This window comes from Streptomyces sp. NPDC012769 (genome assembly GCF_042901205.1).
Taxonomy (GTDB): domain Bacteria; phylum Actinomycetota; class Actinomycetes; order Streptomycetales; family Streptomycetaceae; genus Streptomyces.
Window position 1 is genome coordinate 57,672 of sequence record NZ_JBIBCP010000001.1, and the last position, 56,060, is coordinate 113,731.

The window sequence follows — 56,060 nt, forward strand, 5'->3', positions numbered from 1 at the left end:
GTCACCGCGGACTTCCAGTCGACGCCTGACCAATTCACGTAGGGACGTGTAGGACTGGCGGACTGCATCACTCACGGTGTCCGTGACCCCGGCCGCCGCACCTGCGGCCAACGCGGCCACGATCACTTCAACTCCGGTCACTGCTACTCCTGTTACCACTCGACAAGGATGATGTATCCGAGCGAATGCGCGCGGCATATGCGCGCGCGAACCTTGCGCTCGTCCCCGTGGCCGGTCCGTTAAGGGTCGTCACGACGTGATTACCATTAGCGGGGTGCCATGCCGTCAGTGCAAGTCGTTCCAGCCGGTGGGCAGGGTCAATTCACCTATGACGCAAGAGAGTTCGAAGCATGGGTCAGGTGGCGCGCACTCGATGCGAAGCCGCGAATTGAGGAGGAGACTCTCGCCATGGATGGCGCAAGGACGGCCTCTGGCACCCGCCGGCAACGCCAGCGTGAACAGCTCCTGCTCGACACGCGTCGAGCAGCGCGAGAGATCGCGGCCGCGGAGGGCATCGACGGGCTGACGCTGGCAGCGGTGGCGCGTGCGGTTGGCGTGAGTCCCCCCGCGCTCTACCGATACTTCGACGGGCGCGACGGACTGGTCCGGGCCCTCTACAGCGATCTCACCGCCGAGCTGATCTCCACCGTGTCGGTGGCCGTGGACCGACAGGACGCAGACGACCTCAGCGCTCAGTTGCACGCAGCGAGCCTGGCCGTCTTCGACTGGTCGGTCGCCAATCGCGCCGCATTCGACCTGCTGATGGGCTCGGCCTATCCGAAAGCGTCCAGGGCCGGAGGTGATGTCCCCCAGGCCATCGCCCGTGAACTGGGCGGCGTGTTCGCCGTTCCGTTCGAGGAGTTGTGGCGGCACGGTGGACTGGCCTTCCCTGCGGACGACGACATCGCCGCCGCTCTGCGCAGCCAGTTGGAGGCGTACCGCGCCCAGGTATGCCCGCACCTGCCCCCGGGTGTGGCGTATCTGATGTTCACCTGCTGGCGCCAGATCTACGGGCTCACGTGCATGGCGGTCTACGGGCACCTAGACTACGCCTTCACCGACTACCGCGCGCTTTTCGATGACATGATCGTCGGCCTCCTGGAGCGGCTCGGCCTACCCGTCAGTCCCGGTCTGCGTCCCTAAGGGAGTGGGGAGACACCGCCATGGCGTGGGAATCGCTCCTGCACCAACTCGACCGCACTCTCCATGCTGTCACGCGACCTGCCCGTCACCACCGCCTGTCTCACCCGTATCGAACACGCATCAGACGGCTGGACGCTGCGCTGGAGCACCGCCGGCAGCCTTCCCCCACTCCTGATTACCCTCGACGGTAACGCGTAACCCCTGCAAGCCGAGCCCGGCCTTGCCGCTCGCGGTGAACACCGACGAGCACTGTTCCGGGCGGGTGAACCTTGCACTTGCAGCTGTACCTTGCATGCGAGGTTGCGCAGTGCAGTTGGTCTTGCATACGGCTACGGCTTCACGAGGTGAACTGTCGGACGACATTAGAACGTCAGTGGGGGACTCCACGCTACGAGGGGGCAGCGGTCAGACGTGCGTGCGCCGCCGAGAGCTGGCCGGCTTCGCGCAGCTGTGTCAGCCTGGCCACTGCGGCCGCGCGCTGCGACTCGCCCTTCCGTCCCGTGATCGGCAGCGTCCTGAAACCCTCCCCGGACACCCACCCCGTTCACCTGAACGAGTGAACGCGGGGAGATCGACGGGCAGGCTCCCCCGTCACATCCACGCTGATGATGGTGACCGTCAAGAACAGAAAGGGAGGCAGCGCGTGGGTAGCGAAGAGTTGAGGTACCTGCTGGGCGGTCCTCATGAGGCGGGTGAAGAGGTGGTGTACCTCCTGCGCGCCCATGACGTCGATGAATTCAGGACGCCAGGCCGAGGCCGCAGCAAGTGCAAGATCGGCACGACGAGCGATCTGGGCACCCGCCTGCCGAAGGTCTACAACGGGTCCTCCGACCCGCTGGAGTTGATGGCGACCTACCCGGGAGGTACGGACCTGGAGCGGGCGCTGCACGCCTGGTTCGACTCCTTGCGGAAGCACCTGGAGTGGTTCTACTTCTTCGACGTGGAGCCGAAGCCGTTGGTCGACCGCGCGGTGGAAGTGATCCGCAAGCAGCGGCTGGAATGGAAGAGCAACGAGCAGCGGAAGAAGGAGATCGCTCAGGCTGCCCGGAGCACGAGGAAGGCTGAGCAGCACCTGAGGCTCCTCGGCTCGGAAATCCGGCGTATCCAGGATCTCGGGCAACGAGTCCACGCTGAGGCCGTGCGCGTACTCGCGTGGGATTTCACCCCGCGCACGGAAGAGGACGGGGCATTGGCCGACCGCGTGAGCCTGGAGCACGTCTACCTCCTCGACCTTCTGCCTGACCACCTGGGGCGGCTTCTGGACGACATGAAGCGTTCCATCACCTCCGCTGTTCGGGCCGGGGTCCTGTCGACGGCCGACGCCAGGACCTCGTCCGGACTGGATGACAGGACAGTGGAGCAGATCATGCACAAGCCGCAGGCGCCGAGCACCGGCCCGTGGGAGCTGATTGCGCGGTGGCGGGCGCCGCTTAACAGCACTGACCCTCTGGGAGCTTGAGCTCATCGTCTCCTCGCAGGACCTCGCCGAACGCGGCCACCGCCTGAAGATCCTCGGTGGCCCCCTGTCCGGCATCTACGACCCGCAGGGCGCCGGCAAGGTCCTCTTCGTGGTGGTCGCCGCGATGGCGGAGGTCAAGCCGGAGTTCATCCACGAGCGGACCCTGATCGGCCTGGACACCGCCGCGTCCAACGGCAACCACGGCGGCCGGCCCCCCGGTCGTCGACGCCATCCGTCGACCACGGCCTGGCCCAGCTCGCCGAACTCACCGCGGCCTACATCGGCCTGCCCCTGTCGGACTTCAACGGCACCCTGCTCGACCACCACCCCAGCGATGGCCACGACGACATGACCTCCTCGCCCTACACAGCCCCGACTGTACAAGCGTCTGAGCGCACGCCCGGCGGCTTGCCGGACGAGCGGAGACGCAGCTCACGCCTCCGCGGCCCGCTCACACCCGACCGAGTGACGCTACGCAGTGTCGCTTCCCACGTCACCGACATGTCCGCTACGTTCATCCACAGGTCACTGCCTGCGCGAACGGCTCCGCGGCCGGAAAACCCCAGGAGTGCAACGGCTGGGACCAGCTCGGCGATCGGCGCCTGCACCGCCTGGTGAACGGGGCCGGCCTGGCGCAGGGCTTCCTCGCCGAAGCCAACCCGACGACGGCAGGACACCGCTTCCACTCGGCGATCCTCCTCAGCGACCGGATCCGGGTCGCTGCGGCTGGCTCCGATCGCACCCGCTACCACCACGTCATGGGCTGGGCCCACCTGATCCTGCCTGGCATCGAACAGCTAATGGAGCTGCGCAACCTGCATCTGGACCCCTTCGACCCGCGAAATCGCGCTCACGAAATCGCACCGCTGGAGGTCCTGGCCGCGCCCGACCGCCTCTCCCTCCTGTTGGGAGACATCAACTCGATCGGCACGGGCTTCCCCGAGCCGGACTGGTCCCGACTGCCGGACCACCTGCTGAATGGACACCTGCGCTCACCCGGCGAAGAGCCGCGCTCCGATCGCGAGGCCGTCGAGCTCCTGGCCCGCGCCGGCTTCATCGACACGAGCGCCTCCGCGGGGAAAGAGGACGTGCCGACGGCGGCGTTCGCCGACGGCGACGTCCCCCGCCGCCAGGACCTCATCCTCGCGAGCCCGGCTCTCGTCCCCGCCGTGACGGACTACCAGGTGCACATGGAGCCGGTCGACCGGGGCCTGTCCGACCACGCCGCCGTCAGCATCGACCTCGACCTAAACCGGTTCGGCCAGGACTGAAAAGGATCAGCCATCGGCCGAGGTGGCACCGAGATGATGGGTCAGCGATTGTGCGGCCCATCCCGCGGCCGCGCCCATCAACGTTCCACCAGGCCAGCTCTCCGTGGAGGGAAGCTCCAAGCCTCCCGCCGAGTAGGCGAGCGGCTCCCGGTACTCGGTGAGCCAGCGCACCAAGGCGCTGAGCTGGGAATCGTCGTCGAGGTCGTGTCGGCGATCGGTCAGCCCACGCCGGATCACGTCCTCGAGCGCGGGCTCGCGCGTCGTGAGCGCCTCGATGATCCGCTCCACGGGCAAGTCACGGGGTTCGTCGTCGGTAGGCCGCGCGTAGAGCAACAGCGCCACCGTGGGCAACGCGTACGTGAACGGCCCGCCGCTGAACTCCTTCGGCCAGCCCGGTTCGAGTAGCGAGGCCGACCGCCGCAGAGAGGCGTGCCATCGAGCGTTCATCCAGTCCGTCGACGACACGTCGTAGGACAGCCGCCCGGCCGCCCACCACAGATCACGTATATCTGGCATGCCCATCAATCTACGGACCGCCGTGCTTCCCGTCCGGCGAACGCGCGGTGTCAGCCCGTCCAGGGGTTGGCGCAGACCATCCCCAGGCGGCGGATCTACATCGCGTCGTAGGTGTGTGGACGATCGCGTTACGGCTCTGTCGGGGATCTTGTGACGGTGAAAACCGTACGCGGTGTAGGGCTGAGGCTTAGGGTCGTGGCCATGGAGTCTCCCTCACCGAGCCCGATACGCACCCAGACTCTCCACAGGCCGGGGCAGCGAGTAGTCCTGTTCATGGTGGGGAGCGGTTTTGCGCTGTTGGGCGCTGGGGCTCTGATCAGCGGGATGGTTGCCGCAGATCCTGTCAGTGCAGTGATCTACACCGTGATTGGTGCGGGCGGTGCCTGGACTGCGTTCCGCAGCTGTGTCCTGGGAGTGCGGATCGACTCCACGGGTCTCACCGAACGTGGCCTGGGACGCTCGAAAGTCGTTCCGTGGTGTGTGATCGGAGCGGTCGATACCGGTGATGGCCCTGGATTGGCCCCGGCGCACACTCCCGGATTGATCCTCAAGAACGGCGAGCGGGTGGGACTCGGTGCCCTCGCTTCGTACTCCAGCCGTGCCGTTGACGCCAACTTCGCCCTGCTCAAGTCCCTGCACGCCATCCATGTCATGGCCTGCCCCAGCTGTGCGTGATTGCTGCGGCAGGGGCGTCGTACCGCCTGTACCTCGTCATGGTCGAGTGAAGGCGGCTCTGTTGGGGATCTTGTGATGTCGCAGGGTCACGGGGCGAGAAGTACGCGTGGGCGTAGGATGTCGAGGTTTGCTCGCCCGTAGCCCAAGCGTTTGAGCGGTTTGATGCGGGTGACGTGGCCTTCGACCTGGCCCGAGCTCCAGGGTGTGGAGAGGCCGGCAGTGACGGCTTCGAGATCCGTCTCAGGCCGCTGACCCAGGAGTGCAGGGCCGGGAGGTCGTCGTCAAGGACACGGTTCATCTAGTCCGGGAGTTGGTCTCCCCGGAGGTTGTGGAGCATCTCGGCGACGAGGTGGTGCCAGATAGCCCTGTCGTGGTCGCCGCGGCGGAAGTGGAACGTGGCGGCCGGACGATGACCCGCGGATGCCGCCTGACGTACCAGCTCGGTGCCCAGGAAGCCGCTGCCGCCGACGATCAGCACTGTCATGCAGCCTCACATTGCGGGCGGCTGGTGCCGCCGCGGGCTGCTTCGGCGCAACCCGCTGACCCCCGAGGGCCAGCCGACACGGCCCTCGGAGCCCGGCTAATCCGCGGCGGTGCCGACCCGTCTAGGGCACGACGACGTCGTTGCAGTTCGGGTGGGAGCGCGGCGCGTTCTGGTGGGCGATGGCGTCCTTCCAGTGGGCGCGGACCTCGTCGAGTTCGTCGCCGTCGGCCGGGGTGGACAGCCACACGTCCGGTGTCGGATCGGGGTGCTGGTAGATCCCAATCACGTACCGGTGGCCGGGGATGAGGGGTTGCTTGTGGTCGGCGGCCGCGACAAGCGCGCCGGAGCTGGTGCGCTCGACGGTCTGCGTCACGTCCAGGGCGGCCGGCAGCTTGCCCTTCAGGTCCTCGATGACGCGGATGCGGGAGAGGGACTCGTGGTAGCCGTCGTGCGCGGTGACCTTGAGGGTCTTCTCGACGCTGACGACGGCCAGGTGTGCGGCGAGACCGGCGCGGTCGCGGTCGTTCTCCTCCACGGGGACGCAGACGGCGGAGGCGGTGACGGTGTCGTCCTGGAGGGTGGTGTAGGCGGCCGCCGCCGATCCGGTGAGCACGACGGCTCCGGCGAGCACGAGGAGCATGGTGCGGTTCATCATCGGCCCCACAGCTTGTTGTAGTTGGCCTGGTCGACGGCGGTGGGGACGTGCTTGGTGCTGACATTCTTACGCAGGGCGCTGTTCACAGTGTCGGCCTTGTGGCACAGACCGAGCGCGTGTCCGAGTTCGTGGACGACGATGTTCTGCCGCATCCGCGGCTCGTCCTTGTAGCGGCCGTCGAGCAGGTGCTTGTTCAGGTAGATGGAGTCGGTTGCGGCGGTGGCGCCGTGGCGTTCGTAGTAGCCGCCGCGCCCGTCATTGGCGCTGTAGTCGCGGAACTCCAAGTTGTTGACCGTGATGGAGGTGTCGGCCGCGATGTTGATCGTGCGGAACCGGTTCCATTCGGTGATGGCGTGTTTACGCAGGTCGTCGTACTTGGTGGCCTCGGTCCAGCGGATCTCGCCCTCGTCGACCGACGACTTCCCCCGGGTCTCGCTCTCGCCCCGGACGCACGGCGCGGCCGCGGCCGCCGGCGCCGCGTACGGGGCGTTTGCCACCGCGAGCGCGAGCACCACGGACGCACATAAGGCGGCTGCTACCTGCGGAAACGACATGGTGCTCCTGCTCAGGGGGACGGGAGAGCCGACCATAACGGCCGGCCGGCGCCCCGCGCCCGGCACTGACCCGCAGATCACCCGTACGGGCGGGCGTGCCCGCGCTCAGGAGGCGGGTACCCCGGGCGGGCGGCGCCGGGCATACTCGACGCATGGCCGATATCGAGATCCCGGACACCACCAAGGACGTCCTCCAGGCGCTGGCCGACGACGCCGGCGTGCCGCTCGGTGACTACCTCACGCGCCTGGCTGCGGAGAAGGACCGCGAGCGCGCGCTCGAGGTCGGCGCCGAGGCGTTCCGCCGCGTGATCGGCGGCCCGGCGACCGTGGCCGCGTTCGACGAGGCCTTCGGCGGGCCCGCCCCGGCACAGCGCGCCCCGCGGGCGGCCTGAGCCTGTGCCTGCCGAGTACTTCATCGACCACCGCTGGCTGCTGGAACGCCAGGAAGAGCTGGGCGGCGACCCGACGGTCAACGACTTCTCTGTGCTCGTCGGCATGGCCGCCCGGCACAAGGTTGACCCGCCCCGCCACGACCAGGACCACCCCGACGCCTTCTGGCGGGCCGCGGTCCTGCTGGAGGAGTGCGTGCTCCTGCGCCCGCTTCCCCACCGCAGCGAGCTGTTCGGTCACGCCCTCGCCGTCGGCTACCTGCAGATGCACGGCCTGACCGTGGACACCAAGTTCGAACTCTGGCGCGACCTGATCCAGGAGATCCGCCCGCTGCGCCTCGACTCCTTCGCTGTCGCCGAGCGCCTGCGGTCCTGGCAGACGCTCTAGCCCCCAAGGCGAAGACACCGCGAGCGCCCCTTGCCCGTCCATGGGTCAATCAGGCTCACCCATGCGGGCAACCGGTCACAGTGGCGGCGCACGACCGCAGGAGTAGGGTGACGCCGGTGAGCGACGAGCCACTGGAGGACTGGGCCCGGCGCTGGGACGAGCGTCGCACCCAGAGTCGGGGCAGACTCCGGCACGTGTCCCTGACGACCGGGCCGCAACGCGGTTGGCACATCGACCCCGGCGCGCCCCGCGTGATCGAGCAGTGGGACGGCTACGCCTGGGTGCCCGTGCAGATCGTGCCCGACCTCGCCTCCGCCCAGCGCATGGTGCATCCCCCACAGCCGGCCGCACAGCGGCCTGTGGAGTGGGACCGGCCGCCCCTCGGGAAGAATAAGCCCGGCCGGCACCGCCGGGAGTAGCGCCAGGGCCAGGTAGCCGAGCCGCAGCGGCGCCGCGGCGATGGTCGCCGGACGCTGAGGGGATGGAGGTTCCGATCGCCGTCGCGCTCGCGCAGTCCGCGTCCCGGCTTCCCGACGGTCCGGGAGAGTGGTTCGAGCCCAGGACGTTTCCCCGCGGTCAGCCGCATGTGGGTCACCGCAGCTCGGCTCCCGACCCGGCGATGGCGGCACAGTCAGCGGCAGGATTCATCCGGCAGCACGCTATCCGGGGCGGGCCGGGGCAGCGATCGATTACTCGTCCGCCCCGGCCTCGGGATCAGATGGCGGTCAGGATGGCGCGCAGCCGCTCGTCCTCGCGGATGATGCTGTTCGCGACGCCTGAGCCGACGATGCGCCGGTCCTGCTCGGCGAGTTCGGCGACGCGCAGGCGCTGGTGGGTGCTCAGGGCGGTGGCACCGAGGGCTTGGAGGGCCTCGCAGGCACCGGAGATGTCCGCTCCGGTTTCGGCGGAGTGGAGGGCTGCCTCGGCGAGTTGACCGAGGTCGACGACGTCGGGGTCGGTGATGGCGAGCAGTGCGAGGACCGCAGCAGGGGCCTTGTCGGGGGCGGCGAGCAGTTGTTCCAGTCGGGGGATCAGGGGCCGGGCGGCCGCGCCGAGGAGGGCGGTGGCGCGGATGGCGCGGACGACGGTCCACCGGTACCAGAGCTGGTTGCCGGTGGTGCGGTCGAGGACGGAGGCCAGGATCGTGACGGCTTCCTCGGCGTGGCCGCCGATCCGCCACAGGGCGGTGGCGATCGCGATGTCGCGGTCCAGTTGTGGGGTGGTCGGCTCGGCGTCCTCGCTGACGGCTGCCCGCAGGGCGGGGAGCAGTCCGGCGGCCGTCCCGCCCAGGGTGGCGGCGGCCTGGGCGGCCTCGGCGACCTCGCGCCGGCCGGCGGCGAGCGCCTTGGCGGCGGCGTCGAGCAGGACGTCGGTCTCGCCGGTGAGGTCATGGTGGGCCCGCGCCACCATCAACGAACTGGCGGCGGCACGCAGCACGGCGCCGGCCTGCTCGCGCTCGGCCTGCGGGCCGGCGGCTGCCACGGCGGTGATGGCGGTGGCCGCGTACTGGAAGCGGGGCAGCACGGCGTACAACTCGGGCAAGGCGGCAGCGGCCTGCGGGCCCCACTGACGCAGCAGGTGGACCAGGTCGGCGGTCTCGTTGTTGCCGAGCCCGTCTGCGGCCAGGCGTGCGCGGACGGCGGCGAGCAGGGCAGTGTCGAAGGGGAAGGCGGGGGCCTGGAAGTCTCCTGCGGCGTCGAGCGCGCGGGGGCGCCGGTCGAGGTCCCGGGCCAGCAGCGGGGCGGCCTGTCGGGGCGCGACCCGGACGAGCACGGCCAATGCCTGGTCAGCCGCCTCGTCGTCGGGTTGGGCGGCGAGTTCGGCGAGGGCGGGCGCGGCCTCGGCGGCGGCCGGGCCGAGCTTGCCGAGCAGGGTTGACGCCGGGTACTCGGCGGCGAGTGGGGCGATGGCCGGGACGAGTCGCTGGGGAGCGCTGCGGGAGAGGTAGCAGGCGTGGTCGGCCGCGGAGAGCGCCTCGGCCCGCACCTCGGGGCGGCCGTCGCGCAGGGCGGCGTCCAGCAGGGCGAAGGCGGCCTCGCGGTCTGCCTCGGTCTCGCGGCGCAGCAGGCTGTCGACGATCGCGTGCAGCGGCTCTCGGTGGTGCATGCTGTACCGGTCGACGGTGAATTCGCGGGCGGGCAGCAGGCCGAGCGCGGCATCGTGGTGGGCGTCGGTCCAAGGCTCTCCGGCGGCCAGAGCGACGAGGAGCGCGGCCAGACGCAGCGGCGCGGGCGTGTCTGCACCGAGCAGCGCGCGGGTCTCGACGGCGGCGCCGGCGGGGTCGACCCGGCCGAGGGCGATGAGCAGTTCGGCCCGGACACCGGGATCGGCCTCGGCCGTCCACCGGCTTCGCAGGGCGACCGGGGCGGCATCGGTATTTCGGGTGTGGCCGAGCGTCCAGGCGGTGAGCAGCCGGACGTTCACGACTTCATGTGCCAGCAGCGGTATCAGCAGCGGGATTTGGGTGGCAACGGCGGCCCGGACGGCGCCCGGCGCGATCTCCCATTCATCATCGCTCTCGGCCAATCCGCCGAGCAGGCAGAGGACTTCGGTCGTCCCGGGCCGGGCAGCAGCGGCGATCCGGGCGAGGTACGGGACGGCGTCCACGCTGGCGGAATACACCGTGCCCTGGTGGAGGATGCACGAATACAGCTCGGAGATCACCTCCTCGGCATCCCCGCCGCCCTCGGCGAGGGCGCGCAGCAGGTCGGGCAGGTCCTCGGCAGGGCCGTAGGCGTGCGAGACGGAGGCCCAGGGGTGGGCGTCGAGGCCGGCGAGGGCGTCAGCGAGATCCATGGGCCTGATCTTCGCAGCCGGGTCCGACAGGACGGTCAGGGCCCTGTGGCGACCTGCGTCAGCGCGCCTGCTTCGTCCCCTTCGGGAACGTGCCTCCCTGCCCGCCCCGCGCATTGGCCGAGGACGGTTGGCGACCGGCGCCCTGAGACAGCAGGTGGACCTCCGACCGATCAGGTTCTGAAAAACGGCTCAGCACGGGCATAGCGCACGGTAGGAACTCGCAGCCCGGGCACGTCTCGTCCGGGTCATCAGCGGGGTGTCTGCGGAAGAAACGGATCTCATGGGAGTCGTCAGACGACGGCCCCGTCCTGACGCGACTTCCCTTGCGCTCGCCGCGCTGGTCGGCCATCGCACACCCCCCTGTGCAACGGGATGCAGGCCTGACGACACCTTACGCCGGAGCGGCCAGCCCCCCTCGGCCTGCTTCACGATCGGATCCGCCAATGCAGTGCACACCAGCGGGGCTCACGAGACACCGTCGAGTCTGGAGAACGACGGACATCGCGTCGTCATGATCCGGGACGCGGACACCGTCCGGCTGCAGGCACGCTCGGGCCGGATAGTCACGGCGCAGTGGATGGACCTGCCGGTCGCCAGCATGCGGCTGCGCCCCGGCACCGGCCTGGACGGCGAGGCCGTGATCTGGCGCCATGGCGCCCTGGACTTCGGCGCGGTCCAAGCCCGCGCGGCGAGCTCCGTCGACCGGAGGCCCCAACGCTCGCCGAGCAGCACCCGGCCCCGTACGCCGTGTGGGACGTCCTCGCGCACCCCGAGCTCGGTGACGTACGGGCCCGCCGGTACACCGCCCTCCGCGAGCTCCTCCTCGACCTCCTGGCGGACATCGGTCCCGCCGATCCAGCCCGTGCCGGTCACCGACGACCGCGACCCCGCGCTCGCCTGGTACGAGACCCCCCAGGCGCAGGGCATCGAGGGGTGTTGCAGCCAGAGTTTGGTGTTGACCGATCGACCGCCATGTCGCCGGGCCGCAGCCCTACCTGTCACGCACCCATGAGCCCTGTGCAGGGCGCACCGAATCCTGTGGCAACGCCTGCATTCGGTCTCTACAGTCGCCACATGGCCACCGAGGGCGAGAGCTCAAGTCCACTCGACATCACCGTGATGCTCAGAGGCCAAACCAGTGCCTGCCAGGCAGCACGCGACGCCATCGCCGCCGGCGGCGAGGTAACTCTCTTCGACGGACTACCGCCACAGTGGATGGTCTTCGGCATCGCTGCGTCAAGGTTGAGATGGTCGTTGAAGAGAGGACTGACGGCCCTCGGCCTCGACGAGACCGTTGAGATTCTCCGAGCTCGGGACCGAGACAAGCGACTGCGTACCGGCAGCATCGTTGCAACAGATCGGTCTTGGTTCTTCACCCTGTACTTCGACGCCACCGGGACCGAGCTCCTGGCATGCAGCGGTGTCAAGAACGAGCGTCCCCCGCGCCGGGACGCTCAGAGGCTCCAGCTATAGAGGCCGCCACCCGTGTTCACCGCCGACGCCGCAAGGCGGGCAACTCCCTTCAGGACCGCCAGTAGATCACCCTCGGTCATGTCGTCCCCGTCCTCAGAGTGGAGCCGCGTGGCCCAACGACCAGCCAGCTCTCCCAGTTCGGCCGACGTCGCGTTTGCCAGCGCCTGGATCAACCGCTGCGGCCGAGCGAACACCTCAACGCCATCGTTCAAGGGTGCAGTGACCCACTCCGGCCACGGACGCCACTCATAGATCTGAGGTTCGGCCTAGGGCTCCTGGTCGTCGGCCGGGGGCGCGAGCAGCTGCTCGGGCATCGCCGCTTGCCGGTGGGCGACGACGACGTACACCCGCCCCCTCACGGCGGTGGCGGTGGCGCGCAGCTTCTCTCGCACCACCGCCACCGGGCAGGACGGCCCGCTCGTGCTGCAGCGGGATGCGCGCCTCGGCCCGCACTGCCCGCGTCGCCCGAACGATCCATGACGACGAACGGGATCGGGCTGGCGCGCACCGCCGAGTCAACGTCCGGCCTGGGCACCCTGCGCGCCGACCGGTTCGCAGAGATCTCCCGCCGCGACCGGCTGTCCGATGTCCTCGCCGGGCTGCGCGCCGCAACGCGGTATGCGCTCGGCGGGGTTGTCGATGGTCCCCTGGAGAGCCCGCTGCCCCTCTTCGGCCTACAGCCAGGACCAGCGCATGCCGTAGCGGCACGGGGTGAGGTCCAGCGCGACGGCATGCACGCGGTGGGCCGCGTCCAGGGTGACAGGTGGGCGGGAGCGCTCTGATCCGTCCGCACCCGGTGCGACGAAGTGCTCGAAGGCCACCGGCAGCGCCGGCGCGGTGAACTCGATCTCCAGGTCGTACTGCCGGATCGGCATCCGCAGCTTGCGCTCCCAGTTGGTCGCGAGCGGCCGTTGTCCGCCATAGCGGAGTTCGAACTCGATGATGACGGTCTCGCCCTGGGTCAGAGGCTGGTCGAAGAGCAGCTCGGCGGCGAGCAGGCCCGTACCTGGGTGGGCGGCCACTCGGCCCGGCCGGCAGCCTCGCAAGGAGTGCAGCTCCGGCAGCGGGAGGTGCGGCTCGTCAAGACGGTAGACGTGCACCGCACGGTCCGGACCATTGCACTTGGCGCGCAGCACCTGCCGCATCCGGTACGACTGCTCGCGCCGATCGGGCCCGACGGTGAGGCGGTCGTGCAGGCTGATCCGTTCCAGCGCGTCGTCCCATCTCAGGTCGAGAACCTGTACGGCGGCCTCCACCGCGTCGCGCTCCGGCCACAGGGCGGACATCGGCAGTGGCGACTGCTCCCGGGCGGCCCATCTGCCCCGCGGCCGTCGTGGGCCGAGCAGGCTTCGCAGGCTGTGTGGCTGGAGACCGAGGACCTGCTCGATGTGCTCGACAGCGAGGAACGAATCGGGGCGCTCAGGGCGGCTGCGGCCGGTCTGCCAGTAGCTCAGCGTTGCCACGCTCACCCGGACGCCGCGCTGTCGGAGGCGTAGCTGGAGCTGGCTGAGTCCCAGCTCACTGGCGTCGATGGCCGTTCGAAGCGCCTGTGCGAACGACTCCTGGTCATTTGCCGGCAGACGGGTCAGGGACTGCTGGGCGGATGGCATCGTCGCCTCCAGGGCGGTTGGACATCGATCGAGTCGGCTGACAGCAACGCCGCTCCGTGTCCGGAGCGGCTCGTCGGCTCGGCGTGCGAGCACGCCGAGCGGGCCTGTCCTAACCAGACGGCCCCGGCCGGGCGACGCATCGGTTCCCCCGTCATCGCAACCTCCTTGGTGAGCGGCGTGGCCGCATGTCCTGTACTGGGAAAGATATCGAGCCGTCCACCCCGCGCGCGGTCCCGGTGGCGCTCTCTTCGTCCTGACTGCCCGCAGGCGGGTGCTCTCCGCGACCGGGGTTGTACAGGCCCGCTGGGGAGAGCTGCCGATGTATGCCCGATGCGGGCTCGATGACGGTGTGGACTTCCGGTCCCGACGCTGCCGCGTGGGTCGCGGCTTCGACCTGTCACGACCGGCGCGCTTCCGTCCTCCGGGTGCCGCTCGCGGGCGAACGGCACCCGTCCCTGTTCCAAGGCGGCGCGCGTGAGCTCCTCGGAAGGACAGGTCCCGAGCCGTTACGAGGACGTAAGGGACGGCTCGCGGGTGTCCTCCTCCACGGGACCGGGCAGCTGCCGACGGCCTCGTCGGCGCAGCAGCGAACACGCCGGCACGGCGAGGCCCACGACGGTCAGGGCGCCCCAGTAGGCCGACTGCAGGCCGTGCAGGGCGGCGGTGGTGAACAGCGCGCCGCCGGCGAAGGTGCCGAGCGATTCTCCCGCGGTGGACGCGACCTGGCGGAAGTTGAACACCTCCACCATGGGGCGGTCGGCACCGAACTCGGCGAACGCCGTGCTCACCATGGGAGTGAAGAGCATCTCGGCGACGGAGAACAGGGTCACGGCCGCGTACGCGGCCACCAGACCCGCGCCTCCGACCGAGAGAGGGACGAAGGACAGACCGAAGACCGCGATCCCCTGGAGCAGAAAGCGCATGGGGGTGTGGCTCCGCTCCAGGCCCCGGTTGGTGTACGCGGAGACGGCCATCTGCAGCACCACGATCAGCACCGCGTTGAGCGTGAAGAAACTGGCCTTCTCCGCCGCCGAGTCCGCGATGTGCGTGACGTGGATGGCGAAGGCCGAGAAGAACTGGCCGTACAGGAAGCTGCCCGCCAGCGCGACGGCCGAGACGGCCCGGACACCGGGGTCGGTGACCATGGCCTTGAGCAGTCCCAGCTTGAGCGGCTTGCGGGCGTCCTGGTCGCCGGGGCGCAGGCCGCTCGGGACGAACGCGGTCATGACCGCGGCCGACGCCCAGTAGATCACCGCGACCAGTAGGAGTAGGCGTGCCTGGTGGGGGCCGTCCAGCAGGAAGTTGGCGATGATCGGCCCGACGGCGGCGGACACGTTGATGGCCACCTGGATACCGGCGAAGACCGAGTTGCGGTCACCGGGCGATTCCAGCGCGATCGCCACGTACATCCGCGCCGTGATGCCGTTGACGCTGATCCCGACGCCGGCCAGGACGAGGAAGCAGAGGGTGACGAGGGGATGCGGCGACAGCGGCAGCAGGGCGAACCCCAGTCCGGCGAGGGTGAGTCCGCCGGGTATCGCGACCCGGATGGGCAGCCGTTGGAGCAGCCCCGCGCAGAACAGGGACGCGCCCTTGTAGGTGAACGTGAAGGTGAACAGCGCGGTGCCGATGAGCAGGGCGCCGGTGCCCGGGTGCATCTTGGCCAGCAGCAGGGGCAGCACGGGCAGGAGGCAGTAGAACCCGAGGTGGGACAGCAGGTAGTCCAGGACGACCGGTACGGCCACCTCGTTCCTCCTGCGTCGGCCGGTGGCTTCACGAGGCACGGTCGGACTCCTTTCGGGTGGGGACGCCCGGGGCAAGGGGGTCGCCCCACTCGTGCAGTCGCTCGGTGAGGAGGGCGGCGAGGGCGTCCGCCCGGTGCTTCAGGAAGTAGTGGCCGCCGTCCGGGACGACCTGGTGTTCGACGCCGCGCGCGTATCGCTCCCACTCACGAAACCGCGTGCCGTGTCCGGCGGTCCCCTCGTCGTGCGCGCCGACCACGCACAACAGCGGGGATCGGAGGCGCTGTTCGTACGGGACACCGGTCTCGTCGAACCAGGTGCGGGCCTGCTGGGCGTCGTGGCGCAGCGCACGGACGACGCTGCGCACGAACGCGGCATCGGCGCCTTCGGGCAGCGCTCCGGCAGTCCGCAGGTCGGCGAGGTAGGCGTCGTCCGGCACATCCGACGGTGCGATCGCGTCGGGCCCCGGGCCCGGCAGCCTGGCGCCGACGACGAGGCCGCGGACGCGGTGCCCGAGCCGCTCCAGACGCAGGGCCACGGCGGTGGCGAGGGCGGCTCCGGCACTGTGCCCGTAGAGAACCGGCGCCACTCCGAGGGCCGTGATCTCCTCGGCGAGGAGCTCCGCCGTCTTCGCCACGCTCAGCAGGTGCTGCTCGGGGTCGGCCGGATCGTGGCCCGGCAGTTCGGCGGCGAGCAGCCGCGCACGTCCGGCGAGTGCCTCGGCCAGCGGCTGATAGGCCGCACCCGACCCGCCGCCGTAGGGAATGCACACGAGCGTCGGGGCGTCCGGGTCGGCGGGCTCGGCGCCCAGGCGGTGCAGCATCGGTGGACGATCGGCTCCCGTGGGGTGTTCGGTCGCCGTCCGCGCCTGCTCGTCGAGGCGGTCGAGAACGGTGGCGAGGCCGCGCACGGTGGGGTGGGTGAACAGGTCGATCACCCGCAGCGCGCGGTCGGTCTCGCGGATGGCCAGGACGGCCTGGAAGGAGTTGCCACCCAGCGCGAAGAAGTCGTCCTCCGCGCCGACGCGTTCGATGCCCAGAACCCGCTGCCACACCTCGGCCACGTGCTTCTCGGTGGCGGTGGCCAGGGGGACGTGGGCGCTGTCGTCAGCCGCCGGATCCGGCACGGGCAGGGCCTTGCGGTCGACCTTGCCGTTGGGGTTGAGCGGCAGGGCGGCCAGCGGGGTGACGGTGGCCGGCACCATGTAGTCCGGCAGGCGCCCGCGGAGCGCGGCCCGGACCGCCGCGGCGTCCGCGGGGCCGGTGATCCAGGCGGCGAGTCTGCGGTCGTGGGAGTCGCCGACCGGCAGCACGACGGCCTCCTCCACGCCGGGCACGTCGCGCAGGGCGGAGGCGACCTCGGCGAGTTCGACGCGGAAGCCGCGCACCTTGACCTGGTCGTCGAGCCGGCCGAGGAACTCCACAAGACCGTCCTCGCGCACGCGCACCCGGTCACCGGTGCGGTAGCAGCGGCCGTCCCCGAGCGGATCCGCCACGAAACGCTCGGCCGTCAGGTCGTCGCGGCCGAGGTAGCCCCGCGCGACCGTCGGGCCGCCGACCCAGAGCTCTCCGGGAACGCCCACGGGCAGCGGCTTACCGGAGGGGTCGACGACATGGCAGCGGACCCCGGCGAGGGGACGACCGAGTGGGACGGCCGCACCGCGGGCGGCGGCGGGCACCTCCCGGACGTCTCCGCCGAGCACCGAGACGGTGGTCTCGGTGGGCCCGTAGTGGACGTGCACGATCAGCTCCGGTCGGACCTCGTGGATGCGGTCCACCAGCTTCCATGGGCACGGCTCACCGGCCAGGACGAGGAGCCGCCGTGGCAGCAGGGCGGCGAGGTCGCCGTGGGCGGCGAGCATCTCCAGGTGGCTGGGCACCATCTTGATGGCGTCCACCCGGTGGGCCGCGAGATACGCGGCGTACGCGGCCGGGTCGGTGGCGGTCTCACGGTCGAGCAGATGCAGGGTCCCGCCCCCAGTGAGCGCGCCGAAGACGTTCGTCAGACCGAGGTCGGCCGCGATGGTCGACACCAGCGCGAAGGACGGGACTTCGCTCAGGGAACCTTCCATGAGCTGCTGGAAGGCGGCCACGTAGTGCGCCAGGTGCCGGTGCTCGACCACGACGCCCTTGGGCTCGCCGGTCGAGCCGGAGGTGAACAAAACGTAGACGGGGTCCTCGGGTCGTACCTCGGCGGACGGCTCCCCGTGCGGCGTGCCCTCGGAGGGCGCCGGCAGCCGGCCGACGTCCACGAGGTGAGGCACCCCGTAATCCTGTGCAGCGTCGCGGGATCCGTCGGTGAGGAGCACCTCGGCCCCGGCGGCGGCCAGCATGCGGGCGGTCCGGTCCGGCGGGTAGGCCGGGTCGACGGCGATGTACGGCGCCCCCGTGCGCAGCACGCCGAGGAGGGCGGCGACGAGGGAGCGGCCCCGCTCCATCATCACGCCCACCGGACGGGCGGCACCGCTGTGCAGAGCGCCGATGCGCTCAGCGATCGCGCGGGCCGCCTCGTCGAGTTCGGCGTACGTGAGAGAGCCGTCGGCGCCGGTGACCGCGACGGCGTCGGGGGTGAGCCGGGCCCAGCGCTCGATCTGCCGGTGGACCGGGTCCGGTGCGGGCCTCGCCAGGGCGGGGCCCGCGGCGGCCGGTTCGGCCACGTCGGCGAGCGGCGCCTCGGCGACGGGCTGGTCGGGGTCGCGGAGGAGGGCGTCCAGCAGGACGCGGAACCACTCGGCGAGCCGGTCCGCGAACGCGTCACGGAACAGTTCCGCCCGGTAGACCAGGGCTCCCTTGAGGCCCGCGTCACCGTGGTCGACGAGGTGCCATGCCAGGTCGAACTTGGCCGTCGTGATGCGGCTGTCGAGTTCCTCCAGGCGCAGGCCGGGGAAGTCGGCCTGAGCTCGGGCGGCGTCGAAGACGTTGAGCAGCACCTGGAACACCGGAGTCGTACCGGCCGGCCGCTCCGGGCGGAGGTGGGCGACCACGTCGCCGAAGGGTGTCTCCGCGTGTGCGAAGGCGTCCAGGCACGTGTCGCGCACCTGGCGCAACAGATCGCGCCAGGTGCGCTCGCCGGCCACGTCGGTGCGGACGACGAGCGTGTTCAGGAAGCAGCCGACCATGCCCTGCGTGGCGGGGTGGTGTCGCCCGGCTTCCGGTACGCCGACGGGTATGTCGGTGCTTCCGGAGATCTTGCTGAGCAGCACCTGCACCACCGTCAGCAGCACCATGAAGGGGGAGCATCCGGCAGCGGCGGCGAAGGCGCGGAGCCGCGCGGTGGTCTCCGCGTCCAGGACGAGCGGTACTTCGCCGGCCTGCCATCCGGCGTGTTCTCGGGGCCGGTCGGTGGGCAGCTCGAGGACCGGCAGCAGCCCCGCCAGGCGGGACGCCCACCAGTGGAGGTCTTCCTCGGGGTCGTCGCCGCGGGCCTGCCGCCAGGCGGCGAGGTCCGCGTAGTGGAGCTCGGGCGGGGCCGGCTCCGGGCCGCCCAGTTCCGCCGCGTAGCAGCGCGCCAGGTCGTCGATGACGGTGGCGCGGGCGTAGGCGTCGGCCGCGATGTGGTGGATGGCGATGACCAGGACGTGGTCCTCGTCGGTCACCCGGAGCAGGCATGCCCGCGTCGGCGTCTCGTGGGCGAGGTCGAACGGCGTCCCGAGCACCTGCTGCACCTCCTCGTCGAGGTGCTCGGCACGGATCGCGCGGTGGGCGACGGGGACGTCGCCCGCAGGCCGGGGCACCGCGTGCACGGTGCCGTCGGCCAGGGCCTCGACGGTGCTGCGTAGGACGGGGTGGAGATCCGTGAGGCGGCGGACGGCCGCGATCATGGCCGCGGGTTCGAGCCTGCCCCGGAACCTCAGGACGAAGGGCACGGTGTACGCGGCGCTCTCCGTGTCGTACTGGGAGTGCAGCCACATGGCTCGCTGGCCCGGGGTCAGCGGTGCCGGGGACGAGGGGTCCGGCCGGCGGGGGATGACATCGGCCTCGGGCTTCAGCGCGGCGGCGGCGCGGGCGGCGAGCAGCGCCCGCAGATCGGCGGGGCCGGTCATGCGTCGGCTCCGTTCCGGTGCGCTTCCTCCAGCGCGGCGAGCGCGGCGGCTTCCACCTGGGCGGCGAACGCGGAAAGGACCGGGTGGTCGAACAGCATGCGGACGGGCATGCGGTGGCCGAGCGCGGTACGCAGTCTGCCCATCACCATGGTGGCGGCGAAGGAGTGGCCTCCCAGGGCGAAGAAGTCGTCGTCGGAATAGACGTGTTCCGTCTTCAGCACGTCGGACCAGACGGAGGCGACCAGTACGGCGACGGGGCCGTCCGGCAGCGGGCGGGGACCGCTGGGAGCGGTCTCCTCGGCCGCGCCGGGCTCCGGCAGTCGCGCGCGGTCGACCTTGCCGCTGGGCAGCGTCGGCAGGGCGTCCATCTCCAGCCAGCGGTGCGGAACCATGTACTCGGGCAGGGTCTCGCGCAGGTGCTCCTCCAGGGCCCGCAGGCCCGCGGGCTCGCCGCGCCAGACGACGTAGCCGGCGAGGTGTGCGTCGCCGTCCCGTACGACGGTCACCACGGCGTCGGCGACGGCGGGATGCGCGCGCAGTGCCGTCTCGATCTCGCCGAGTTCGACGCGGTAGCCGCGGAGCTTCACCTGGTGGTCACGGCGGCCGAGGATCTCCAGCCGCCCGTCGGGCAGCCATCGGGCCAGGTCTCCGGTCCGGTACCGGCGCTCGCCCGGGACGAGGGGGTCGCCCTGGAAGGCGGCGTCGGTCAGGTCCGGTCGGTTGCGGTAGCCGAGGGCGACGCCCCGGCCGGCGATCCACAGTTCGCCGGTGACTCCGTACGGGGCGAGCCGCCCGTGGTCGTCGAGGACGTGGACGCGGTAGTGGGGCAGTGGCCGGCCGAGAGGGATGAGCCCGGCGGCGACGTCGTCCGCGGTGATGCGGTGGGCGGTGGCCCAGATGGTCGCCTCGGTCGGGCCGTACATGTTCCACAGTTCGGCCACTCGGGGCAGCAGACGGCCGGCGAGGGCCGGGTCGAGCGCCTCACCGCCACTCATCACCCGCAGACCGGGGCCGCCGGGCCACTCCACCGCGGCCAGGGTGCGCAGCAGTGTGGGGGTGCCCTGCAGGACGGTGACGCCGGTGGCGCCGATGCGCTCGGTGAGCAGGTATCCGTCGACGGCGCACGCCTGCTCGACCATGACACAGCGGGCGCCGGTGGTGAGCGGGAACCAGATGCCGAGGTGGGCCACGTCGAAGGAGACTCCGGCGACCGTGAGCATCACGTCCGAGGTACGCAGCCCGAACGCCTGGTGCATGCCGCCGAGATGGACGGCGAGGTTGCCGTGGGTCACCTCGACGCCCTTGGGGCGACCGGTGGATCCGGAGGTGTAGAGGAGGTACGCGATGTCCTCCGGCGCGGGCAGCCGCTCGGGGGCGTTCTCGGCCGACGCGGTGGCGAGGACGTCGGCGAGATCCACGACGCGGACGCCGGTGGCGTCGGAGGCGAGCGCGCGAGCGGTGGCCAGACCCGCGCCGGCGGCGACGACGAGGCGGGCGCCGCTGTCGTCGAGCTGGTGGGCGAGGCGCTCGACCGGGTGCTCCAGGTCCAGCGGCAGATACGCGGCCCCGGACCGGGCCACGCCGAGCAGCGCGGCGGGCAGGAGGTGCCCGGCCTCCAGACACACTCCGACCACGGAACCCCGGCCTTGGGCTTCGCCGTGCAGGAACGCGGCGAGCCGGGCGGAGTACTCGTCGAGTTCCCGGTACGTCAGTTCCCCGGCCGGGCCCGTGACGGCGGTGGCCCCGGGGCTCGTACGGGCGCGGTCGAGCACGGACGACACCAGGCCGCGGACGGTGCCGACGGACGCGTCGCCGGAACCGGCCCGCAGCAGGGCCTCGCGCTCGTCCGCGTACAGGACGTCGAAGCCGGAGGCGGGGCGGTCGGGATCCCGCAACGCGGTGGCCAGGACGCCGAGGAGCCGGTCGAGGAAGCGTTCGGCGTCGGCCTCGGTGAAACGGCTGCCGTTGTACTCGAGGACCAGTTCCTCTCCGTCCACCGTCCGGTTGAAGAAGAGCGCCAGGTCGCTGAAGGCGCCGCCGCTACGGAGTTCGCCGAGCAGCTCCACGGTCACGGCGCCCTGCTTGACGGCGACGGGAACCTCGGAAGGCTGCATGCTGACGACAACAGGCGTGGCGGGTGCACCGTGCGGGCGCTCGATCGCCTCGATGATCCGGTCCGCGGGGAGGTCGCAGTGGGAGAGGGCGCGCAGGGTGGTGTCCGCCGCCTGCTCGGCGAGCTTGCGGAAGGACGCACCGGCCGGGATGTCGACCCGCAGCGGCAGGATCCCGACGAGGGGGCCAACGAGCCGCTCGGACCCGGGAGCGGTGCGGCGGGCGTGGGCGGCGCCGATCAGGGTGTCGGAGCGGCCGATCAGCCGGGCGACGAGCAGGCCGGTGGCCGCGAGGTACACGGCGAACGGACTGACGGAGTGCGCGGCGGCGAACGCCTCCGCCTGCGTCGCCATGCCCACGGGCAGCGGTCGTACGAGACGTCCCAGTTCCTGCGGGGTGCCGCCGTCGGCGGCGGCGCGGACGGTGCCCGGCACGTCGTGCGGGGCGGTGGCTCCGGCCAGTTCCTTCTTCCAGAAGGCGGCGTTCTCTTCTGCGTGCCGGGGGAAGGCCACGGTTTCGTGGACGGCGAGGTCACCCACTTGAAGGGGCGTCGCCGCGACGGGCGCGGAGCCGTCGAGCAGCTCGGCGAGCTCTGCCATGAAGAGGCCGACGGACCAGCCGTCGAAGGCCAGGTGGTCGGCCACGACGACGAGTTCGGCCTCGGTGGCGGTGTGCCGGACGAACTCGGCGCGCAGCAGCGGCGTCTCGGTGGCGACGTCGAAGTGGTGGCCGGCGGCCGCCCGTTCCACCGCGGTCGCCCGTGCGGCGCGCTCCTCGCCGGTCAGGTGGCCGAGGTCGTGCTCGGTGACCGGCACGGGCAGCGGGTCGCACACCTCGGCGACGAGCGTGCCGTCCCGCTCGACGAAGCGGGTGCGCAGCACCTCGTGTCGCTCGGTGACGGTCAGCAGGGCGCGGCGCAGCGCGTCGGTGTCGACCGGGCCGGTGACCCGCAGGCGGGCTGCCACCGTGGTGAGCCCGGAGGCACCGTTGAGCTGGCGCATGGTCCAGAAGTCGCGCTGGGCGTCGGTGAGCGGGAAGGTGCGCCGGCTGGCCTGGCGGACGGGGACGGCGGACGAGGCGAAGCCGGTGTCCGTGCCCGCGGCGTCGCGGACGCACCGGGCCATGGCTTCCACGGTCTGCGCCTTCAGAAGGTCGGCGAAGGGCAGGGTGACGTGGAACTTCTGGCGGATGGCGGCGCTCAGACGGGCGGCGGCGAGGGAGTGCCCGCCGAGGTCCGCGAACCGGTCCAGGACCCCGACCGTGGCGACGTCGAGCACCTCGGTGACCAGCGCGGCCAGTTCCGCCTCGGTCTCGTCGCGGGGCGCGACGTGTTCGGCCCGCTGCTCCCGGCGAGGGGCGACGGAGGGTAGGGCGGCACGGTCGGCCTTGCCGGTCGGGCCCATGGGGATGGCGTCCAGGGTGACGATCCGGGACGGCACCATGTAGGCGGGCAGGCTGGCGGCCACGTGGTCGCGCAGCTCGTCCTCGGACGGCTGAGATGCGTCCGACTCCACGTACCCCGCCAGGTAGCGGACGCCCTCGTCGTCCGCGGGGGCCAGTACCACGGCGTTGCGCACGGCGGGGTGAGCGCTCAACACCGCTTCGATCTCGCCCAGTTCGATCCGGTAGCCGCGGACCTTCGCCTGGTCGTCCATGCGGCCCAGGTAGTGATGCACACCACCGACGGCGCGGACCAGGTCACCGGTGCGGTAGGCCCTGCCGCCCAGGACGGCCGGGTCGTCGACGAAGCGCTCGGCGGCGAGGTCGGGGCGTTCGTGGTAGCCGCGGGTCACGAGGGGGCCGGCGATCCACAGTTCGCCCACCTCGCCCTCGGGAAGCGGCCTGCCCTCGGCGTCGCGCACGGAGGCTTCGGCACCGGCGATGGGGCGGCCGATGACCGGCTCCTCGGTGCCGTCGCGGTCGACCTCGGCCGCCAGGCAGTAGGTGGTCGCCTCGGTGGGGCCGTAGCAGTTGACCACGCGGCGGACACCGGGATTGGCGTAGATGCGATCGGCCAGGGCGCGGGTGAGGGCCTCGCCGGCCGGGTTGACCGTGCGTACGGACGCCGGCAGGGGCTCGCGGCACAGGACGGCCAGAGCCGAGGGCACGCCGCAGATCATGGTGACCTCGTCGCGCGCGGGGATCTGGGGCAGCGCGAGCAGGTTGTCGGCGAGGATGACCGTTCCGCCGCTCAGCAGGGGCGGGTACAGCTCCATGACCGAGACGTCGAAGCACACCGACGTCGCGGCGAGCATGCCGCTCCACTCCTCCGCCGAGTAGCTGCCCAGGGCCCAGTCGACCAGGCGCAGAGTGTTGCGGTGTTCCACCATGACGCCCTTGGGTCGTCCGGTCGACCCCGAGGTGTAGATCACATAGGCGACGTCACCGACAGAGCCGGGGACCGCCGGCGCGTCTGCGCGGGCGGCGGCCACCTCGTCCGAGCCGGGAACGAGGGCACTGGCACCAGACAGCCAAGGTGCGGCCGCGTAGCGGTGGTTGGTGATGACCTGCTCGATGCCGGCGTCCTCGCGGATCAGCGCCAGCCGGTCATCGGGGTAGGCGGGGTCGAGGGGGACGTACGCGCAGCCGGCCTTGAGGACGGCGAGCAGCCCCGCTATCAGCCACGTGTCGCGGTCCAGACAGACGCCGACCCGGGAGCCGGGCCGGACGCCCCGGCCGATCAGGGCGGAGGCGAGCCGGTTGGCCCGCTCGTCCAGTTCGCGGTAGCTCACGCGCTCGTGGCCGCAGACGACCGCGACGCGGTCCGGGGTGCGCCGGGCCTGGGCCTCGAAGACTTCGTGCAGACGCTCGGAATCAAAGCCGAGGGGGGCTCTCACGGAAGCAGCCTTTCTCAAGGGGGTCAAAAATCGACGGGTGCTTCCGGGGGGCGATGCCAATGACGCACTGAAACGCGAATCAATGAAGTCGCGTCAACCGTTAACAATTAACAGTTAACGATGGTTCTCCCCCGGTTAACGGGTCGGGATGCTAGCACAATGCTCGATCTTGACAGTTGACCGGTTTGGCATTCTTTGCCTCTTATCTGAGCTTCAACTCGCGTAGAAGTCTGAAGGAAGCACCGAGAGGAGCCGCAGAAGAGAGAGATCTTTTTGTGCCAACGTCCAATTGACAGAGCGGCATCGACTCGCTTGATTGGGCTCTCGCGGCTTTTTGCGTCGACTGCTCGACCGCAGTAACGTCCCGGTGTGCGGCGACGCCATCGGGGGAGCCCTTTCCCGTTTCTCGGCCCTGTCGCCATCGCCCGTTCGGGCCGTTTTCGCAGCTCCATCGGAGACTTCATGGATTTCAGTCTGTTCTATTTCGCCAACGACAGTTCCGAGCACACGGAGTCGGGTCGGTACGAGGTGTTGATGACCGGCGCACGGTTCGCGGACGCCAACGGTTTCACGGCGGTCTGGACCCCGGAGCGGCACTTCCATCCCTTCGGGGGGACGTATCCGAACCCCGCCGTGACCGGGGCGGCCGTCGCCGCGGTGACCGAGCGGGTCTCCGTGCGCGCCGGCAGTGTCGTCGCCCCGCTGCACCACCCGGCACGGATCGCCGAGGAGTGGTCCGTGGTCGACAACGTCTCCGGGGGACGCGCCGGCGTTTCCTTCGCCTCGGGCTGGCATCCCGTGGACTTCTCGCTGCGCCCGGAAGCCTTCGAGGGCCGCAAGAGCCTCATGGCCGAAACCATCGAGAACGTACGCCGGTTGTGGCGCGGCGAGTCGCTGACGGTGACCGACGGTGTCGGCCGTCCGGCCGAGATCCGGACGTTTCCGCCGCCGGTCCAGGACGAGTTGCCGGTGTGGGTCACCAGCGCCGGCGGGGTGGAGACGTTCCGCGCCGCGGGGCAGCTCGAGGCCGGTCTGCTGACGCATCTGCTGGGGCAGGATCTGGACGAACTCGCCGGCAAGATAGCCGAGTACCGGGCCGCCTTCGCCGCCGCCACGGACGGTGGAAGAGGCCACGTGGTCCTGATGCTGCACACCCTCATCGGTGCGGACCGGGAGGAGGTGCGGGAAGCCGTCCGCGGTCCGATGACCGACTATCTGCGCAGTTCGTTCCACCTGATCGCCAAGTCGATGCCGGACATCCCCGCCGACTTCGACATCGAGTCCCTGGACCCCGAGGACCTCGATTTCCTACTCGCCCGCGCCTTCGACCGGTACTTCGAGACCGGAGGGCTGTTCGGCACAGTGGAGGACGGTGCGCGCGTGGTGGAGAAGCTGGCGGCGATCGGCGTGGACGAGGTGGCCTGCCTCATCGACTTCGGCCTTCCGCCCCGTCGCATCCTCGACGGCCTGGACCACTTGGGGAAGCTGCGTGAAGCGACGCAGGACGTGGCGCGGTGACCGCCCCCGTCCATCCGTCGCCGCCCGCGAGCGCCGGGGCCTCCCTGACACCGGACACCGCAGACCCGTCCATGCGCTTTCGCCACCTGGCCGGCCGGTACCCGACCGGCGTGACCGTGGTGTCCACCATGACGGGCGGCGGCCCGCACGGTACGACGGTCAACTCGTTCACCACCGTCTCCCTCGACCCGCTCTCCGTCCTGGTCTGCCTCAAGCGTGGCGGTCGGCTGCTCGACCAACTGGAGGTCACCCGGCGCTTCTGCGTCAGCCTGCTCGGCGAGGACCAGGCCGATCTGGCGCGCTGGTTCGCCGGACCCGGTCGTACACGAGGCGAAGACTCTTTCGCGGGCGTGCCCTGGCAGCCGTCTCCCGCCACCGGCAGCCCGGTGCTCACCGGAGCCCTCGGCTACTTCGACTGCGAGGTGGCGAAGATCGTCACCGAGGGAGCCCACGACATCGTGGTGGGCCGCGTGGTGGACTTCGCTCCCCTCACCGACGGCCCACCGCTGCTGTTCTGGCGGAGCAGGCTGGGATCCGCGGACATCTTCCGCAAGGGGGCCGACCCGTCGTGACCACACACGTGATCACCGGGGCCGGCTCCGGTATCGGAGCGGCCGTCGCGCGGCGGCTCCACCAACGGGGTGACGCTCTCGTCCTGCTCGCCCGCGACGACGCGCGTGCCGAAGAGCTCGGCGCCGCGTTTCCCGGAAGTCGCGTCGTCGTGGCCGATCTGCGACGACCGGAGCTTCTGGCGGACGTGGAGCTGCCGGAGCGCGTGGACTCGCTGCTTCTCGTCGCCGGTGTGGTGGACCTGGGACCGGTCGCCGAGCTGACGACGGAGGTATGGCAGCAGAACCTGGCGGTCAACCTCCTCGCCCCGGCGGAACTCACCCGGCTCGCGCTGCCCGCGCTGCGCGCCGCGCGCGGACACGTCGTCTTCGTCAACTCCGGCGCCGGCCTGCGTGCCAACGCCGGGTGGAGCGCCTACGCGGCTGCCAAGCACGGACTGCGCGCCCTCGGGGACGCGCTCCGTCTGGAGGAGCGGAGCCACGGTGTCCGGGTGACCTCGGTCTACCCCGGTCGCACGGCCACGCCGATGCAGGCGAAGATCCACGCACAGGAGGGGAGGGAGTACGTCCCGGGGAAGTGGATGACTCCTGAATCCGTCGCAACGACCATCCTGACCGCCCTCGACCTACCCCGGGACGCGGAGCTCACCGATCTCTCGCTACGTCCGGGGCCGTGACCGGTGACGCGGGACGCGCTGCCCGCTGGACCGGCCTGCATCGACAGCACCATTGCCGCACGCACTGATCGTCTCCGGTCACAGCGCTGGTGCCATGGCACGCGCCGTGCCCCGGTACGGCGGCGACGCGTACCGGGGCTGCGGCGCTGCCAAGGCCCACGGAGCTCGGCCGGCTGAGGCGGATGTGCGGGGGATCAGGCGCAGGCGCTGCCGGTGGTCGGGCCCCTGCCCTCGAACAGGTAGGCGTCCACCGTCTGGAAGCCCGGCTCACACATGCGTTCCCGGATGCCGGCAACCGTCTGCTCCATGGCAGCGCACAACGACTTCCGGTCCTCGTCCTCTGCACCCAGCGACCAGGTGTCGGTCTCCCACTCCACCCGCCGGTCAGCCGGCTCCGATGCCAACGGCTCGATCCGCGCCCACTGCGCGTCAGCCAACGACGCACGTCCACCGACGATCAGATGATGCGAGAGAAAGGGCCTAAATCACGGACGGGCGGTGCGGGTCGACCGGGTCGATCTCCCGCTCGTCGAAGAGACACTCCAGGGCCTCGAGGCCGTGTTCGCGGCGGTAGTCCTTCTCCGCCTCGGTGATAGGCAGCAGCCACAGGAGGCGGGCGTGGGCCGTTTCATCCCAGGCACAGACCTCGAAGTCGGGGCCGTACGGGTACGGCAGGCTGATCAGGTAGTGGTCGCACGCGGAGTCGTCGAGCCACGGCCTGCCGATGGGGACGGTGTGCCCCACGTCCAGCCGCTGACGGTCCGGGCCGCAGTGGTAGTACGCGTTCATGGTGAGGCTTTCCCGGTGCAACCAGTCGTCCCGCGGGGCCGCAAGGAAGAACTCCGCCCCGTGCCCGCCCTCCTGGGTCGCAGCCCAGCAGCCGGACGTCACGTACACCCACCACCCGCCCGGCCCACCGGGATGGATCCGGAACACCCGGAACCCGGGCACCCGCTCCTCGATGGGCCCGTCGACACCCGGCAACTCGTCGATGACCTGCCCGGGAAAGTGCCGCTGCAGGTGCGCACGCAGGGCCGCCCGGGCAGCGAGCAGGGAAACGGAAGACATGCTCCGATCATGGCAGCCACGTGGGGCGTCGACCACAACGGGGCCCCGCGCGGGGAACGGAGCAGCCGGGGCCTGTCTTGCGGATCACGCCCTGCACGCGGTGCATGATCCGCAAGACAGGCCCCAGCCCTCGACCTCACCCTCCAGCTCCGATCGGCAGGCCCGGCCCGGGGGTGCAGCGCGTCCGGAGGCGGGTCACCGACTCGGGAGAGCGCGTCGATGGCGGAGGCAGGGCCGAAGCCGTTCGCCGGCACCCTCCCGGACAGCCCCATCGTGATCGACCCGATGACGGCCCCGGGGAACCGCTGCCCGAACTGCCGGCCTCGCTTCGCACGTCGTTTGTCGATGAGCGCGGGAGGCACCCCGAAGGCGACCAAGTCAATGCTCACGAGTTCGGGGGGCACCCTCCGCAGCCTTGATGGGGACACGTACCCCGGGCTCCAGGGCCGAGCGTTGTGAACCGTGCTACCGAGGCCGTCAGCTGCGGGCTGGCGACTGCCGCCGCAGGCAGGACCCTGCCTACACAGCCGCATCGGTGGGAGTTCCGTCTCGCTCCGGGAGCAGCTCCGGCATCCCCTCCACCAGCACCACGACGCCGACTACCTCGCCGGCCGCGGAACGGCCGACCCACACCAGGTAGGTGCCGTCTCCGGTCGTCGCGAAGGACATGAGCTCACCGCCGGAAACCTCGTCCCAGGTGCGCTGCATCAACATGGAACCGTTGTCGATGTCCTCGTACCCGTCCAGATCCGGCTCCCCCGGATCAGCCCCCGCTCGAAGAGTGCGATAAGCGGCTCCCAGGCCCCGGCGTCGGCGAAGCAGCCGGTGGCACCGTCGGTGTCGAAGCCGGCTATCTGCTGCTCGATGAACAGCCGGGGATCGTCGTCCGGACCGAGGGCCATCTCCCAGGACGCGGCGGGGGTCTCGCTGACGAGCAGGCGGACGGCCGTGGATTTCGTGGTCGTGACCTCGGCGTCCCGCCACTCGCAGTGGTAGCTGAAGCGGACCCGCGCCTCGTCGAGTACGTACTCCCCGGGCGGGACGGGGACCGTGATGCGCGGCCCGTCACCGTGGTCGATGTCCGGGCCGGAGACGGCCAGCAGCCCGCTGGGAACGTGCAGGGTGCCGACCCGGCACGGCTCCACGACGGTCATCTCGGGGTGGTATCCGTCGGTCACGCGCACCCCGGGCCGGAACAACTCGTTGATCGGCCCGGGCTGCGCGGGGCGCGGCGGACGCCAGCAGGTGGCGGGGGCGTCTCCATCACCTGGATCGGCTGCCTCGGCCACCTCAGCCGCCTCGAAGGCGGGCGGCTCCATCAGCCCGTGTACCTGGGCCGAGAGCAGCGGCCACTCCCCGAAGGCGGGGCGGTCCACCCAGAACTCGTCGTTCCGGAGTCCGGGCGAGGTGGCGTAGGAGCCCCCGCCCTGTCCCTGCCGCTCCACCGTCCGTCGGCCCCTGCCGTCCGGGAAGAGGTCCACGGTGATGCGTGGGCACGCCTTGTCGAACTCCGCCATCTCGGGGCCGGTGTAGTACCAGCCGACGGAGTACCGGCGCAGCAGCCGCGATGGGTCGTCCAGCAGTCGCATGTCCAGGTCGTAGGTGCGGCGGCCTTGGGCGTCGTAGACCCACAGCCCGACGTAGTGGTCCCGCCATGAGACGAGCCGCACTTCCAGCGGGGCCTCCCGGCCCGGCTCCCGGTACACGACCACGTACGGAAGCCCGGCGGCATCCCGCTCCCGGGCCTCCTCGGCGGATATCGGCCGCCAGGGCGCACAACCCTCCAGGTCCCACGCCTGCGCGTACCCCACCTCGACGACCATGGCCGCTCCTGTTCCCGCAATCTGCCTTGGTTCTGTGTCGAGCCGCAAGGTAGCCGCTGCCTGTGACAACGGCCTCAAGGCGCGGGCGGCGGGCCAGCTCCGGCGCAGACAGCCGTACCGGCGATCCGGTCCATGACCGTTCAGCGAGTGGCTTGCCCACGTGACCCACTGCACCGCCAGCGCCACTGTGTCATGAACTGCTCAAACCCACTTCCTGAACCCCCGGCGAGCCCTGGCCGGGGTGAGCCTGGTCGGTTCCATCGGCCGCTGCCAGGGCCGGCGGATGTCCTCGGCGAGTGGCCTGGTGAGACGGAGCTGGATGTGCGCGACCATGACCAGCCATGTCCACCGGTCTGCCGCTGCCGGGGTGCGGAGCTCGGCCGGGCCCATCCGAGTGTCTGCTTGATCATGCGGAGGGTGTACTCCATGTCGAAGCGCCGCAGGAACGCCTGCCAGCGCAGATCGACGTCAGCACCATTCATTCCGGTGGCGGAGGACCACGGCCACAGCGGGAGCGGATCTCCGCAGCGGGGCAGGCGGTCGACTTCCACACGGATACGCGTCCCTTCGATGATGGGGAGTTCGCCGTCATGGTCGATCCAGGCGGAGCGGGTGGTGAGCCTGAGGTGGAGACGGTCCCAGTCCATCGCCCGGCTTGTTCCGTGGCGGTCGGGGGCCCGGGCTGTCGCCGCGTCCGGCTCGCCCCATGCCTCGGGTTTGGCATAGCGGAACTCCTTGCCGTCCTTCGGATACCGCCCGCCACCAGGAGGTGCGGCCCGATTCTGGAGCGGCGACGAACGACTACGGTCGTCCGGGGATCATCAGGTGCTGGTCCCGGCGGCGGCAGAAGGTGTGGCAGAACAGCCTGTCCGCGCTGCACTCGGCGTCCGGCCTCAGCCAGCTCACGTCCACGGCCAGGACGAGTCGCCCGTCCGCGGCTGCGGGCTGGGGCAGTTTGGCCAGTGTCCGCCGCAGCTGCCGAGCATCGACGCGGCCGTGATTCAGCGCGTCGTACAGCGCGCCGTGCCCGCGGCGACGCTCGGCCAGCAACGTGAGGTCCGCAGGCGTCGTCACCGGGCCGTCTGCGCAGAGCAGGGCGTCCATCAGCTCGATCAGTTCGTCACGCCGTGCGGTCAGGCAGGCCTTGAAGTCGCTCCGGGAGCGTGAGGCTTCCGCGAACGCTTCCCGTTGGGAACCAAGTTCCGGCAGGCTCATCCCTACGGCCTTCGTCCGGCTCGGTGCATTCCTTGGGCGGAGCACAGAATCGGGCGAAGGGCGCTGATGCGTCGGGCGAACTCCCAGGTGGGGGGCAGGTTCGACGGACCATCGAACCGTGGAGTTGGGTGGGGCTGACCGCCTTGCCCCGGCACATGGGGGGCCAGTGAAGACACGGCAGAAGGGCCGCGGCGTTCCCGACCCGCACGTCCCCTGGAACGAGGTCGTACCTGGACTTTGGATGGGCGGTCACCACTGGACCGATGCGCAGGGCGAGAGCCATGCAGCGGTCGTTGGGAACCAGTTCGGCCTTGTGATCAGCCTGTTTACACGCCCCGGTCACGGACCCGGTCCGGGTATCGATCACGTTGTCGCGGAGATTCCAGACGGCCCGCTCAGCGCCGAGCAGATACGCACAGTCCAGAGGCTCTCGCGCACCGCCGTCCAGGCCGTCCGGGACGGGCGCGCCGTTCTGGTCCGCTGCCACTCCGGCTACAACCGCTCCGGTCTCGTCGTTGCGCAGGCGCTCATCGAGTCGGGCGAGGAAGCAGCGGCAGCCATCGCGACCATCCGGCAGAAACGATCTCCCTGGGCCCTGAACAACCGGATCTTCGAGGAATACCTCACCACCGGCCTCGGCGTTGCCTATCTCCTCGCCGATCTCGACACGCTCGCGTGACTGGATCGAGCTGAGAGAAGAAGCTCAGTGCCCGTCACGTGGAACAAGCAGGTGTTGCCATCGACCCTCCTCACCTGGTCTCTCATCCGGCACTGCTCGTTCCGGACACGCCGCGCCGACGCTGCCCCGCAGCACCTGCTTCGGAGTAGCCTCCAGACAGCCCGCCCCTACCCCGGCAGGGGCCTTCGGGGTGTCCATCTGGTCGCCAAGGCGCCTCCTTGGTCTTCGTCGACGGCCTACCGGAGTCTCTGGGCGGCTTCCAACAGTTTCTGCCGACGTCGCCGGGCCGTCTGCTGGGGTGCCGACCCCGGTGACAGGAAGGACGGACCCGGGCTGATGTACGCGGAGACGACTCGGGCCCTCTGCGAGACCATGCTGCGCTCCTTCTACGACTTCCATCTGGACACGGGCACCGGCCCGGTGAGCAACCCGTTCCCCGCCGCCCGAGAGCGTCGCCGGTCGCAGACGACGGCCGGACGACCTGCGCGATCCTCCCCCGGCGGCCCGTATCGGCCGTCGGTGCCGGTGCCGGGTCCACGGATCCCTGATGGGTGGTTCGACACATGGGGAACACTCCTCGGGCAGTCGCCACAGCTCACCCTCCGGCCTCCCATCCCACGCGGGAGGACGAAGGGATGAGAAGCGTGCTGTGCCCGACGGTGAAGCGTTCTCGTCTGGTGATCGCAGGAGCGCTGCTCGTCACGCTCTTCGCCGCCGTGCTGATGGTCCCGGCTCTTCACGGACTGGGCTCGGGCGGCACACTCGCTGTTGATACGGAAGCCGCGCGTGCGGAGCGGCGGGCCGTGGAACTGGGTGTCCCGCCTGCGGATCTGATCCTGTCGCTCTCCACAGAGCCGGCGGCCCAGCACTCTTATCAACCTGTGTCCGCGGCGGATCGGTCAGTGGTAGGTCTGCTCAGTCGGGATGAGGACGTTCTGGCTGTCCGGTCCCCCGGTACGACCGGCGATGCCTGGCTGCTCTCGGACGACCGGCGGGCAAGCCTGATCACCGTGAGCCTGTCGGGGGACGAACGACAGCAGGCACGAACGGCTGAACGACTCGTGGACCGAGTCCGCGAGTCCGTTCCGGAACTGACGGTAGGGGCGGGTGGCCGGGCATGGATCACCGCGCAGATCGACCGACAGTGCGCAGACGACCTGCTGCGCGCCGAGCTGCTGGCTGCTCCCGCAGTCCTGCTGGTGCTGCTCATCGCCTATGGCTCGCTGGTGTGCGCACTCCTGCCCGTGTTGATCGCCACGCTGGCCGTGACGTGCACCGTGCCCGTCGTCGCTCTGCTCGCTCGGGTGACGGACGTCTCCGTCTTCGCCGTCAACGCCGCTGTCGCCATCGGCTTCGGACTGGCCGTCGACTACACCCTCTTTTTGCTCTCTCGTTATCAGGAAGAACTCCGCCGTGGCGCGAGCCGGGCCGCAGCGCTGAGCACCGCCATGCGGACCAGCGGGCGCTCCGTGGCGTTTTCCGCCGGGGCGGTGGCCACGTGCCTGGCGTGCAGTCTGCTGGTGCCGATTCCCCTGCTGCGCGATCTCGCCGTGGCCGGGATCACGGTCAGCATGCTGGCCGCGGCAGCGGCTCTGCTTGTCCTTCCCAGTCTTCTCGTCCTTCTGGGCGACCACTTGGACCGGGGCGATCCGCTGCGTCGGATGCGCCGCTCCGCCTTGGGGGACGCCAGTCGGTTCTGGCGGTCCGCGGCCCGCCGCGTCACCACCCGGCCCGTGCTCGCGGCTACGGCAGCCGTCCTGGCGCTCGTGGCCATGGCGCTGCCCTTCACCCGCGTCCACCTGGACGTCATTGATCAGCGGTCGCTGCCTGCCACCGCTTCCGGCGCCGTTGACTCCGCACGCATTGCGGCTCGTTTCGCTCACCCGCCCGAGCGCGTGCTCACCGTCATCAGCGATCTGTCCTTGTCCAGTGAAGCGGGGCGGCGCGCATGGGCCGACTTTCGCAGGGATGTCGCCGCGCTGCCGCATGCCACGGAGATCCGCATGGTGCCGCGCCGGCCCGGTACTCCGCCCGCCTCGCCCAGCGTCGTGCTGGTGGCGACCGACGTCGACCCCGCCAGTCGGCAGGCAGCCGATCTGGTCCACGCTCTGCGCGCCGTACCGGGCACCGCTCTCGTCGGCGGGCGCGCAGCAGAGATCGGCGACACCGTCCACGCCGTTCGCCGGTCCCTCCCGCAGGTGGCATGGCTGCTCGCAGCCGCGCTCGCCGTCCTCCTCGGCGCGTTCACCCGGAGCGTCGTCATCCCGCTCAAAGCGGTCACGGTGGCGGCGCTCAGCCTGGGTGCGAGTGTGGGCGCGCTCGTCGTGGTCTTCCAGTTCGGACACGGCAGCGGCGTGCTGGGGCACTTCACCGTCACCGGCGGCCTGGACGCCTCGCTGCTGCTGTTCACTCTCGCTATCGCGCTGGCCCTGTCTGTCGACTACGAGGTCTTCCTGCTGGGTCGGATCAAGGAAGCCTTCGACCGCACCGGGGACAACACCGAAGCCGTCATCGATGGCATCGCCCGAACGGGACGCCTGATGACCTCCGCTGCCGCGGCCGTCGCTGTCTCCACCGCGGCGCTGACCACCTCCCAGGTGACCGCTCTCAAGGTCCTCGGCCTCGGCGTCGCTCTCGCGGCTCTCACCGACGCCGTTGTCATCCGCGGCATCCTCGTCCCCGCTGTCATGACCGCCCTCGGACCCGCCAACTGGTGGTCCCCGACCCTGTATCGGCGCATTCGCCACCGCGATCGAGACTCGGGTGGAAGGCCCGGGTCCCGCGATCCGCAGCCCTGCCCGCCCGGCCCTACACCGCCCGCAGCGGCGAGTGAAGGCCAAGCGCTGTAGGAGCAGCGAAGCGAACCGCGGGACCCTTGACGGCCTGTCAGGCCTTTGCGATGACCAGAGTGGTGTTCTGGCCGCCGAAGGCCGCGGCGTTGCTCAGAACGGTGGTCATCCGTGCGGGACGTGGGATCTTGTGGACCACGTCGAGGTCGATTTCGGGATCCTGCCGGTCGAGGTTCGCCGTCGGATGGATCATCTGGTGTTCCAGGGTGAGCACGCTGATGGCGGCTTCGATCGCCGCGGCGCCGCCGATCGCATGGCCGAGGATGCTCTTGCTCGCGGTGACGGGCGGGGGTTCGCCGAAGACCTGGCGCAGGGCGTGGGCCTCGGTCCGGTCGTTGGCGAGGGTAGCGGTGCCGTGGGCGTTGACGTGGTGGATGTCGGCTGGGACCAGACCGGCATGCTTCAACGCTGCTCGCATGGACGCCTGAAGTCCGCAGCCCTGTGGGTCCGGCGCGGTCGGGTGGCCGGCGTCTGCCGACATCCCGTATCCCATGAGGCGCGCGCGTACTCGTGCGCGGCGTGCGGCTGCGTGGTCGTGGCGTTCCAGGACGAGGATGCCGGCTCCTTCGCCCAGGACGAAGCCGTCACGGTCGGCTTCGAAGGGGCGAGAGGCTCCGGCCGGGTCGTGCGTGCGGTGTGACAGAGCGGTCATGGCGTCGAAGCAGAGATTCGTCATGTCGGAAGCACTGGGCGCCTCGGCGCCGCCGGTGATGACGATGTCGCACGCGCCCGTCTCCAGCAGCATCGCGGCGGTCGCGATGGCTGTGGCTCCGGATGAGCAGGCGGTGGTGACGCCGAGGTTGGGACCGCGCGCGTCCAAGGCGATGGCGACCTCGCCGGCGGCCATATTGGGAACACTGCGCGGCAGTGCCAGTGGGGAGACTCGCTTGCCGTCGAACGCACGACGGAATTCGCGCCGCCACGTCTCCATGCTGTTGGAGCCCACTCCGATGACCACGCCTACCCTGGTGGGGTCCCACTCGCGCGGGTCGAGGCCTGCGTCGGCGACTGCCTGGCGGGAGGCGGCGATGGCGAGCTGGCAGAAGCGGTCGAGGCGCCACGCGTCTCGACCGATCGCGTGTGCTGCGTCGAAGCCGTCGATGCGGCAGGAGAAGTCAACCGGCAGCCCGGCCATGGCCGGGTCGGTTCGGGCCTGGCTCTGGCCGGCCAGCATCGCGGCCCACGTGGTGGACCAGTCGAGGCCGGCGGGAGTCAGAAGTCCGATTCCCGTGATGGCCGGTGTGTGCCGAGTCATGCGGTGACGTCACTAGGAGTCGGCCGGCCTGTCGACTCCGCCACGGCGTCGGCCGACCGCAGCGTGTCCAACCAGGTGGCGATCTCGGCCAACGTCGTCTCGGGGCCCGGCTGCTCGGGTTGATCGAGGAGATTGGCCCCGTAGTGTTCTTCCAATACGACGGAAAGTTCCAGCAGGGCCAGCGAGTCAAGCTCTGCTTCGCTCAACGTCATCTGCGGCTGCAACCTGTCCGGCGGAATATTGAAATGTTGTACGAGAAGGCTTTCGAGTTGTTCGTACATGCGCGCCGGGTCTCCTCTCCATAACCAACCGCGCGACGCCGGTCGCAGTCGCGCAGACCGATGCAACTCAGGCTACTTCGCGCCTGTGGCCCAGCGGAACAACACACCGGGCAGCGACTCGGACGGATGATTTCCGCCTGAACATCGCGACCGTCCCTGGAATTCGTCAGCCCAGTGCGGTAATCATCCCCCATGGAGAAATACCATCTGCCGCACTTCGAACGATGGGCTCCCCATTACGAGTCCAGCCCCTTGCAGTCCCGGTATTTCCGTCCCGTTCAACAGGTCGTACTGCGGCATGTCCGGCATCACGTGCGCGGGCCGGCGCGGCTGCTCGATGTGGGATGCGGGACCGGAGCTCTCCTACGACGAATGCGGGGCCTGCTTCCGTTGACCCACCTGCACGGGGTGGACGTAGCGCCCGGCATGCTGCGCGCGGCCCGTGCGATCGAAGGGACGGCAGAAGACCAGCAGCGGAGCGACGCGCAGCCCATCCGCTACGCGCTGGCAGCCGCTGAGGATCTCCCCTACCCTCCTGCCACGTTCGACGTGGTGACCAGCACCGTCTCATTTCACCACTGGCACGACCAACGGCGCGGAATCGAGGAAATGTCTCGCGTGCTGAAGCCCGGTGGGCGTCTGGTCATCGCCGACCATTTCGCATACGGCTGGATGCGACCCTTCTTCGCTGCCGTGAGAAAGCGGCACATGATGCGCACACACGGGGAAGTGGACGCGATGCTGAAGGGAGCAGGATTGGTCCCAGCGTCGTGGGAGGTGGCGCACTCACTATGGCCCTTTCTCACAGGACGGACGGGAACGCGACCGGCTCTGGCGCACTTTTTCCCTCTTGTTTCCCTGACTACCGCACACCGCCCCTGACTGATGCCCACGGGGATGCGCGCTCCGGCGCGGGCCGCGGTTCAGGTCAGTTCCACCCACAGTTCCTCCAGGCCGCGCACGATGGTCGTGGGCTTCCGCCTGACCTCCCGGTGAGGAAGCAGCCGCGGCCGGTGCCGGACGAGCGCCGGCAGCGCGAGGCCTGCCGTCAGCCGGGCGAGCGGTGCCCCCAGGCAGAAGTGCGCACCGAGACCGAATGACAGGTGCCGCTGGGGGCGTCGCAGGTCGAGTTCATGCGCGTGACGGTGCACCACGGGGTCACGATTGGCCGCTGCCAGGAGCAGTACGACCAGAGTGCCCTTCGGGACCTGGTGGCCTGCGATCTCGGCGTCCTCCAGCGCCGTCCGCACCGCGAACTGAATCGGCGGGTCGTAGCGCAGCAACTCCTCGACGGCGCTCTCCCAGGAAACTTCGGCGCGCTCCAACAGCCGGAGCTGTTCCGGGTGGGACAACAGGGCGTAAAGCCCATTGCTGATCAGCCCGATCGTCGTGTCATACCCGGCAGCCAGCAATTGCCCGCAGGCAGCCATGGCATCCACCAGAGACAGCGGCTGACCGTCGGCGGCCTTGAGGGCTTGCAGGACAGAAGTGCGCTGCCCGTGCGGAGCCTGGGTCAGCAGGTGGCGGAAGCATCGCACGAAAGCGGTGCGCGCCTCCGCCACCTGTGGGCGGGTGACCGCGTCCAGGACCGACTCCGGATCCAGGCCCTGTGCCAGCAGCTCCGCCATGCGCCCGAACTCCCGACGCTGACCCTCTGGCACACCCAGTACGTCGGAGATCACGGCCGTCGCCAGTGGTCTTGCGATGTCCGAGACCACGTTGACGGTCCCCTTCGACACAGCGTGGCGCATGAGTTCCGCCAGACGCCGTTCGATTGCGGGTGCCATCGCCGACGCCGCCTGCCGCCCCATCGGCGCGCGCAGGCGTCCCCGGGTCGCGGTGTGCTCCGGCGGATCCATGAGCAGGAACGAACGAGCCGGGACGCCGTAGGCGGTCCTGTCGCGCGGGCTGTGGGCTCCATGACCGAACCGAGGGTCACGGAACACAGCCGCGCAGCCACTGAACCCCAGGAGCAGCAGGGCACCGGCAGGGGTGCGATAAATCGGCCCCTGCTCGTGCCGCAATGCCTCGAAGAAGGGGTACGGATCGGTGCGGAACTCGCGACTGCTGGTGTCGAACGGAACGTGCTCGGCGAAGCCGGGCACCGGAACGTCCAGCGGCGGTCGAGAAGGTGCCGACGCCAGCGAGAAGGCCGGGTCCCGCGGACAAGCGGTATGCGGTGGTGAGGTCACGAACGGCTCCGCAGGCTGGCTGACTGGCTGATCTGTGCTGTCGACACCTTGCCGTGCGGCACGGGCCGGCGGCCCCGTGACACCCTCCCTGCCAGTCCTACCCACCTGAAAGAACCACGCCGCCGCGGCAAGACGAGATCGCCGAGCAGGTTCTGTATAAGGTCAACCCTTATGTACCTTCCGTGCGAGCCGACCGAAGCACACTCGATGAGAGCCCAGCCGCTCATCCGGGCGGTGGGCGACCGCACGCCGCAGATCTCTCCGGACGCGTACACCGCTCCCACCTGCGTCGTCCTCGGCGAGGTCGTTCTCGCCGCCGGAGCCAGCCTCTGGTACAACACGGTCGTGCGCGCCGACTGGGAGACGATCTCCATCGGAGGCAGCAGCAACATCCAGGACAACAGCACTCTGCATGCCGATCCGCTCCATTCCCTCACGGTAGGTCGGCGCGTCACCGTCGGGCACAACTCGGTCCTGCATGGCTGCACCATCGAAGACGACACTCTCGTCGGCATGCACAGCACCGTCCTCAACGGAGCACACATCGAAGCCGGGTGCCTGATCGCGGCCCAAAGCCTGGTCCCGCAAGGTATGCGCATTCCGGCAGGCTCGTTCGTCTCCGGGGCGCCCGCAGAGGTGAAGCGGTCGGTGACCGCAGCCGAACGACAGATCATCCGGCTGAGCGCCGACGCCTATGAGGACCTGGCCCAGCAGCATGCGAGCGCGCACTCCTCACCGTCCTGACGAAGCGCCTGGCCCGGCTTGCACCACGCCACGCTCCCTATGTGCAGAGACAGCGAGCGGAAGGAGGTCGGTGGCGCGGCCGCGCAGATGGCGTGTGGTCCACGATCTGCGGCAGATCAGTCGAGACGGCGCCTGCTGCTTCGTCCGGGCCGTCCTCGTCCCTGGCGGTGAGGAGGGAGGCCCGAAACTCCCAAAAGTTCTCGGTCACGCGGATGTGGTTGACATGGCCGAGCCGGTCGATGTCGCCCCAACGGGTCTGGCCGGTGATCGGCTCCTTCGACGTCATCACCGCGGTCTACCTCCAGGGTCGCGAACCGGTTCCTCCGCAAGCCGGCGAAGGTCACCACCGCGCAGCGGCTCAGCTCCGCCCAACACCCGACCAATAGGGGCACAACGCCCCGCGCACTTCCGCAACACCCCTCTGCCGCTGTGTCCTTGGTGTCCAGGGATGGGTCAGTGCCGGGTCGGGAGCCGGACCTGACGCACCCACCTGACAGTTCCGCTCACTGCATGAACCCTGACACGCCTGGTCGCACCGCCTCTATGATCGACCGGCCGCAGAACGACAACGGGGGAGCGCGCGCGTGATGCCTGGTCAGGTCGCCGCAGTGAGCCGTAACGAGGTGTACTCGTTCAGCAAGCCCAATCGCGATTCCATCACGCTGCTCACGGGGCTCGGCGTGGAAGGAGACGTTCATGCAGGTGAGACGATCCGCCACCAGTTCCGCATGACCTACGAGCCCGACCTGCCCAACCTGCGCCAGGTCCACCTGATGCACGAGGAACTCTTCGACGAACTCGCACGCAACGGCTTCACGGTCTCTGCGGGCCAGCTCGGCGAGAACATCACCACACGCAGGGTGGACCTGCTGGGCCTGCCCACCGGCGCTCTGCTCCATCTCGGGGAGCAAGCGGTGCTCGAGGTGACAGGCCTGCGCAACCCGTGCGCGAAGATCAACGACTTCCGTAAGGGACTGCTCCCTGAGGTCTTCGCCATGGACCCCGCATCCGGCGAGTTCGTCTTCAAGTGCGGCGTCATGGCTGTGGTCCGCCGTGGAGGGACCGTGCGCCCCGACGATTCCATCCGGGTCGAGCTCCCGCCCCTCCCCCACCGCCCCTTGGAGCGGGTCTAGGTTCTTTTTGTTCCGTGGCCATCGGCGTGCCCAGATGAGGATGGCGGAACGTGCGCGACTGCCTGCGAGTATGGTGCCCAGGCCGTGGGCCCGTTGGGGATGGCGGCGGCGGTGCCGGTGGCGAAGGACGGGGCACCGCGAGTGCGGAGCCAGCCGCAGGCAGGACGCAGCCCGGACGCCCCGCAACATGGTCCGGCACCACGCGACCTCGGCGCCCCGCGCACGGACACCGCCGTGGAGGAAAGGACGAGCCCCTCCACCCTCCTCAGCAGTGACTGCCTCTCGCCGCCACTGCTGATCCGTAGCGTCTGGGAGCGTCAACTCCGGAACGGCACCGCGGCCGCCACAAGGGTCCGTCCTTCGCGACAGCCGGGCGGCGGCTCCGGCGGTCGGCCGTCCCCTCCGTCCGGCTTCATGCGACTCCGACGGGAAGCCGCCGCGTGGGGTGCTCGAGCGGGGTGAGGAAGTCCAGGTCGTCCAGAGGCTGGTCAGTGAAGTAGCGCAGGAGGAGTTCGCTGACCTCTCGGCGTCGTTCGAGTGCCGGCAGATGGTCGGTGTCGCGGACGAGGGTGAAGATGCTGTCTTCGATGGTGGCAGCGGCTTCACGGCCCAGGTCGGGGCGGGTGAGGGTGTCGTGCTCGCCGGTGCAACAGAGGGCCGGGACGCCGCTGACGCCGCCGTCGGGCAGTCCCGCCCAGTCGATCACACGACGGATGGACGCCAGGTGGCGCTCGAAGTCCGGTCCCGTGATGGCCGCCATGTCACGGGCCAGCACACGGGTGACGGCGGCCCGATTGCGCACCGTACGGTCAGCCGGTGCCATGAGCGCCGCCACGCTGCGGCGGGCATAACCGTCGGCGTCCCCCGAATCGAGCGCGTCCGCCATCGTCCGCAGCCCCTCCAGTCCCTCCGGCGGGTAGATGGAGGCGGCTCCCATCAGGACAAGGCGGGACAGGCGGCCGGGATCGCGCTGGGCAAGGTGGTAGGCGACCGGCACCGCGTAGGAGACGGCGAAGAGGTTGACCCTGTCGAGGCCCAGGCGGTCGAGGAGGTCGGTCAGGGCGTCGGCGAGAAAGTCGAACCCGTACGTCGCCGGCAGCAGGTCGGCGCTCCCGGAACCGGGCAGCTCGACACTGATCACGGAAGCGGTCTGCGCCCACGGCCCTTCCAAACGCCGGTAGGAGTACATGTTCTGGAAGGCTCCGCCGATCACGATGATCGGCTCCGTGCTGGGGGCGGGGCACTGCACGACACGGCACTGGTAGCCGAAGCCGGAGAAGAAGAAACGGTGCACCTGATCAACAGCCACGAGGACGAACTCCAGACGACGGGGGACGCTTACCTTGGAGCAACGACCGGACCCGACATGGGTCTCGCCGCCGCGCCCGGCCCCACACCAACGTGTGGTGCCCTCGGCCCGGCCCGGAAACGACACGTGTGATGACCGGCTCGCGGCGGAATCCGGCCGCACCGTTGCGGGGGCCGGGTCGTTGTCCTCGTGCATGGCCCGCCCGATCCGACGCAGGCCGCGCACGACGCCCACCGACCCGCGCCGCCGGAGCAGACATGTCACAAGACGAACGGAAGACGGGGACCGACCGCGGGTTCACCGGCTACGCCGAGGACCTCCTGCGGGTCCTGGCGCGGCACCCCGACCGGCCTGCCGTCCTCACCGCTGACCGCAGGCCCGTCTCCGCGGGCGAACTCTCCGCCCTCATCTGCCGTCTGGCCCGCGCTCTCCAAGCACGCGGGATCGGACCGGGCCAGACAGTCTCCCTGCTCACCGGCAACACACCACTCGCCCTGGCCGCCCGCTACGCGGTACCCCTGACCGGTGCCCGCCTCGTCTACCTCTACGACGTCATGCCGCCCAAGGCCCTCGCACACATCGTCGCCGACGTCGACACGCGCCTGCTGCTCGTCGATGCGAGCCGGCACACCGATCTGGGCCCCCTTCTGTCCCTGGTCGCCGTCCCCTCGGTGGCGTCACTCGGCCCGGCCGCCGGCTGCGACGACCTCCTCGCCTCGGCCGACCCCCAGGCCCCCCAGGCCCCCGGTGCCCCCGGGGGACACATCGACCCCCATGCCGACTGGTGCATCCGCCACACCAGCGGCACCACCGGTGTCCCCAAAGCCCTCCAGGTCACCCACGGCCAGTACAAGCGCTGCCTGAACAGCCTCCACATCGACGCAGGCGATCCGCCGCGCTTCCTCGCCAACACCCCGCTGTCCCATGTCGCCGGCCTCTGCGCCGACGTGACGCTCCTCCAAGGCGGCAGCGTGGTCCTGCAGCCCGGCTTCGACGCCGGCGCGACCCTGGCCGCGGTCGAACGCGACAGCGTCACCCACCTGTGGCTGCTCCCGCCGCTGCTGCACCAGCTTCTCGATCACCCGTCCCTGGCCACCACCGACGTCTCCAGCATCAAGCGCGTCACCTATGGCGGCAGTCCTGCGTCAGCCGCCCGGCTGGCCCGCGCCGCAGAGGTCTTCGGCCCCGTGCTGCACAGCTGGTACGGACAGAGTGAAACGCTCGGCCTCACCGAGGTCCGGCCCGAGGAACACTCCCGCATCGGCCGCCATGGCCAGATCACCGTGGGCCGCCCGATGCCGGAAGTCGAACTCGTCATCCGTGACACGAACGGCCTGCCTCTTCCCGCCGGCGACCAGGGCGAGATCTACGCCCGCTCCCCCGGAATGATGCGCGGCTACTGGAAGCAGCCGGAACTCACCGCTGAGACCGTGCGAGACGGCTGGATCCGCACCGGAGACACCGGGTACCTCGACAACAACGGCTACCTCTTCCTCGTCGGGCGCTCCAATGACCTCATCAAGATTCCCGGCGGCGGCATCTACCCGAGCGAGGTCGAAGCCGTGCTGCTGACCCACCCGGCCATCGCACAGTGCGCCGTCTTCGGCGTCTGCGACGAAGACTCGGCCGAAAGCATCCACGCCGCGGTCGTGCCGGCCGCGGATCACCGGATCACCCCCGAAGAAGTCCGCGCCCATGTCACCACCCACCTCACCCGCGGATACGTACCCAGCGCCATCCACTTCGTCGCGGACATCCCCCGCACCGCCATCGGCAAACCGGACAAAAACCAGCTTCGAAGCCTGCTCACCGGATACACCCCACCAAGCCCGGCTGCGCCCACCCCTTCATGCCTCTTCATGCCCTCGGACGCTCCCGCGGTGGACTGACCACGAAGTTCCACCTCGCCGCCGACAGCCGCTGCCGCCCGCTCGCGTTCGTCCTCACGCCCGGGCAGGCCGGTGACGCGCCCGGGTTTCCGAGGTCATGGCCCGCCTGCGGGTGCGGCTGCCGATCGGCCGGCTCCGGACCACCGGGATGTGGTTCTGGCCGCCCGCAATTCCATGGCGACCATGACCGGATGAAGGTGCGGTGTCGCTCACGCACAGGTGCGTCCCGGCGACCGCCACTGGTCGGCCAGGCCGGCCTCGGTCGCCCTCCTCTGGTCTGAGCTGCCTCCCGATGCCTCTACTGGAAAGTGCATCCGTGCGGATGCGCTGGGCGGTCGCCGGCCGGGAGAGGTAGTAGCGGGAGGCGGGCTCCGGGTCCGGGTGCCGGAACGGGCCGCGAAGCGATCCGACGTGGTGCACGTCGGGCGGCGTGGCGGTGGTCATGCGGACGTGGGAGGGCCCGTTCCGGCCTTGACGCCTCCGAAGCGTCTCGATCGCCCGCCCTGTGACGCAGGTGTGGTCAGCAGCGCAGCCTCCTTCGGGACGAAGAGGCCGCGGACTCACATCCCGCCCCCTCCACCCCGACAGCTGAAGTACCAGTTCAGGGATCGGGGCCGACGCGCACCGGGAGACCACCGACGTTGTCCCGGACACCGGCCTGAGCGGGCCGGACGCCGGAGCAGTGTCCCGGACAAGTCCCGGACGCTCCTGGCCGTTGCCCGTGTCGACCGCCCCTGGACAGGCTTACGCCCCGTCCGAGCCGGGCAGCGGCCCGGCGACTACCCGAAGGAGTTCAGAGTGCGCATCGCTTCCAAGATCGGCGTCGCATTGGCGGGGGCGGCCCTCGCGCTGGGCGGCACCGCCGCCTCCGCCCAGGCCAGTACGTCGACGGAGCAGGCCCTCCCGCCGCTGCCGTCCTGGTGCGTCAACGGCGACGAGTGGGACGACGACTACACCTACGGTGCCACGTGCAGCGGCTCCCAGGTGTTCTACGCGCGAGTGACGTGCAAGAACGGATCGGGCCAGACGTCGTACGCCCGCGGTCAGGACGCCAGCTATGGCGGCTGGTCCTACGCCTACTGCTCCAGCAAGGGACCCGGCTGGAAGGTCGTCCCCTACTCGGGCACCGCCATCAAGCGCTAGCCGGAAAGCGAGCTGACCGGAAAGCGAATCGGCACACCGATCGGCGCCGACGATCTGACGGGCGTCCACACGGTGTCCTCCCTGCGGAAGACCGGCCGGTCCTGCCGCTCCATGCGGCGGGACCGAGCCCCTCGCCCCACGCAGGTGGTTCCTTATGCGGTCGCAGCCCAGCAGCGCGGACAGGGCGAGGTCGCACGCGAACGCTTCCACGCTCGACTCGGGCCGCCGCTGCGTCGTGGCTGAAGTCAGGCCGCATGGGACCTGACTTTCGGAAGCCCACTCGGGCGCGAGTATGCCGAAGCCCGCGCCGCGGGCCCGAATCCGGGCGCGCGGCGCGGGCGTTCGCGCGGACGGCCTGAAGGTCAGTTCCAGCGCAGCAGGTACGTCACGTAATTCGGAGCGTCGGTGGGCTCCTGCACGTCGGCGATCTTCACCGGCTCGCCGCCGGGGACGAAGTCGGCACGGAACAGTCCCGTCTTGCCGTTCTCGCCCTCGGAGAGAAATGCGAAGCTCTTGCCGTCCGGGGCGAGGACCGGATCCGAGTTGGAGCGGTCGTTCGCCGGGATCAGCTCCTCGGTCTTCACGACCTCCTTGTAGTCGGCCGAGAAGGTGACCTGCTGGAACTCGTCGCAGACCAGGGTGGTGGCATCCCGCCAGAAGACCGGCTTGCAGCCGAGCTCCGGGGCGTCGAGGCCCGCCGTCTCGATCGGTTCCAGGAAGTCGCTCGCGCCGACGCGGCCCTCGGCCTTGACGCGGGAGAGCGTCATGCCGTCCGCCGACCCCCCGGCCACGATCCCCCCGGCCGGGGCGGCCACGTAGTCGCCGTCATCGGTGGCCAGCACGGTCGTCGCGGTGGGCCCGTCCTGCTTCATCAGATCGCCGAGCTTCTCGTAGGCGACCCTCTCCTCGGACGCCAGGCCCGCCTTCGGGTCGCGGGAGGCGAGGTCGTCGCTGGACTGGTAGTCGTGCTCCCCCATGTCGTACCAGAGCCGGCCGGTGACCGGGTGGAAGGCCACCCCCCGGTTCTTCGGGCGCTTGCTGAAGGCGTCCGGGTCGGGAGCGCCGACCTCCTTGCCGGTGTCGATGTCCCAGGCACCGGCCCGCGACGTGCCCTCCATACCGGCGACGAGCGTGTAGTCCTTGTTGAAGGCGAGGGCGACCTGGTGCTGCGGACCCCCGCTCTCGCTGGTGGGGCAGCCACGTGCCGGCTCCACGCCGTTCGGCAGGACGGTCCTGCGCGTGGCCACGATCGAGCCGTCCTTGAGGGAGAGCGAATCAACGGTCAGCGCGTAGTCCCACCCGCCGCCGCCGTACTCGATCTTGTGGCAGAAGGAGAGGGTGACGGTGTTCGGCTGCGCCAGCGATGCCGTCTTGACGTCGCCGCCCCCGGCCTCCCCCTTCCCGCCTCCGGTGCCGCCGGAACCGGAACTTCCGACCGTGGTCGGGTCCGTGCCTCCGCCGCAGGCGGCGAGCAGCAGCGCGGCACTCGCCGCGAGTCCGGCCTTGGCGATACGTCGTCCCATGTCAGAAACCCCCGTGCAGATCGCAGCGCCGGGTCGGACCCGGCCTCGCAGTCGAACTCGGGGAACGCCCAACGCCGTTGACAGTGCCTTATCAACAAGCTGTTGCAGACGATCATTAAAACAGGCCGGCTCGGCGCAACCGAATCCGGCGTCCGAGGTCCCGCCCGGTGAACAGCTCGGCACGGGCCAGGAGATCGCACCGCCCGGGCCGGGACGCCTTCACCGAGCACGTGAAGAGGACGGGTGTCGCCATCCACCCGGTCAAGGGTCGGCTCTGATATGCGGAGCAGCCCCATGGCTTCGAGTCGAACGGCCCCGTCGTCTCCCGTGAGCCGAAGGCCGGGCTGCCTGCATGCCTGGCGCTTACGCATCTTGATTCGGTTGACGTGTCCTTCGACGACGCCGAAGTTCCACGGCGGGGTGAGCCCGGCGATGACGGCATCGCGGTCAAGCTCGCTGCTACGGCTTGGGTGCGGAGGCCGGGGAGGTCGTCTCGCCGGACGGCGTCGAACCACTGAGGCAGCCGTTCGCCCTTGCGCTCGGTGAGCATCTGGCTTGCGGTGAGGGTCTCCGCCCGGCGGATGATCCATCCGGCGACGCCCCGGGGTGACGGTGGGCGCGCTCTGACGAGGCCGAGTGAGCCGTCCCACGTCATCCATGCGTTGGTACAACCCCGGTTCCAGCGATCGGGCAGGTAGGGCCTGAACCGACAGCTCCCCGGAACGGGACAGGGTCGGGTCCCTCGCACCTCTCGGCCGACACCCGCTTCGGCGGACCGGTCCTGTTACGTTCTCCCGTCGGCACTCGTCATGGGGGTGAGACCGCATTCGTACGGTCGCCGCATCCCACGAGTGAATCGAGAACAAGGTGCTGAGCAATATCATGTACGCGACGGTCTACGTCACCGATCAGGACCGCGCGCTGGAGTTCTACACCGAGGGGCTCGGCCTGGAGAAGCGGATCGACGTCCCGGGACCGGACGGACGATTCCTCACCGTCGGCGTTCCCGACAGCCCGGTGGAGATCATCCTGTGGTCGAGCACGGCGGCCGCCGGACAGCCGGGTGGTGCGGGCGGTCCCGGTCCGCTGATCCTCGAATCCGAGGACCTGCGCAAGGACTTCGAGATCATGCGGCGGCGCGGCGTCACCTTCGAGGAGTCCGAGCCGGTGGACTATCCGTTCGGGGTCCGCGCCGAGGCCGTTGACCCGGACGGCAACCGGACCTCGCTCCGTCAGCAGCGCAAGCCGTGACCGCCCGCCCGGCCGGCCTCGTTGCCGAGGCCTTCGAAGCCCAGCGCGATCGGCTGTGCGCCGTCGCGTACCGCGTGCTGGGCTCGCACGCCGATGCCGAGGACGCGGTCCAGGAAGCCTGGATGCGCCTCGCCCGCCAGGACGCCGCGACCATCGACAACCTGGCCGGCTGGCTCACCACCGTGGTCGGCCGCATCGGCTTCGACCTCCTGAGATCCCGCGCGGCCCACCCCGAAACCGCCTACGAGCAGGAGTCCGCGGACTTCGTGGTGACGCCCGCCGACACCCCCGCGCCCGATGAGCAGGTACTGCTGGCCGATTCGGTCGGCCTCGCTCTGCTCGTCGTGCTCGACTCGCTCACCCCGAGCGAACGCCTGGCGTTCGTCCTGCACGACATGTTCGCGGTTCCGTTCCACAATCGGCCGGATTCTGGGCAGATCCGCCGATGCCTCCAAGATGCTCGCCAGCCGCGCCCGCCGCAAGGTCCAGGCCAGGGACCGGCCAGCGGGCCGCGGCCGGGAGCGCCAACAGGTCGTCCAGGCCTTCCGAGCCGCGGCCGCCGGCGGGGACTTCGAGGCGCTCCTGCGTGTCCTCGACCCGAACGTGAAGCTCACGGTCGACACCCCCGACGGCGTGGTCGTCACCCTCGGCGCCACCAAGGTCGCCGCCGGGGCTCGGATGTTCTCCGGCGAGGTCGCCCACCACCGGCCTGTGCTGCTCAACGGCGTCCCGGGCCACATGTCGTGGCGCGCCGACGGAACCCCCCTCTCCGTCATCGCCTTCACCGTTCTCGAAGGCCGGATCATCGGCATCCACATCGTCGTCGACCCGGTCAAACTCGCGTCGATCCAACTGCCCGCCCCGGCCTGAGCCGGGGAGGCCGGTCTCGCCAGGGTCGTCATCCCGCGCATGCGCAAAACACGGCGGCTGCCCATGAAGCGGCTGGCCCTGGCAAACAGGCGAAGGCTGCGACGAGACCGGAGACGAGGTGCGGCCCGGGCGTACCGGCGCGGTCGCCGGCCCCATTAGGGGCGGCCATAGTGTGGCACCGGTACGCCGGGGCGGCGCGGTCACACCGCGAGCACGGCCTGTCCACGAGCCGCGAGGCCCGGCAGGGGATGAGCAGCAGTGGACCGCGCGCCGCCTGGCCTCGCGCGCGGTGCGCAGCACCCCGGCCGTACGGTGGCACGTTCGCGCAGAGGCCCCAGGTCACGACCGGCCGCGGTAGTCGGCTGCCGAGCATCACTGCTGTGCGCGGTCGCCGGCGTGGCGCACGGCCGCCGCGATCTCCCGCACGCGGTCCAGGCCGATCCCAGTGCGCTGCTCAACGGCGAGGGGGTGGTCGGTGGGCTCGAGCTCGACGAAGGGGCGTCTACCGACCGGGCGGGTGTGGACGTACGTCTTGAGGTTGAGGGTCGTGGCCGGGTAGACCGGCAGGTCGGTGGTGAGCCAGCCGAAGTATGGCTTCTCGGTTTCCCGGCCGGGGCTGTCCCACAGATCCGCGGCTCGGGAGAAGTTCTCTCGGCTCAGCGAGACCCAGACGCCCCAGGAGAACACCTCGTCGCTACCGATGACGGGTATCTCGATCAGGCCCTTGACGAAGTAGTGCTGCCCGCGGATCACGCACTGATCCGACGAGAGCAAGCAGTCGTCGGCGTCGACGAAGGCCGAATCCCATTCGGCCGGGGCCTCGGCCGTGTAGTTCATCGGCAGCTCAGGGTGGTGGGCGCCGCAGCACGTGCAGGTGAACCCGAGATCACTGGTCATAGGGCCAGAGCCTAAGCCTCAGGGCCAGACAGCTCGGCCGCGTCGCGCGAGCTCGATGGCCGCAGGGACGATCTGCCCTTCGTCCTAGACGCCCGACCGCGCCTCAGGGGCCGCCTTGTGGCGCTCGGCGGCGGCCCCGGCTCAACGCGATCGCGACTCGGGTCCCCGTCCTCCTGCCGGGGCAGAGCCCGACTTTCCGCAACCCTCTGGGCGTTGCCAACACACTCGGGCACCACGGTCTACCGACCCGAGCAGCCCGGAACACTGCTATGCGCGAAGCCATCACCGTTCCCACCGATCGTGATGGCGCACCTGTTCGGTATCCCGCCCAGCCCCACACTGCCAACCGCTGCGCACACATGGTCAGCGAAAGCCGGTCCCACTACGTCGCCCGTTCCGAGATCGCGCCCTCACGGGACCGAGCAGGGCTCTTGTGTCCGGGCTTGGTTCCGCGGCGGAGAGAACTCCGCCCCTGCACCCGCCGGCGAGTGTCCAGCACGGCCCCTGCGGGGGTCGCACGTCCCGGTCCGTGATGATCGCTTCGTTGACGAGGAAGGCGTGAATGCGTGACTGGGAAGACGCGCCTACGGGCGGGCGATCCTGAGCTCGAGGACCAGGGATATGCCCTCGACCCGGTCGGCGCCGAACCCATCCGCATCGAGTTGTTGTTCCGTCCCTGCGCCTTCCTGCAGGCAGGCGACGAAGTCGTCGACCGTGACGGGCGTGCCTGGCGGTTCGACGGCCCCTGGGACGGGGCCTCCCTTCGTCGGCCAGCAGACCACTGTCCCGGCCTGGCCCACTGGAGCTCCTCTTACGCGATGGCGATCCGACACCCGAGGACACGGCGGCGGTCGCCCAGCGGACGGGGACGGGCAGCCATGAAGGGGAGCTTCAGCGTTGGAGCCGTCTCGCTCTTGCCAAACCGTCCACCAACCAGCCATGACCGAACCAGGACCCGACCCTTCAGCAGTGCCTGCAGAACACCACGAAGGCGATCGTCGCGGCGGTCACCGGCAGCCTCACCCGACCGCGCATCGCAGTCGCGCTGCTTCTGCCTCGTTCGTGACCCAAGCCGCGTGAGATGATCGGCAGATGTGGGGGACCGGAAGTGAGGATGGTCGAGCGCTTCGGCGTGAAACCGAGCAGGTCGTCAACGAGGTCGCCCAAGAGCTTCGCACGTTGGACGACGGGACATCCTGGTTCTCCGCCCTGTCCCCGGCAGGACGGCAAGCTGTCCTGCAAGAAGTCGCCGGCTACGCGATGCAGGCCCACATCACGGCGGCAGACGGGCGTGAAGGAGTAGCCCGGTCCGGTGTGAAGCCCACGGCCAACCCTTCGGTGATGATTTGCATGGATCCACCTCGCTACGGGTTTGCGGCCCTCCCGGCCGACGAACACGTCAAAGCGTTCCGCGTCCTCGTCGCCGTGTTCTCCGTCGCGGACAACCGTCGCAGCCAGACCTACTGCAGAGGCACTTGCGGACACACATGGCACAACCTGCCTCCCCGGTGAGATGCCGCAGCGGCACGCGCCGATCAGGTTGAGGTTCCCCTGGTCGCTGCCCTCGCTCCTGAAGCTGCTGATCCACATGCTCAGGTTCATGAACGCGTCAAGTCGGACGTGCCGTGCCGTGCCCCTGGAGGTCCGCTTCCAGCCACCGTCGTCACCGATCTCGACCGCATTCGGCGTACAGCGGATGAGATCGATGACGTCCAGGTCCCCCTTGGTGACGATAACCGTCGGGAAGACCGTCCAGACGATTACGGAGCCGTCAGGCTCGATGCTCAGCCAGCCCCTGGCTCGCGGCCTGCTCCCCCGATTTTTCCTGCGGCGCAGGCCGTGGGCAGCGAGTCGTCGCGGCGCACGGCCTGCGGCTGCGCCTGCAGTGCCTTACGCGGGAGGGGGCCGCCCGTCCGGCTTGCGAGACCGCGTCGCGCAGACCGGCGGCTGCAGGTCGTCCGCACCGCCGGCGGGCGAGTGGCAACGGGGGGCTCGGTCGGCGGTCGGCTAGGAGGCGCCGTCAAGGACCTCGCGCAGTCGCTGCGCGAACTCGTCCGGCTTCCCCGGGTATCCGAACTCTCCGTCGCAGAATCCGCCGTGATGGCTCGGGAACACGGTCACCCGCTGTCCGAGCAGTTCGGCGGTCGCGACGGAGGTGCGTCCGGTCTGCACGTTCTCGGACTCCTCGCCCATGGCGATCACGATGCGGGTCGCCGCGGCGGCGAGGGCGTCGACGTCCGGCCGGTAGCTGCTGACCGCCCATGACCGGTCGGACAGCAGAGGGTCGTCACGTGAGCCGTCATCGTCCGTGGGCATCCCGAACGCGGCGGGATCGGCCGGCGGCTGTTGGAAATATGCTTCGGTGAACTCTCCCTCCCACGAGGTCATGGCCACGAACGCGGCCATCCCGGCTCCCCATCCCCGCTGCTCGTAGGCCTCCCGGACTCCGGCCCGCGCCCGCACGGCGGCCGGGCCGTCCGGAGTGAGGGTGACGAGCGGCGGCTCGTGCGCGACCAGGGTGGTCACGTCCGCGGGATGGTTCGCCACGAGCGCGAGCGCCGTGATCGCACCGCCGCTGCTGGCGAACATCTCGACCGGCCCGGCCCCGACGGCCTCGATGACGGCGTGCACGTCGTCGGCCTGGACCTGGGGCGTGTGGTCGACCCGGCCGTCCTCGCGGGTGCTGCGACCGAGCCCGCGCGGGTCATAGGTGACCACGGTCCGCTCGGGGAAACGTGTGGCGAGGGCGGCGAAGCCGGTGGCGTCCATGGGCTGCCCGATCATGAACAAAGGAGGGCGTCCGTCCCTGGTCGGCAGCGGCCCGCGGACGTCATAGACGAGGACCGCGCCGGGTGTCTCGAGTGTGTGCGTCTTCATACCGGTGCAGACCGGCCCCGCCCCGGAAAGTCATCGGCGTGGCGGGCAGCTCCGAAACAGCGCTGCGCCCTCACCTCCGATAGGCGGCGAATGCGGATGGCCGCGGCCATCATGGTCGCCATGACGCGATGCGCTTCGGCATCAAGGTAGCGCGCTGCCCGAGCGCCTGCCAGCATGGTTGTTCCGGGGCCACGACCTGCGCCAAGCACCGCTCATGGAAATACTGCTGCCCCCCTACCGCCTCCAGCGGATGGGCGATCACCACAAGCCCCAATCCCCGTGGATCGACGCCGGCCCGACCGAAGCCACTCCCCACCACCGCCACTGCCGACGAGCGAGCTGACGTGGAAGCACGATGAACGACGGCAAGCAGAAGATCATCACCTACCTGGAGATGACCGACCCCGCCGACCTGAACCCGGCCCCGGCCGTCCCCGGCTTGGCCCTGTGCCGTCTGGACACCGGCTCACCCCTGGTCCGCAGCGTCCAGGCACGCGTCGGCGAGAAGTACGGCTGGCGTGCGGCAGCCCGCACCGAGGAAGAGTGGGAGGAGCATCTCGCGGCCCGGCCACAGCGCCAGTACTGGCTGATCACGTTCGCGGACGCGCCGGCCGGCGTCTCCTACCTCCAGCCCGGGACCGGCGGCAACGTCGAGATCAGCGCCTTCGGCCTGCTCCCCGCATACCTGGGCCGAGGGCTGGGCGGCTACGCCCTGACCCTCGCCCTGCGCCAGGCATGGGCCACCGAGCCGCTCGACGCACCCACCGCGCGCCGGGTCTGGCTGCACACCTGCACCGAGGACCACCCCCACGCCTTGGGCAACTACAAGAAACGCGGCATGCGCCCCTATCGGGTCGATCCCCAGCAGTAGCCGTCGGCCCAAGCCGGGGCCCAAGGCCGGAGATGATCCGGCCGCCTGAGCGCAACCGTTCGGGCCAGGGTCCATCTCCGAGCAGGGGGCTGAAGTCGACGGCCACGTGCGGGTTCGGCCGGATCGACGTCTGCGACGCTTGAGCCGAAGGAGGCCGCGATCGGCCCTGCACCGCTCATGATGGCTCTCCGCTCAGCTCTGCGGCGACGATCGGACTCCTTCGGGCCCGGCTTGAGGGCGGGTGCGGAAGACGGCGTTGCGGACGGCGAGCCGCCCTGCGTGGTGGAATGACCTCGGGTGGGAGTCGACTGCGTGGATTCCCATGGCGCGAAGAACGACGGCCACCGCCACCGTGGTCCCGGGCTCCAGCGCGGCCAGCTCCTCGCGTATGCCGTCGGCGACCGCGGCCTGGAACTCGGCCACCTCCTCCGAGGTCGCGTCACCCCGAATGGCCAGGTCGGCAGACGATGCGAAGGCGACGCCTTCCTCCCACGGCTCGAAGTCCACGGTGACGTCCGCGAAGTCCGACGGGCATCCGGCCTGCCGGGCGTACACGGCGCGCACTCCTCGGAGCGGGTGGGGCGGAAAGCTGATCTTCTGATCCACATGATCACCGTACTCGTAGGGCCTGCACACCTCACCCTGCCCGACGCCGGTCGCCCCGGGCGACACTCCGTGATGCCCCGGGCGGTCTTCTCGGCCAGCAGGGCTCCCAGGCAGCCGGAGTACGGGTCAGGGGCAGGCTGCCGACCTGGCCGCGGGCGTAGTCGACGGGGCCGGATGCTCGGCGTCGTGACACCGAGTGGTTGCCCGTGCGCGTAGTCGTCCACGTCGGGGTAGTGTCGCCGGCCCTCATCGAGGACTCCGCCTCACAGTTCACGCACGGCCGGATCACGGAGGCCCTCCGCTTCAGCAAGACGGCCGGCGAGGTCCCCCCGGCCACGGAGTCCGACGACGCGTGAAGCAGCATCGAACCGTTCACGGTGCCGTCGTATCAGCGCCCGCTGGATGGTGGCATGACCCTGCCGCACCACCTGCCGGCGGGCTTGCCACGACGTCACGAGGGGCGGGGTGCTGGGCCCGGCCCCTCGGTCTGTCAGCCGATCGTTCCGCCCGCGTTGCGGATCAGCCGCTGGAGCACCTTCAGCGTGGTGACGTAGTCCGCGTCGTCGATGCCCTCGTGGAGGGCGGCGCGGATCGCGGGGGCGTTGCGCGCGAGGTCGACGCGGGCCTGTTCGCCCTCCTTCGTGAGCCACAGCCGGTCCTCGGCGTCCCGGGTGAGCCAGCCGCGCTCCAGGAGCACCTCGGCCTCGGCCGCCAGGTCGTCCTCGGGCCGGATGTAGGAGGTCATGGCCTGCCGCAGCTCCGGGAGCGTCATGCCGTTGCCATCGGGCGAGATGTCGTTCTCCGACAGATTGCGCAACAGCCAGAACTGTGGCTGCGTGTAGCCCTTTTCGGCTATCTGCGTTCGGGTGTACGCGATGAGCGCCTCGTAGGCGACACCGGTCCAGTACGCGGCGGGCTGTCCGGCGAGTTCGGCGTCGGACATCTGCTGGGTCGTCATGGGATCGTTTCCTCCTTCGTGTACGTCACTGTGGAGCCGGCACTCGGTGCGGGTCATACCGAAGGCCGTATGGCCTCGAAGGCCGTTGAGGACGAGCGGAACGGCGATCGGCGCGGTGTGGCGGACGGTGGCCGACACCTGTCCATGACCGGCACTCCCGGTCAGCCACTCGGGACCGCTCCCTTCTCGAAGCGGAGGTAGCGTTCGACGGACCGGGCCAGGACCTCGTTGCCATGGGCGGTGACCACCCGGTGCCACCAGGCGCCGTAGATCCGCTCGAAGCGGTAGCCGGCGAGCAGGTCCGCCGCCGCGCGGACCGCCTGGGGGCGCTCGGGGATGTGGTTGGCGTAGCTGTACATGAGGGTCACCCAGCGGTTGTCTGGGCAGACGTTGACCACGTCGCCGGTGAAGAGCGCCCCGCCGCCCGCACTCCAGTGCAGCACCGCGCTGCCCGGGAAGTGCACGCCCGGGTTGATGAGGGTGAGCTCGTCGGTGAGCTGGAGCGTGCCCCCGCTCCAGAACCGGACGGCCGGGTCAGGACGGCCCACCCACTGCCGGTCGGCCTCGTGCAGGTGGACCGGCGCGTCGAAGGCGTGCGCCCACTCCACCATCGAGGAGTAGAAGTGGGGGTGGCTGATGGCGATGTGGTCGATGCCGCCGAGCTCTTCGACGGCCCGCACCATGGCGTCGTCGAGGTACGGGACGCAGTCCCACAGCACGTTCCCGGCGGCGGTGCGCAGGAGCAGGGCGCGCTGGCCGATCGCGAACTGCGGGGTGACGCCGATGCCGAGTACGTCGGGCCCCTCTTCCTCGAAGCGTCCGGTGTGGCCCTCCTCGCGCAACGCGGCGACGGTCGTCCACCGTTGGCCGTCGGGGCTGACGTACTGCCGTTCGTCCAGACAGACGGGGCAGTCGGCACGCTCGCCCGCGTACTGGGTGCCGCAGGTGCGGCAGATCGGCGGTGCCGCGAGGATGGTGTCAGCCACGGTTGCCTCCGGAGAGTTCGGTGAGGACGTACGGTCGGCTCGGGCGCCAGCCCAGCTCGTCGACGGCGCGCCGCCCGGAGACCACCTGGTCGAGCGCGAGCGCCTCGGCGAAGGGAGCCCCGAGCACCTCGGCGGCTTCCGCGAGCGGCCACGGTTCCGCCCTGCCGGTGCCGCCCGCGGCGATGTCGGCGGCCGCCGCGACCGCGGCCGCGGGGACCGACTCCCACGCCACGCCGTGCAGGAGGTGACCGGACTCGCTCTTGGTGAGGGTGAGGGCGTACAGCTCGGCGAGGTCGTCGATGTGGACCATCGGCCAGCGGGTCGCGACCGGCCCCACGTAGCGGCCCGTGCCGTGCTCCCTGGCCCAGCCGGTCATCAGGGCGGGGATTCCGCCGTCCCGGCCGTACACGATGCCCGGGCGTATCACCACCGCCCGCACGTCGTCCCCGGCGGCGGCCAGCACCCGCTGCTCGATCCGCGGCCGGTAGCCGACGATCGCGATCGGGTCGGTGCCGGCGTCCTCGGTCAGCGGGGCGTCCCCGGTGGCGCCGAGCACCCACACGCCGCTGGTGTAGACGAACGCCCGGCCCGTGCCGCGCAGCGGCGCGAGCAGCGCTTCCAGGGCGGCGGTGTCGACCGCCTCGTCGCCGGTCGGCGTGGCCAGGTTCACCACCGCGTCCACGTCGTCGGTCACGGCCGCGCGCAGCGACGCCGGGTCGGTCAGATCGCCG

General features: G+C 70.2%; 51 protein-coding genes and 3 pseudogenes (2 of these 54 cut by a window edge). 25 read left to right on the forward strand and 29 right to left on the reverse strand.

Annotation, left to right across the window (positions count from 1 at the left end; genetic code table 11):
* A protein-coding gene (locus tag ACFY7C_RS00285; protein ID WP_389641456.1) for a hypothetical protein crosses the window boundary here: on the reverse strand, positions 1 to 141 show its beginning. 240 nt of this gene lie to the left of the window's left edge; 141 of the gene's 381 nt are visible here — the first part of the coding sequence; it begins with the start codon at positions 139 to 141; its stop codon lies off the left edge, out of view.
* Positions 142 to 408: 267 nt separating this feature from the next.
* Here ACFY7C_RS00285 and ACFY7C_RS00290 point away from each other — a divergent pair, with 267 nt between their 5' ends.
* From ACFY7C_RS00290 to ACFY7C_RS00305, 4 genes are all read left to right on the forward strand, one after another.
* Entirely contained in the window at positions 409 to 1,143 is a 735-nt protein-coding gene (locus tag ACFY7C_RS00290; protein ID WP_389641458.1) for a TetR/AcrR family transcriptional regulator, read from the forward strand.
* Between the two features lie 643 nt (positions 1,144 to 1,786).
* Positions 1,787 to 2,602, forward strand: coding sequence for a GIY-YIG nuclease family protein (locus ACFY7C_RS00295; protein ID WP_389641460.1), 816 nt, complete (start codon positions 1,787 to 1,789; stop codon positions 2,600 to 2,602).
* Positions 2,553 to 2,954 (forward strand): hypothetical protein, encoded by a 402-nt coding sequence (locus tag ACFY7C_RS00300; protein ID WP_389641462.1) that lies wholly within the window; start codon positions 2,553 to 2,555, stop codon positions 2,952 to 2,954. The genes ACFY7C_RS00295 and ACFY7C_RS00300 overlap by 50 nt, the downstream gene beginning before the upstream one ends.
* 262 nt (positions 2,955 to 3,216) lie before the next feature.
* The gene (locus tag ACFY7C_RS00305; RefSeq protein ID WP_389641464.1) at positions 3,217 to 3,873 is read left to right on the forward strand and encodes a hypothetical protein; all 657 of its coding nucleotides are present in this window, start codon (positions 3,217 to 3,219) and stop codon (positions 3,871 to 3,873) included.
* 6 nt (positions 3,874 to 3,879) lie between these two features.
* On the opposite strand, the gene ACFY7C_RS00310 is transcribed toward ACFY7C_RS00305, so the two are convergent.
* The gene (locus ACFY7C_RS00310; protein WP_389641466.1) at positions 3,880 to 4,389 is read right to left on the reverse strand and encodes a hypothetical protein; all 510 of its coding nucleotides are present in this window, start codon (positions 4,387 to 4,389) and stop codon (positions 3,880 to 3,882) included.
* A 324-nt stretch (positions 4,390 to 4,713) separates the two neighbouring features.
* Between ACFY7C_RS00310 and ACFY7C_RS00315 the strand changes: the two genes are divergently transcribed.
* Positions 4,714 to 5,064: a PH domain-containing protein gene (locus ACFY7C_RS00315; RefSeq protein ID WP_389641468.1), complete on the forward strand. Its 351-nt coding sequence runs from the start codon at positions 4,714 to 4,716 to the stop codon at positions 5,062 to 5,064.
* A 298-nt stretch (positions 5,065 to 5,362) separates the two neighbouring features.
* Here ACFY7C_RS00315 and ACFY7C_RS00320 read toward each other — a convergent pair whose 3' ends face one another.
* The 3 genes from ACFY7C_RS00320 to ACFY7C_RS00330 form a co-directional block, all read right to left on the reverse strand.
* Positions 5,363 to 5,548: a hypothetical protein gene (locus ACFY7C_RS00320; RefSeq protein ID WP_389641470.1), complete on the reverse strand. Its 186-nt coding sequence runs from the start codon at positions 5,546 to 5,548 to the stop codon at positions 5,363 to 5,365.
* Positions 5,549 to 5,669: 121 nt separating this feature from the next.
* Positions 5,670 to 6,203 (reverse strand): hypothetical protein, encoded by a 534-nt coding sequence (locus ACFY7C_RS00325; RefSeq protein ID WP_389641472.1) that lies wholly within the window; start codon positions 6,201 to 6,203, stop codon positions 5,670 to 5,672.
* Complete coding sequence (locus ACFY7C_RS00330) at positions 6,200 to 6,757, reverse strand: hypothetical protein (protein ID WP_389641474.1); 558 nt, start codon at positions 6,755 to 6,757, stop codon at positions 6,200 to 6,202. Before ACFY7C_RS00330 ends, ACFY7C_RS00325 begins: the two co-directional genes overlap by 4 nt.
* 152 nt (positions 6,758 to 6,909) lie before the next feature.
* On the opposite strand from ACFY7C_RS00330, the gene ACFY7C_RS00335 reads away from it, so the two are divergent.
* The 3 genes from ACFY7C_RS00335 to ACFY7C_RS00345 all read left to right on the forward strand — a co-directional run bounded on the left by ACFY7C_RS00335 (position 6,910) and on the right by ACFY7C_RS00345 (position 7,953).
* Positions 6,910 to 7,149: an antitoxin MazE7 gene (locus ACFY7C_RS00335; protein ID WP_389641476.1), complete on the forward strand. Its 240-nt coding sequence runs from the start codon at positions 6,910 to 6,912 to the stop codon at positions 7,147 to 7,149.
* A 4-nt stretch (positions 7,150 to 7,153) separates the two neighbouring features.
* Positions 7,154 to 7,534: a toxin Doc gene (locus ACFY7C_RS00340; protein WP_389641478.1), complete on the forward strand. Its 381-nt coding sequence runs from the start codon at positions 7,154 to 7,156 to the stop codon at positions 7,532 to 7,534.
* 116 nt (positions 7,535 to 7,650) lie between these two features.
* A complete protein-coding gene (locus ACFY7C_RS00345) occupies positions 7,651 to 7,953 on the forward strand; it encodes a DUF6087 family protein (protein ID WP_389641480.1) in 303 nt (100 codons plus the stop codon).
* Between the two features lie 295 nt (positions 7,954 to 8,248).
* On the opposite strand, the gene ACFY7C_RS00350 is transcribed toward ACFY7C_RS00345, so the two are convergent.
* Positions 8,249 to 10,330: a hypothetical protein gene (locus ACFY7C_RS00350; RefSeq protein ID WP_389641482.1), complete on the reverse strand. Its 2,082-nt coding sequence runs from the start codon at positions 10,328 to 10,330 to the stop codon at positions 8,249 to 8,251.
* Positions 10,331 to 10,795: 465 nt separating this feature from the next.
* Positions 10,796 to 11,257 (reverse strand): hypothetical protein, encoded by a 462-nt coding sequence (locus ACFY7C_RS00355; RefSeq protein ID WP_389641484.1) that lies wholly within the window; start codon positions 11,255 to 11,257, stop codon positions 10,796 to 10,798.
* A 147-nt stretch (positions 11,258 to 11,404) separates the two neighbouring features.
* On the opposite strand from ACFY7C_RS00355, the gene ACFY7C_RS00360 reads away from it, so the two are divergent.
* Entirely contained in the window at positions 11,405 to 11,803 is a 399-nt protein-coding gene (locus ACFY7C_RS00360) for a hypothetical protein (protein ID WP_389641486.1), read from the forward strand.
* Between the two features lie 266 nt (positions 11,804 to 12,069).
* Here ACFY7C_RS00360 and ACFY7C_RS00365 read toward each other — a convergent pair whose 3' ends face one another.
* From ACFY7C_RS00365 to ACFY7C_RS00385, 5 genes are all read right to left on the reverse strand, one after another.
* A complete protein-coding gene (locus ACFY7C_RS00365; protein ID WP_389641488.1) occupies positions 12,070 to 12,195 on the reverse strand; it encodes a hypothetical protein in 126 nt (41 codons plus the stop codon).
* 282 nt (positions 12,196 to 12,477) lie between these two features.
* Complete coding sequence (locus ACFY7C_RS00370) at positions 12,478 to 13,413, reverse strand: hypothetical protein (protein ID WP_389641490.1); 936 nt, start codon at positions 13,411 to 13,413, stop codon at positions 12,478 to 12,480.
* A gap of 506 nt (positions 13,414 to 13,919) precedes the next feature.
* Entirely contained in the window at positions 13,920 to 15,197 is a 1,278-nt protein-coding gene (locus tag ACFY7C_RS00375) for an MFS transporter (RefSeq protein ID WP_389641492.1), read from the reverse strand.
* The gene (locus tag ACFY7C_RS00380) at positions 15,187 to 19,197 is read right to left on the reverse strand and encodes an amino acid adenylation domain-containing protein (RefSeq protein WP_389641494.1); all 4,011 of its coding nucleotides are present in this window, start codon (positions 19,195 to 19,197) and stop codon (positions 15,187 to 15,189) included. The genes ACFY7C_RS00375 and ACFY7C_RS00380 overlap by 11 nt, the downstream gene beginning before the upstream one ends.
* Positions 19,194 to 24,146, reverse strand: a complete 4,953-nt coding sequence (locus tag ACFY7C_RS00385) for an amino acid adenylation domain-containing protein (protein WP_389641496.1) — start codon at positions 24,144 to 24,146, stop codon at positions 19,194 to 19,196. Before ACFY7C_RS00385 ends, ACFY7C_RS00380 begins: the two co-directional genes overlap by 4 nt.
* Before the next feature lie 462 nt (positions 24,147 to 24,608).
* On the opposite strand from ACFY7C_RS00385, the gene ACFY7C_RS00390 reads away from it, so the two are divergent.
* From ACFY7C_RS00390 to ACFY7C_RS00400, 3 genes are all read left to right on the forward strand, one after another.
* The gene (locus ACFY7C_RS00390; RefSeq protein ID WP_389641498.1) at positions 24,609 to 25,664 is read left to right on the forward strand and encodes a MupA/Atu3671 family FMN-dependent luciferase-like monooxygenase; all 1,056 of its coding nucleotides are present in this window, start codon (positions 24,609 to 24,611) and stop codon (positions 25,662 to 25,664) included.
* Positions 25,665 to 25,735: 71 nt separating this feature from the next.
* Complete coding sequence (locus tag ACFY7C_RS00395; protein WP_389641500.1) at positions 25,736 to 26,236, forward strand: flavin reductase family protein; 501 nt, start codon at positions 25,736 to 25,738, stop codon at positions 26,234 to 26,236.
* Complete coding sequence (locus ACFY7C_RS00400; protein WP_389641502.1) at positions 26,233 to 26,910, forward strand: SDR family oxidoreductase; 678 nt, start codon at positions 26,233 to 26,235, stop codon at positions 26,908 to 26,910. The genes ACFY7C_RS00395 and ACFY7C_RS00400 overlap by 4 nt, the downstream gene beginning before the upstream one ends.
* Before the next feature lie 194 nt (positions 26,911 to 27,104).
* On the opposite strand, the gene ACFY7C_RS00405 is transcribed toward ACFY7C_RS00400, so the two are convergent.
* The 5 genes and pseudogenes from ACFY7C_RS00405 to ACFY7C_RS00425 form a co-directional block, all read right to left on the reverse strand.
* Positions 27,105 to 27,347 (reverse strand): hypothetical protein, encoded by a 243-nt coding sequence (locus ACFY7C_RS00405; RefSeq protein ID WP_389641504.1) that lies wholly within the window; start codon positions 27,345 to 27,347, stop codon positions 27,105 to 27,107.
* 43 nt (positions 27,348 to 27,390) lie between these two features.
* Complete coding sequence (locus ACFY7C_RS00410) at positions 27,391 to 27,978, reverse strand: suppressor of fused domain protein (RefSeq protein ID WP_389641506.1); 588 nt, start codon at positions 27,976 to 27,978, stop codon at positions 27,391 to 27,393.
* Between the two features lie 519 nt (positions 27,979 to 28,497).
* Entirely contained in the window at positions 28,498 to 28,692 is a 195-nt protein-coding gene (locus ACFY7C_RS00415) for a hypothetical protein (protein WP_389641508.1), read from the reverse strand.
* A complete protein-coding gene (locus tag ACFY7C_RS00420; protein WP_389641510.1) occupies positions 28,686 to 29,801 on the reverse strand; it encodes a DUF4241 domain-containing protein in 1,116 nt (371 codons plus the stop codon). The genes ACFY7C_RS00415 and ACFY7C_RS00420 overlap by 7 nt, the downstream gene beginning before the upstream one ends.
* A 213-nt stretch (positions 29,802 to 30,014) precedes the next feature.
* Positions 30,015 to 31,016, reverse strand: a pseudogene (locus ACFY7C_RS00425) (transposase); the annotation flags it as partial.
* Positions 31,017 to 31,182: 166 nt separating this feature from the next.
* On the opposite strand from ACFY7C_RS00425, the gene ACFY7C_RS00430 reads away from it, so the two are divergent.
* A complete protein-coding gene (locus ACFY7C_RS00430; RefSeq protein WP_389641512.1) occupies positions 31,183 to 31,695 on the forward strand; it encodes a protein phosphatase in 513 nt (170 codons plus the stop codon).
* 635 nt (positions 31,696 to 32,330) lie between these two features.
* A complete protein-coding gene (locus ACFY7C_RS00435) occupies positions 32,331 to 34,544 on the forward strand; it encodes an MMPL family transporter (RefSeq protein ID WP_389641514.1) in 2,214 nt (737 codons plus the stop codon).
* 37 nt (positions 34,545 to 34,581) lie between these two features.
* Here the strand turns inward: ACFY7C_RS00435 and ACFY7C_RS00440 are convergent, their stop codons facing one another.
* Both ACFY7C_RS00440 and ACFY7C_RS00445 read right to left on the reverse strand, forming a co-directional pair.
* Complete coding sequence (locus ACFY7C_RS00440; protein WP_389641516.1) at positions 34,582 to 35,799, reverse strand: beta-ketoacyl-[acyl-carrier-protein] synthase family protein; 1,218 nt, start codon at positions 35,797 to 35,799, stop codon at positions 34,582 to 34,584.
* Positions 35,796 to 36,080 carry an acyl carrier protein gene (locus ACFY7C_RS00445; RefSeq protein WP_389641518.1) on the reverse strand — a complete coding sequence of 95 codons (285 nt, stop codon included), beginning with the start codon at positions 36,078 to 36,080 and terminating at the stop codon, positions 35,796 to 35,798. The genes ACFY7C_RS00440 and ACFY7C_RS00445 overlap by 4 nt, the downstream gene beginning before the upstream one ends.
* A gap of 192 nt (positions 36,081 to 36,272) precedes the next feature.
* Between ACFY7C_RS00445 and ACFY7C_RS00450 the strand changes: the two genes are divergently transcribed.
* Positions 36,273 to 36,962: a class I SAM-dependent methyltransferase gene (locus ACFY7C_RS00450; RefSeq protein WP_389641520.1), complete on the forward strand. Its 690-nt coding sequence runs from the start codon at positions 36,273 to 36,275 to the stop codon at positions 36,960 to 36,962.
* A gap of 41 nt (positions 36,963 to 37,003) precedes the next feature.
* On the opposite strand, the gene ACFY7C_RS00455 is transcribed toward ACFY7C_RS00450, so the two are convergent.
* The gene (locus ACFY7C_RS00455) at positions 37,004 to 38,185 is read right to left on the reverse strand and encodes a cytochrome P450 (RefSeq protein ID WP_389641522.1); all 1,182 of its coding nucleotides are present in this window, start codon (positions 38,183 to 38,185) and stop codon (positions 37,004 to 37,006) included.
* Positions 38,186 to 38,479: 294 nt separating this feature from the next.
* On the opposite strand from ACFY7C_RS00455, the gene ACFY7C_RS00460 reads away from it, so the two are divergent.
* A complete protein-coding gene (locus ACFY7C_RS00460) occupies positions 38,480 to 39,016 on the forward strand; it encodes a gamma carbonic anhydrase family protein (protein WP_389641524.1) in 537 nt (178 codons plus the stop codon).
* Between the two features lie 37 nt (positions 39,017 to 39,053).
* Here ACFY7C_RS00460 and ACFY7C_RS00465 read toward each other — a convergent pair whose 3' ends face one another.
* Positions 39,054 to 39,302, reverse strand: coding sequence for a hypothetical protein (locus ACFY7C_RS00465; protein ID WP_389641526.1), 249 nt, complete (start codon positions 39,300 to 39,302; stop codon positions 39,054 to 39,056).
* Between the two features lie 301 nt (positions 39,303 to 39,603).
* On the opposite strand from ACFY7C_RS00465, the gene ACFY7C_RS00470 reads away from it, so the two are divergent.
* Positions 39,604 to 40,149 (forward strand): MOSC domain-containing protein, encoded by a 546-nt coding sequence (locus ACFY7C_RS00470; protein ID WP_389645839.1) that lies wholly within the window; start codon positions 39,604 to 39,606, stop codon positions 40,147 to 40,149.
* Between the two features lie 412 nt (positions 40,150 to 40,561).
* Here the strand turns inward: ACFY7C_RS00470 and ACFY7C_RS00475 are convergent, their stop codons facing one another.
* Positions 40,562 to 41,458 (reverse strand): alpha/beta fold hydrolase, encoded by an 897-nt coding sequence (locus ACFY7C_RS00475; protein ID WP_389641528.1) that lies wholly within the window; start codon positions 41,456 to 41,458, stop codon positions 40,562 to 40,564.
* 257 nt (positions 41,459 to 41,715) lie between these two features.
* On the opposite strand from ACFY7C_RS00475, the gene ACFY7C_RS00480 reads away from it, so the two are divergent.
* From ACFY7C_RS00480 to ACFY7C_RS00490, 3 genes and pseudogenes are all read left to right on the forward strand, one after another.
* Positions 41,716 to 43,347 (forward strand): class I adenylate-forming enzyme family protein, encoded by a 1,632-nt coding sequence (locus tag ACFY7C_RS00480; protein ID WP_389641530.1) that lies wholly within the window; start codon positions 41,716 to 41,718, stop codon positions 43,345 to 43,347.
* Positions 43,317 to 43,424, forward strand: a pseudogene (locus ACFY7C_RS00485) (IS5/IS1182 family transposase); the annotation flags it as partial. The gene ACFY7C_RS00480 and the pseudogene ACFY7C_RS00485, both read left to right, overlap by 31 nt.
* 721 nt (positions 43,425 to 44,145) lie before the next feature.
* Complete coding sequence (locus ACFY7C_RS00490; protein ID WP_389641532.1) at positions 44,146 to 44,490, forward strand: hypothetical protein; 345 nt, start codon at positions 44,146 to 44,148, stop codon at positions 44,488 to 44,490.
* 362 nt (positions 44,491 to 44,852) lie between these two features.
* Here ACFY7C_RS00490 and ACFY7C_RS00495 read toward each other — a convergent pair whose 3' ends face one another.
* On the reverse strand, positions 44,853 to 46,013 hold the full coding sequence (locus tag ACFY7C_RS00495; protein ID WP_389641534.1) for a hypothetical protein: 1,161 nt from the start codon (positions 46,011 to 46,013) through the stop codon (positions 44,853 to 44,855).
* 867 nt (positions 46,014 to 46,880) lie between these two features.
* On the opposite strand from ACFY7C_RS00495, the gene ACFY7C_RS00500 reads away from it, so the two are divergent.
* On the forward strand, positions 46,881 to 47,264 hold the full coding sequence (locus ACFY7C_RS00500; RefSeq protein ID WP_389641536.1) for a VOC family protein: 384 nt from the start codon (positions 46,881 to 46,883) through the stop codon (positions 47,262 to 47,264).
* Positions 47,261 to 48,134, forward strand: a pseudogene (locus tag ACFY7C_RS00505) (sigma-70 family RNA polymerase sigma factor). The gene ACFY7C_RS00500 and the pseudogene ACFY7C_RS00505 overlap by 4 nt, the downstream one beginning before the upstream one ends.
* Positions 48,135 to 48,506: 372 nt before the next feature.
* Here ACFY7C_RS00505 and ACFY7C_RS00510 read toward each other — a convergent pair.
* Positions 48,507 to 48,971, reverse strand: a complete 465-nt coding sequence (locus ACFY7C_RS00510) for a DUF2199 domain-containing protein (RefSeq protein WP_389645841.1) — start codon at positions 48,969 to 48,971, stop codon at positions 48,507 to 48,509.
* Positions 48,972 to 50,123: 1,152 nt separating this feature from the next.
* Here ACFY7C_RS00510 and ACFY7C_RS00515 point away from each other — a divergent pair.
* Positions 50,124 to 50,543, forward strand: coding sequence for a DUF5958 family protein (locus tag ACFY7C_RS00515; protein WP_389641538.1), 420 nt, complete (start codon positions 50,124 to 50,126; stop codon positions 50,541 to 50,543).
* A 495-nt stretch (positions 50,544 to 51,038) separates the two neighbouring features.
* On the opposite strand, the gene ACFY7C_RS00520 is transcribed toward ACFY7C_RS00515, so the two are convergent.
* On the reverse strand, positions 51,039 to 51,908 hold the full coding sequence (locus tag ACFY7C_RS00520) for an alpha/beta fold hydrolase (protein ID WP_389641540.1): 870 nt from the start codon (positions 51,906 to 51,908) through the stop codon (positions 51,039 to 51,041).
* Between the two features lie 355 nt (positions 51,909 to 52,263).
* On the opposite strand from ACFY7C_RS00520, the gene ACFY7C_RS00525 reads away from it, so the two are divergent.
* Positions 52,264 to 52,779: a GNAT family N-acetyltransferase gene (locus ACFY7C_RS00525; RefSeq protein WP_389641542.1), complete on the forward strand. Its 516-nt coding sequence runs from the start codon at positions 52,264 to 52,266 to the stop codon at positions 52,777 to 52,779.
* Positions 52,780 to 52,971: 192 nt separating this feature from the next.
* On the opposite strand, the gene ACFY7C_RS00530 is transcribed toward ACFY7C_RS00525, so the two are convergent.
* On the reverse strand, positions 52,972 to 53,385 hold the full coding sequence (locus ACFY7C_RS00530) for a hypothetical protein (RefSeq protein WP_389641544.1): 414 nt from the start codon (positions 53,383 to 53,385) through the stop codon (positions 52,972 to 52,974).
* Positions 53,386 to 53,585: 200 nt separating this feature from the next.
* Here ACFY7C_RS00530 and ACFY7C_RS00535 point away from each other — a divergent pair, with 200 nt between their 5' ends.
* A complete protein-coding gene (locus ACFY7C_RS00535) occupies positions 53,586 to 53,741 on the forward strand; it encodes a hypothetical protein (RefSeq protein ID WP_389641546.1) in 156 nt (51 codons plus the stop codon).
* Positions 53,742 to 53,875: 134 nt separating this feature from the next.
* On the opposite strand, the gene ACFY7C_RS00540 is transcribed toward ACFY7C_RS00535, so the two are convergent.
* From ACFY7C_RS00540 to ACFY7C_RS00550, 3 genes are all read right to left on the reverse strand, one after another.
* Positions 53,876 to 54,343: a MarR family winged helix-turn-helix transcriptional regulator gene (locus ACFY7C_RS00540; RefSeq protein WP_389641548.1), complete on the reverse strand. Its 468-nt coding sequence runs from the start codon at positions 54,341 to 54,343 to the stop codon at positions 53,876 to 53,878.
* A 161-nt stretch (positions 54,344 to 54,504) separates the two neighbouring features.
* Positions 54,505 to 55,329, reverse strand: coding sequence for an MBL fold metallo-hydrolase (locus tag ACFY7C_RS00545; RefSeq protein WP_389641550.1), 825 nt, complete (start codon positions 55,327 to 55,329; stop codon positions 54,505 to 54,507).
* Positions 55,322 to 56,060 carry the 3' portion of an NAD-dependent epimerase/dehydratase family protein gene (locus ACFY7C_RS00550; RefSeq protein ID WP_389641552.1) on the reverse strand. 134 nt of this gene lie beyond the right edge of the window, so 739 of the gene's 873 nt are visible here — the last part of the coding sequence; its start codon lies off the right edge, out of view — the gene reads right to left on this strand; it ends in the stop codon at positions 55,322 to 55,324. Before ACFY7C_RS00550 ends, ACFY7C_RS00545 begins: the two co-directional genes overlap by 8 nt.

Excerpts from the sequence above, each read along its gene's own strand:
- ACFY7C_RS00290 (WP_389641458.1), top strand. The coding sequence starts at position 409 with ATGGATGGCGCAAGGACGGCCTCTGGCACCCGCCGGCAACGCCAGCGT.
- ACFY7C_RS00310 (WP_389641466.1), bottom strand. The coding sequence starts at position 4,389 with ATGCCAGATATACGTGATCTGTGGTGGGCGGCCGGGCGGCTGTCCTAC.
- ACFY7C_RS00315 (WP_389641468.1), top strand. The coding sequence starts at position 4,714 with ATGGTTGCCGCAGATCCTGTCAGTGCAGTGATCTACACCGTGATTGGT.
- ACFY7C_RS00320 (WP_389641470.1), bottom strand. The coding sequence starts at position 5,548 with ATGACAGTGCTGATCGTCGGCGGCAGCGGCTTCCTGGGCACCGAGCTG.
- ACFY7C_RS00325 (WP_389641472.1), bottom strand. The coding sequence starts at position 6,203 with ATGATGAACCGCACCATGCTCCTCGTGCTCGCCGGAGCCGTCGTGCTC.
- ACFY7C_RS00330 (WP_389641474.1), bottom strand. The coding sequence starts at position 6,757 with ATGTCGTTTCCGCAGGTAGCAGCCGCCTTATGTGCGTCCGTGGTGCTC.
- ACFY7C_RS00335 (WP_389641476.1), top strand. The coding sequence starts at position 6,910 with ATGGCCGATATCGAGATCCCGGACACCACCAAGGACGTCCTCCAGGCG.
- ACFY7C_RS00350 (WP_389641482.1), bottom strand. The coding sequence starts at position 10,330 with ATGGATCTCGCTGACGCCCTCGCCGGCCTCGACGCCCACCCCTGGGCC.
- ACFY7C_RS00355 (WP_389641484.1), bottom strand. The coding sequence starts at position 11,257 with ATGCCCTGCGCCTGGGGGGTCTCGTACCAGGCGAGCGCGGGGTCGCGG.
- ACFY7C_RS00360 (WP_389641486.1), top strand. The coding sequence starts at position 11,405 with ATGGCCACCGAGGGCGAGAGCTCAAGTCCACTCGACATCACCGTGATG.
- ACFY7C_RS00370 (WP_389641490.1), bottom strand. The coding sequence starts at position 13,413 with ATGCCATCCGCCCAGCAGTCCCTGACCCGTCTGCCGGCAAATGACCAG.
- ACFY7C_RS00380 (WP_389641494.1), bottom strand. The coding sequence starts at position 19,197 with ATGACCGGCCCCGCCGATCTGCGGGCGCTGCTCGCCGCCCGCGCCGCC.
- ACFY7C_RS00390 (WP_389641498.1), top strand. The coding sequence starts at position 24,609 with ATGGATTTCAGTCTGTTCTATTTCGCCAACGACAGTTCCGAGCACACG.
- ACFY7C_RS00395 (WP_389641500.1), top strand. The coding sequence starts at position 25,736 with ATGCGCTTTCGCCACCTGGCCGGCCGGTACCCGACCGGCGTGACCGTG.
- ACFY7C_RS00410 (WP_389641506.1), bottom strand. The coding sequence starts at position 27,978 with ATGTCTTCCGTTTCCCTGCTCGCTGCCCGGGCGGCCCTGCGTGCGCAC.
- ACFY7C_RS00415 (WP_389641508.1), bottom strand. The coding sequence starts at position 28,692 with ATGTTGATGCAGCGCACCTGGGACGAGGTTTCCGGCGGTGAGCTCATG.
- ACFY7C_RS00420 (WP_389641510.1), bottom strand. The coding sequence starts at position 29,801 with ATGGTCGTCGAGGTGGGGTACGCGCAGGCGTGGGACCTGGAGGGTTGT.
- ACFY7C_RS00435 (WP_389641514.1), top strand. The coding sequence starts at position 32,331 with ATGAGAAGCGTGCTGTGCCCGACGGTGAAGCGTTCTCGTCTGGTGATC.
- ACFY7C_RS00440 (WP_389641516.1), bottom strand. The coding sequence starts at position 35,799 with ATGACTCGGCACACACCGGCCATCACGGGAATCGGACTTCTGACTCCC.
- ACFY7C_RS00445 (WP_389641518.1), bottom strand. The coding sequence starts at position 36,080 with ATGTACGAACAACTCGAAAGCCTTCTCGTACAACATTTCAATATTCCG.
- ACFY7C_RS00450 (WP_389641520.1), top strand. The coding sequence starts at position 36,273 with ATGGAGAAATACCATCTGCCGCACTTCGAACGATGGGCTCCCCATTAC.
- ACFY7C_RS00460 (WP_389641524.1), top strand. The coding sequence starts at position 38,480 with ATGAGAGCCCAGCCGCTCATCCGGGCGGTGGGCGACCGCACGCCGCAG.
- ACFY7C_RS00465 (WP_389641526.1), bottom strand. The coding sequence starts at position 39,302 with ATGACGTCGAAGGAGCCGATCACCGGCCAGACCCGTTGGGGCGACATC.
- ACFY7C_RS00470 (WP_389645839.1), top strand. The coding sequence starts at position 39,604 with ATGCCTGGTCAGGTCGCCGCAGTGAGCCGTAACGAGGTGTACTCGTTC.
- ACFY7C_RS00480 (WP_389641530.1), top strand. The coding sequence starts at position 41,716 with ATGTCACAAGACGAACGGAAGACGGGGACCGACCGCGGGTTCACCGGC.
- ACFY7C_RS00495 (WP_389641534.1), bottom strand. The coding sequence starts at position 46,013 with ATGGGACGACGTATCGCCAAGGCCGGACTCGCGGCGAGTGCCGCGCTG.
- ACFY7C_RS00510 (WP_389645841.1), bottom strand. The coding sequence starts at position 48,971 with ATGAACTACACGGCCGAGGCCCCGGCCGAATGGGATTCGGCCTTCGTC.
- ACFY7C_RS00515 (WP_389641538.1), top strand. The coding sequence starts at position 50,124 with ATGTGGGGGACCGGAAGTGAGGATGGTCGAGCGCTTCGGCGTGAAACC.
- ACFY7C_RS00520 (WP_389641540.1), bottom strand. The coding sequence starts at position 51,908 with ATGAAGACGCACACACTCGAGACACCCGGCGCGGTCCTCGTCTATGAC.
- ACFY7C_RS00525 (WP_389641542.1), top strand. The coding sequence starts at position 52,264 with ATGAACGACGGCAAGCAGAAGATCATCACCTACCTGGAGATGACCGAC.
- ACFY7C_RS00540 (WP_389641548.1), bottom strand. The coding sequence starts at position 54,343 with ATGACGACCCAGCAGATGTCCGACGCCGAACTCGCCGGACAGCCCGCC.